Raw genomic sequence first — 54,572 nt, 5'->3', positions numbered from 1 at the left:
ACCGGGGCGCCGCCGCCGGGGCGGACCTCCATGTGCAGGTGCGGGCCGGTGACGTTGCCGGTCGCGCCGACCTTGCCGATCTGCTGGCCGGCGGCGACCTTGCCGGAGCCCTTGGTGATCGCGGAGAGGTGGCAGTACCAGATCTCGGTGCCGTCGGGCAGGGTCTCGACGATCCGGTAGCCGTACGAGCCGGCCCAGCCGGCCGAGGTGATGGTGCCCTGGCCGAGCGCGTGGACCGGGGTGCCGGTGTCGGCGGCGAAGTCCAGGCCGGTGTGCAGGTTGGCCCAGTAGCGGGCGCTCTGGCCGTAGTGGGCGGAGAGCCGGTAGTCCGTCACCGGGAGGGTGAGGGCGGCGGCCTTGGCCCGCTCGGCCTCCTCGGCGGCGCGCTTGGCCTCGGCCTCCTTGGCGGCGGCCTTGGCCTCCGCCTCCTGGGCGGCCTGGAGCCGGGCGGTCTCCTCGGCGGCGGTGCGCTGGCTGTCGGCCTGGTTCTGGATGCGGGCGGCGAGCGCGAGGCCGGGGTCGGCGGAGAGGGCGACCGCCGTCTCGTCCGGGGCCTCGATGGCGGGGGCGGCGGCCGGGGTCGCCGAGGTGAAGCCGGTGGCACCCAGGGTGGCGGCGACGGCGGTGACGCCGAGCAGCGGGGAGGTTCCGCGGGTCTGACGCGGCATCCGGTGGCGGTTGGTCTCGGCCTCCGCGGCGAAGTCCTCCGGGCCGAAGGCCTCGGGGCCGTCCGGGCCGGGGTGGTCGAGGAGCTGGGTACCGGCTGCGAAGCCGGCCGGGTGTGCCGGGGTGTGCGTCGACGCCACGGAGGCGCGCTCCTTTCCTTCCTTCGCGCCTACCGGGTTAGCTGACGGGTTCGGAGCAGGAAGGTCTCCTACGGCCGGGCCGAAGCCCCGCCGATTCACCCCAAGGAACGTGGTTCCCCGGCTCCCTGACCTGCCCGGAGGCCGGTCGGTGGGATTAGGCGACGGCGCACGGTGCCGTCTGGGTACGGCGTTGACAACCGCGCTGCGTTATCAAACGTTAATCCTAGGAGGCTCTGATTCCAAGCCATCCGTTCGGAGCAGCCCCGCGGCAGGTGATCGGACGTCAACGAACGGTCCCTCATGCACGGCCCCATCTGAGTACGCCTACTCATGTGCGGCCCGGCCGGGCCGCAGCATCCTGACGCCATGAGCGCACCGATGCAGACCCGCACCACGGCCGCCTACTACCTCCAGGCCGTCCTGTCCTTCGCCCTGTCGGGCACCGCCCTCGCCGTGGGGATCATCTACCTGCCGGTCGGCGGGTGGACCCGGGCCTTCCTCGGGCTCGGGCTCCTCTTCACGGTCAGCTCCGCGTTCACGCTGGCGAAGGTGATCCGGGACCGGCAGGAGTCCAACGACATGGTCACCCGGGTGGACCAGGCCCGGCTGGAGAAGCTGCTCAGCGAGCACGACCCGTTCAAGGTCGAAGGGGTCTGACCGCTCCCTTCCCCCTCTTCTCCGACGCCTCCGACGCCCGACCGCTTGACGGCTAAGGCTATTAGCCTTAGCTTTATGGCTATCGGCAGCAACGCCGATGCCCCGCACCGGCGGCCCGAGGAGGACCCCATGAACGGCACCATCACCCCGAGCACCCAGTACCTCACCGTCCCCGGCGGCCGGATCGCCTACGACGACACCCGGCAGGGCGACGGCACCCCGGTCGTCCTGCTCCCCGGCATGCTCGACAGCCGGGCCGCGTACCGGCACCTGCGCCCGCTGCTCGTCGCCGCCGGCCACCGGGTCGTCACCATGGACCTGCGGGGCTTCGGCGAATCCTCGATCACCTGGGACGACTACGGCCCGGCCGCCCTCGCCGGCGACGTCCTCGCCCTGCTCGACCACCTCGGCATCGAACGCGCCGTCCTCGCCGGGAACTCGTACACCGGAGCGACCGTCGTCAAGGCCGCCGGGGACGCCCCCGAGCGGGTCGCCGGGATCGTCCTGCTCAACGCCTTCGTCGAGAACCCGCCGCAGGGCGCCCTGATGCGCGGCGCCATGGGCCTGATGGGCGCCGCCCTCGTCCACTGGCCGGCCGCCTGGGGCTTCTACCTGCGCCGGATGGCCTTCCCCGGCGCCAGGCCCGCCGACTTCGACGCGTACGTGGACGGGCTGGTCGCCGCGCTGCGCACCCCGGGCCGGAAGACCGCCACCCGCGGGTACGTCCACGGCGACTCGGCGCCGGTCGGCTGGACGGCCGCGGTGCGGTGCCCGGCCCTGGTCGTCATGGGCAGCAAGGACCCCGACTTCCCGAAGCCGGAGCTGGTCGCCGACCGGCAGGCCGCCGCGCTCGGCGCGCGGAAGGCGATGATCGAGGGGTCCGGGCACTACCCGATGGCCGACAACCCGGCGGCCACCGCGGACGCCCTGCTGCCGTTCCTCGCCGAGCTCGGCTGAGCCCCGCCCGTCCGCTGCCCGCCCCTGCCCGACCTGATCCGTACGGAGAGCCCGAACCCATGCCCCGCGTAGGACTGACCCCCGACCAGGTCGTCGACCACGCCCTCGCCCTCATCGACGAGCAGGGCGCCGAGGCCCTCACCCTGGCCTCCGTCGCCGCCCGGGCCGGGGTCGCCACCCCCTCGCTGTACAAGCACGTCAGCGGCGGCCTCGCCGAACTGCGGCGGCTGATCGCCGTCCGGGTCACCGGGGACCTCGCCGACCGGCTGGCCGAGGCGGCCGTCGGACGCAGCGGGGACGACGCCGTCGCCGCCGTGCTGCGCGCCTACCACGCGTACGCCACCGAGCACCCGCACCGCTACAACGCCCTCCCCCAGGCCCCGCAGCCCGACGACGACCTGGCCCGCGCGGCCGCCCGACTCGTCGGCGTGATCATCGCCGTGCTGCGGGAGTACGGGCTCGACGGCTCCGAGGCGGTCCACGCCGCCCGCACCGTGCGCTCCGTCGCCCACGGTTTCGCCTCCCTCACCACGGCCGGCGCCTTCCAGCTCACCGAGGACCTCGCCACCACCCAGGACCGCCTCATCGCCACCCTCACCACCGGTCTCCGCGCCTGGCCCGCGTAAGCGGCCGGAGCGGCGAGTGCGGCACTGCGCAGGAAGTCGGCCCGGCCGACTTCTCGCGGTGGCGGTGGTGCTGGTGCGGCGGTTCGGTCGGCCTTCGCCGGTGGGGGAAATGGGGTATCAAGGACCAGTGCCCCTGGAGCCCGCCGGCAGTCCGACCGCGCGCAGTGCGATGCGCTGCGTGCGGCTGCTGCTGGGCTGCACCAGCGCGGCCGAGCTGCTCGGCACCGTCCTGGCCGAGGGCCCGAGCTGGATCACCGGCGAGGGGTCCGCGCTGTACCTGCTGGACTCCGCCGGGATGCTCCGGCTGACCGCCTCGCACGGGCTGCCGGACTGGGCGCACGAGCGCTACAGCGTGGTCGACCCGGCCGGTGAGCTGCCCGCCGCGATGGCCCTGCGGCTGCGCCGCCCGTACCTGCTCAGCCCCGAGCACACCAGCGTCGACTACCCGAACCGGAACACCGGCATGGGCACCGGGATGGTCGCCGTGATCACCCTGCCGATGGTCGTGGACGAGCGGCCGATCGGTGTGCTGGCCCTGGCGCTGGCCCACCGGGGCACCGTGCCGCGCCGCGACCTGGACGTCCTGGAGACCCTCGCCGAGGCCTGCGCCCACCGGCTGGCCCATCTGCTGGACCACGCCGACGCCCACCTCCCGTACGGCACCCGGGCACCGTACGGCGTCCGGTTACCCGAGGACCCGCGGGCGGCGGACGGCCGCCCCGCCGGGCTGGCCCACCCGCTGCTGTCGCTGGCCGTGCGGGCCGCCGGGCACGGGGCCTTCGAGCGGGACCTGGTCACCGGGGAGAGCTACTGGGACGCCGAGGCGTTCCGGCTGGCGGGCCGCCCGCCCGCCCCGGACGGCGCCGCCCCCGAGCTGGACCGGCTGGTCCACCCGGAGGACCTGCCGGACGTGCAGGCGGCGCTCGCCGAGGCGCTGGCCGCCGGCGGCCGCTACCGGATCGGCTACCGGGTGCTGCGGCCCGGCGGCAAGGTCGCCCGGGTCGAGGAGTCCGGCGAGGTGATGCTGGACGTGCACGGGCGGCCGGTGCGGATCGCCGGGCTGCTGGCCGAGGCCGGGCACCGGGAGCCGCCGCCGGCCGAGGGGCGGAACTCCCCCGCCGCCGCCCGGACGGCGCTGCTGCTGACGCTCACCCGGGCGCTGTCCCGGGCGGTGACCGTCCGGGACGTCACCACCGCCGTCACCGACGTCGCCCGCCCGGCGCTCGGCGCCGCCGGCATCGTCCTGGACCTGGTGGACGAGGGCCGGCTGCTGCCCGTCTCGCACACCGTGTACGGGGGCCCGCGCCGCACCGAGCTCACCCGTCTGGCGGACCTGTCCGAGTCCGTGATGCAGCGTTCGCTGGCCCGCTCCGCCCCGCTGTTCAGCGAGCCCGCCGCCGCCCGCACCCGACGCGACCCGCTCACCCCGGCCGCCTGGGCGGTGCTGCCGCTGGTCGCCTCCGGGCAGCAGGTCGGCTCGTGCCTGATCACCTTCGCCGCCGAGCGGGTGTTCAGCCGGGAGGACCGCACCCTGTACTCGGCCTTCGCCGGCATCCTGGCGCAGTCCCTGGAGCGGGCCCGGCTGTACGACACCCACCACCACCGGGCCTCCGAGCTGCAGCGGGCGATGCTCCCGCGCACCCTGCCGCGGCTGGCCGGGATCGCCAGCGCCGCCCGCTACCTGCCGAGCACCGAGGGGATGCAGATCGGCGGCGACTGGTACGACCTGCTGCGGCTGCCGGACGGCCGGATCGGGCTGGTGATCGGCGACGTCCAGGGCCACAACGCGGAGGCCACCGCGGTGATGGGCCAACTGCGCAGCGGGCTGCGGGCGTACGCGACGGACGGGCACGACCCGGCCGCCACCCTGACCCGCACCAGCCGGCTGCTGGCCGAGCTGGACACCGAGCTGTTCGCGACCTGCCTCTACCTGACCCTGGACCCGGCCGACGGCGTGCTGACCGCGGCCCGGGCCGGGCACCCGGCGCCGGTGCGGATCACCGCCGACGCCGCGGCCGTCGAGCTGGAGCTGCCGGGCGGGCCGCCGCTGGGGGTGGCCCCGGAGCGGCCGTACCCGCTGGCGGTGGAGCGGCTGGCGGTCGGCGAGACGCTGCTGGCGTACACCGACGGGCTGGTCGAGGACCGCGAGGAGGACTACGACGAGTCGGTGCAGCGGATGCTCGGCGGGCTCGAACTGTGGGCGCGGCAGACCGGTCCGGGCCGGATCGGCCCGGCGCCGGCGCTGGAGCGGCTGGCCGATCTGCTCACCCTGAACGTGACCGAGCGGCGGTCCCGGCCGGACGACGTGGCGCTGCTGCTCCTGCACCGGACGGCGCCCCTTCCGTAACACCGTGCGCACAGGCCCCACACATCACCGGACGCGATCCGGCCGGGCGGCTCGATCCCGACGTTCCCGGCGGTGCCGGTCGGGCCGCTCCGATACCTCGTCAGGCGGTGGGATCGGGGTCGAACGATTGCCGATTGACGCCGAATTGACTCGATATTGACGAGATCCGGTCACTTGGCGAGATCCGTTCACACCTTCGTAGGATCATCACCCTAGAATTCGCGGCGTGACGATGACTCAGTGGTCCGTAACGGCAACCGGCGTACTCGCCGTCCTCGCCCTCGTGGCCGCCGCGCGGTACCGCGCCGTGTCCGTCACCCAGCGCGGCCGTGCCGACCGGCTGCGCGGCGAACTCCTCGCCGTCCAGGAACAGCTGGCCACCGAGCTCTCCCGCCGCGGCGCCGAACTCGCCGCCGTCCAGCAGGAGCAGGAGCACACCGCCTCCACCCAGCGGGCCTTCCTCAGCGTCGCCCGCCGGATCCTGGTGATGGCCCACGACCAGCAGGCGCTGCTGGACGAGATGGAGCGCACCCACGACGACCCGACGCTGCTGGAGGGCCTGCTCAAGGCCGACCACGCGGCCGCCCAACAGGCCCGGCTGGCCCAGACCCTGGCCGTGCTGTGCGGCGCGCGGGCCGGCCGGCACTGGCCGGAACCGGTCTCCCTGGAGGACGTCGTCCGCGGCGCCCAGTCGCGCATCCTGCCGTTCCAGCGCGTGGTGGTGCGCAGCCGGACCGAGACCGCGGTGGTCGGCGCCGCCGCCGAGGCGCTGATCCACGCGATCGCCGAGCTGCTGGACAACGCCACCCGCTACTCCCCGCCCAGCACCCAGGTGTTCGTCACCCTGATGCCGGTCCACAACGGCGCCGTCATCGAGATCGACGACGGCGGCGTCGGCATGCCGGAACAGGCCGTCGCCAAGGCCGCCGCCGCGCTGGCCGGCGGCAGCACCCTGGAGGTCTCCCGGCTGGGCGAGGTGCCGCAGCTGGGCCTCGCCGCGGTCGGCCGGCTCGCCGAGCAGTACGGCTTCCGGGTCACGCTCAGCTCGGCGCCCTCGCCGTACGGCGGCGTGCGGGTGGTCCTGCTGCTGCCGAACGCGCTGCTCACCGAGCCGCTGCCGCCCACCGTCCCCGGCCTCGGGCCGGACGACCGGGCGTTCAACCCCGGCCCCCGGCCGGCCTCTCCCGCCGGCCACCCCCTGGTGGAGACCCCGCCGCCCGGCCGGCACGCCGCGACCGGTGACACCCCTCCCCCGCTGCCCCGCCGGAGCCACCGGCGCGGCCGCACGGGCCGCCCCGCCCAGCACGCCGCTCCCCCACCGCCGCCCGCGCCGCCGTACCGCTCGGCCCGGGACGCGCAGGCGTTCATGGCGATGTTCCAGGCCGGGACGGCCAGCGGCCGTTCCGCCGTCCGGGCCCAGTCCACCCCTTCCCTTCCCGCTTCCCCCCGACTTCCCCAGCGCTCCGGAGAGTTCCATGACCACCACCCCTGATCTCGGCTGGCTGCTCGCCGACATCATCGCCGTCCCGCAGGTCCAGCACGCCGTCGTCGTCTCCAACGACGGCCTGGAGATCGGCCGCAGCGCGGGCATCCCGCGCGACGACGCCGAACGGCTCGCCGCCGCCTGCTCCGGACTGCAGTCGCTGGCCCGCGGCGTCGCGACGGGCTTCGGCGGACCGGGCAGCGCCACCCGCCAGATCATCATCGAGTACGGCGGCGGCTACCTCTTCGTCGTCGCCGCCGGGGCCGGCGCGCACCTGGCCGTGGTGGCCGGCGAGGCGGTCGACGCCGGCCTGGTCGCCTACCAGATGCAGGTCCTGGTCGAGCGGATCGGCACCCACCTCACCAGCCCGCCGCGCGTCGACCACGCGGCGGGGGGCCACCGGTGAGCGGCCCGGTCCGGCCGTACGTCATCACCGGTGGGCGCAGCCGCCCCACCCGGTCCGATCTGGCCGTGGAGAGCCTGGTCAGCGCCGTGCCCGGACCATTAGGACTGCCCGAGCCGCCGGACCTGCCCGAGCACGAGCTGATCAACCGTGAGCACCGGCGCATCCTCGCGCTCTGCCACAGCCTGCTGTCCGTCGCCGAGGTGGCGGCCCACCTGGGGCTGCCGCTCGGCGTCGTCAAGGTGCTGGTCGGTGACCTCTGGGACCTCGGCGCCGTGCAGGTGCTCCCGCCCGTCCCCCAGGCCGAACGCCTGCCCGCAACCCTCCTGGAGGAGGTGCTCGTTGGCCTCCGCCAACTCCGCTGAAGCCGTCCCCGACGCCCCGGACGCACCGGGCGCCACGGACGCCGCCGGGTCCGCCGCCGGGCCGCAGTACCTGCCCTCCTCGGTGCAGGGCGCGGTCAAGATCCTGGTCACCGGTCCGTTCGGGGTCGGCAAGACCACCCTGGTCGGCTCGCTGAGCGAGATCACCCCGCTGCGCACCGAGGAGACCATGACCGCCGCCAGCGCCGGCATCGACGACCTCACCGGTCGCGCCGGCAAGACCACCACCACGGTGGCGCTGGACTTCGGCCGGATCACGCTCAACTCGCGGCTCGCGCTGTACCTGTTCGGCACGCCCGGGCAGCAGCGGTTCTGGCCGCTCTGGGACGACCTGTCGCGCGGAGCGCTCGGCGCCATCGCCATGGTCGACCTGCGCCGCCCGGACGAGAGCTTCGACGTGCTCGGCCGGCTGGAGGAGCAGCGCATCCCGTTCGCGGTCGCGGTCAACACCTTCCCGGACACGCCGAGTTACCCGGAGGAGGAGCTGCGCTCGGCGCTGGACCTGCTGCCGGAGGTGCCGATCCTGCACTGCGACGCGCGCGACCGCCGGCAGTCCTACGACCTGCTGATCGACTTCGTCGACCACCTGCACCGCAACTCGATCCTGGAGCTCCAGGGATGACCTCCCCCGAACACCCGGGAGCCCCCGGGTGCCCCGTCGCCCACGGCGGCGGACGGCCCGGCGGGCTGCCCGTGGGCGTGCCGCTGACGCCGCTGTACGGCCCGGCCGTCGCCGAGGACCCGCACGGCCTCTACGCCCGGCTGCGCGAGCGCTACGGGCCGGTCGCCCCGATCGAGCTGGAGCCCGGGGTCGAGGCCTGGCTCGTCCTCGGCTACGCCGAACTGCTCGAACTCACCCGCAACGAGGCGCTGTTCTCCAAGGACTCGCGCCGCTGGCGGGTGCCCGCCGAGGGCCGGCTGGCGGCCGACTCCCGGCTGCTGCCGATGACCTCCTGGCGGCCCACCCTGCTCAACCTGGACGGCGCCGAGCACCAGCGGCTGCGCGCCGCCGTCTCCGACACCCTCGCCCAGATCGACCACCGCCAGCTGCGCGGCACCACCGAGGCCGCCGCCAACGGGCTGATCGACGGCTGGGGCCCGGACGGCACCGCCGACCTGGTCGCCCAGTACGCGCGCCGGCTGCCGCTGCTGGTCTTCACCCAGCTGGTCGGACTGCCGGTGGAGAGCGGGCCCCGGGTGGTCGAGCTGATCAGCCACTTCGTGGACAGCAGCGCGCAGTCGCAGCGCGCCGGCCTGGAGTTCCAGGCACTGCTCGTCGACCTGGTGCGCCGCCGCCGGGCCGCCCCCAGCGCCGACCTCACCTCCTGGCTGCTCGCCCACCCGGCCGGGCTGACCGACGAGGAGGCGGTGCACCACCTGGTGGTGCTGATGGTCGCGGGCAACGAGACCTCCATCAACTGGACCGGCAACACGCTGCGGCTGCTGCTCACCGACCGGCGCTTCCGGGCCACCCTCACCGGCGGGCGGCTGACCGTCTCCGACGCGCTGGAGGAGGTGCTCTGGCGCGACCCGCCCACCCAGAACTTCCCCGGCCGCTGGGCCACCGGCGACACCGTGCTCGGCGGCCAGTACATCAGCGCCGGCGACATGCTCGTCCTCGGCCTGGCCGCGGCCAACGCCGACCCGGCCGCACAGGGCGTCTCGGCCGCCGCGCAGGGCTCGCTCGGCGGCAACCGGGCCCACCTCGCCTGGGGCGCGGGCCGGCACGTCTGCCCGGCCCAGCACCCGGCCCGGATCATCGTCGAGACCGCCGTCGAGACCCTGCTGCACCGCCTGCCTGACCTCCAACTGGCCGTACCACCCGGCGAGTTGGCCTGGCGCCCGTCCCCGTGGTCCCGGGCCCTGACCGCCCTCCCGGTGCTCTACAGCGCCTTCACCCCGCCCCGCCCGCCCGCCCCCGAGAGGCCCGCATGGACACCACCACCGAATCCGGAACCCGCGCCGAGCCCGTCAGACTCGACCCCTTCGGCCGCGACCAGCACGGCGAGAACGCCCGACTCCGCGAAGCCGGCCCCGCGGTCCTGGTGGAGCTCCCTGGCGGGGTGGTGGTCTGGGCGGTAACCCACCACGACACCCTCCAGTCGCTGCTGTCCGACCCCCGGGTCGGCAAGGACGCCCGGCTCTGGACGACCTTCCGGGAGGGACGGCTGCCGGAGGGCTGGCCGCTGCTCAACTTCATCGTCGTCCCCGGCATGGTCACCGCCGACGGCGAGGACCACCGGCGGCTGCGCGGACTGGTCTCGCAGGCCTTCACCCCGCGCCGGATAGCCGACCTGGCCCCCGCCGTCGAGGCCCGGACGGTCGCGCTGCTGGACGGGGTCGCGAAGCTGGAGGGCGAGTTCGACCTGCGGCGGCACTTCGCCTACCCGCTGCCGATGCAGGTGATCGGCGAACTGCTCGGCCTCGGGCTGGCGGAGCAGGACGAGCTGCACGAGCTGTCCGACACCATGGTCTCCAGCTCGGCCACCCCGGCGGCGGCGCTGGCCGCGCAGCGGGGCCTGAACGCGCTGCTGGCCTCGGTGGTGGCGGCCAAGCGGGCCGAGCCCGGCGACGACCTGACCACCGACCTGATCGCCGTCCACGAGGCGGGCGACCGGCTCAGCGAGGCCGAGCTGGTCGGCACCCTGCTGCTGATGCTGGTCGCCGGGCACGAGACCACGCTCAACCTGATCACCAACGCCGTCCGCGCCCTGCTCGCCCACCCGGACCAGCTGCGGCTCGTCCTGGACGGGGAGCAGCCGTGGTCGGCGGTGGTCGAGGAGACCCTGCGCTACGACTCCCCGGTCGGGCAGTTCCCGCTGCGCTACGCGAGCGAGGACATCGCGGTCGGCGACGTGGTGATCCGGCGCGGCGAGGCGCTGCTGGCCTCCTACGCGGCGGCCGGACGGGACTCCGGGCACCACCCGGACGCGGACCGCTTCGACCTCACCCGGCAGCCCGCCAAGCACCTGTCGCTCGGCCACGGCCCGCACTTCTGCCTCGGCTCCGGGCTCGCCCGGATGGAGGCCGAGACGGCGCTGCGGCACCTGTTCACCCGCTTCCCGGGGCTGGCCCTCGCGGAGGGCCGGACCGACGAGCCGATCGCCTCGTTCGTCAGCAACAGCGTGCGCACCCTGTGGGTGACGGTCTGAGCCGACCGGTTACCTGAGGGCGGTCCGGGTCGTTCGGCAGGGCATGAAGAAACTCGCCACCCTGGCCGCCCTCACCATGGCGGGCCTCGCCCTCGCCGTCCCGGCGGCCTCCGCCACCTCCCAGACCGCCTCCTCGCCGGACGCCACCGGCGGGCTCACCGACGGCCTCGAAGTCTCCCCGGGCGACCTCGCCCTGCGGACCGTGGGCAAGCTCCCGCTGCTCGGCAAGCCCGCCAACGAGATCGAGGCGATCGGGACCAACCAGATGGCCCACCCGGGGCTCAGCGGGCAGATCCTGAACTGACCCGGCGCTCCGCCACCGGAGCGCGGGCGGCCGGCCGACCCCCGAACGGCCGGCCGCCCACGCCACCCGACGCACGACGACCGCTCGACCCGCGGCGCTCGGGCCGCCGGGTTCAGAGCGCGGACAGCCGGTTGAGCTCCGGGTAGCCCAGCCCCTGCGCGAGCGCGGTGAACGTGCCGCTCCCGTACACCTCCTCGGCGGCCCGGCGGACCGCCGCGTACGCCACCTCGGCCAGGCCCGGGCCCAGGCTGATCCGGGCCACGCCGAGCTTCGCCAGCTCGGCGACCGCCGGGGAGCCGGGGCCGGCCAGCACGTTCAGCGGCGCCGGGACGGCCCCGACCAGGGCGGCGATGGTCTCCGGGTCGGACACCCCGGGGACGAACACCCCGTCCGCGCCCGCCTCGACGTACGCCCGCAGCCGGTGCACCGCGTCGTCCAGCCGGCCCTCCGGGGCGCCGATCCCGCGCAGGAACACGTCGGTCCGGGCGTTGACGAAGAGCGGCACGCCGGCCGCGTCCGCCGCGGCCCGGGCGGCCGCGATCCGCTCGGCGGCCTCCGCCGGGGGGCGCCCCTCGTCCTCCAGGTTCACCCCGACGGCACCGGTGGCGAGCAGCGCGGCGACCGTCTCCCCGACCCCGGCGGCGGTGTCCGCGTAGCCGCCCTCCAGGTCCGCGGTGACCGGCAGGTCGACGGCGCGGACCACCTGGGCGGTCCGGGCCAGCACCTGCCCAGGGTCGGCGCCGCCGCCGTCCGCGCTGCCGAGCGACCAGGACACGCTCGCGCTGGCCGTCGCCACCGCCCGCGCCCCGGCGGCGGCCACCAGCCGGGCGCTCGGCACGTCCCAGGCGTTCGCCAGCACCAGCGGCTCGCCCGGGCGGTGCAGCTCCCGCAGCAGCCGGGCCCGCTCCCGCCGGACGGCGGGGTCCGCGGCGCTCACCTGGCGGCCGGGCTCATGCGGGTGGACACGCCGATCCGGTTCCAGGCGTTGATGGTGGCGATCAGCGCGATCAGCTGGGCCAGCTCGGTCTCGTCGAACCGCGCGGCGGCCTCCGCGTACACGGCGTCCGGCACGTGCCCCTGGGTCAGCAGGGTGACGGACTCGGTGAGGGCCAGGGCGGCGCGCTCACGGGCGGTGAACCACGGGGTCTCGCGCCAGGCCGGGAGGGAGACCAGGCGGTGGTCCTGCTCGCCGTGCTCGCGGGCGTCGGTGGAGTGCATGTCGATGCAGAAGGCGCAGCCGTTGATCATCGAGGCGTGCACCTTGACCAGCTCGGCGATGACCGGGTCGACGCCCTCCCGGGAGGCCCGGTCCACGGCGACCATCGCCTGGTAGTAGGCGGGGGCGAGCTTGTGCATCAGCAGGCGCTGCTCGGGGGCGGGCACCGGGGCGCCGTCCGTACCGGCCGTCCCGTCCGCGGTCGCGCGCGTGGTCTCGTTCGTCGTCATGGTCGCCAGCCTAGGAGCGGGGTGGCCTGCCGTCCTGGTGCGTTCGGCCACGCGTTCCTTGGGCCACTTCCGGCGTGCGAACGACCGTGCGAGGATCGCCGGCAGGAGATCACCGCCAGGAGGTCTCCGACAGGACGAGGTCAGGGGGCCCGGTCGTGTGCACGGCGTTCGTCAGCATCGAGCCGGAAGCGGCCGTGCCGGTGCTGCTGCTGTCCGTCCGGGACGAGTACCTGGGCCGCGCCTGGCTGCCGCCGGACCACCACTGGCCGGACCGGCCCGACCTGCTCGGCGGACTGGACCTCGCGGCCGGCGGCACCTGGCTGGCCGTCGACCCGGCCCGGCGCACCGCCGCCTGCCTGCTGAACGGCTTCGGCCCGCTCGCCCCCGCCGAGGCCCGGCGCACCCGCGGCCGGCTGCCGCTCACCGCCGTCCGGGAGGGCGGCATCGGCCACCTCGACCTCACCCCGTACGACCCGTTCCACCTCGTCCTGGTCCGGGCCGACGGGGCCCGGGTGTCCAGCTGGAGCGGCGGACGGCTGGAGGAGCGCGAACTGCCGTCCGGCCTGAGCGTGGTGCTCAACGACGGGCTGGAGGGCCGGGCGGCCGACCGGACCACCTCCGAGCGGATCCGCGACCTGATGGCCGCGCGGGCCGCCCACTTCCGGTCCCGCCTCACCGCCGAACCCCGGCCCGAACCGACCGCCGACGGGCCGGCCGCCGCGGCCTGGGGCGGATGGCTGCCGATCGTCGCCGGGGACGGGCTGGCGCCGGACGCGGACGCCGCGCTGATCCAGCGGCGCGACTTCGGCGACGGGCGGATCTGGGGCTCCTCGTCGATCTCGCTGCTCGCGCTCGGGCCGGACCGGCTGCGCTACGACTTCGCGGCCGCGCCGGTGGCCGAGGACGGGCCGGGGTGGCGGCGGGTGGCGACGGGCTGACCCGCGGCTCGCGGCGGGCGGCGGCGGGCGGCGGGCGGCGGGCGGCGCCGGGAAAAGGGCTTGCACCTGACGCTGCGGGAGGCGGCATCGTGGCCCGGGTCGAGCCCGAAGGAGACCGCCGTGACCCGCCCGGACCCCCCGCGCCGCCCCCGCCGCCTGCTCGCCGTCCTGACCGTCGCCCTGCCGCTGGCGGGCATGCCGGCCGCGGTGACCGCCGTCGTCCTGCTCGGCGACGCGGCGCACCGGGCCGTCCCGTCCGCCACCGTCCTGGCCTCCGTGGCGGCGGCGCTGATCGGGCACCTCGCCCCCGGTGTCCCGCAGCCGTACGGTCGGTGAACTTCCGACGGCGGGGCTGCCGAACGTCTACATGCGCGTAGTAGCTTCGCGAGGGCCCCCGACCCGGCCGGCCACCGACCCCCCGAGCGAAGGTGCGCGATGTCGACCCTGACCTACCCGGAAGCGATAGGCGTCGGCCTGCTCCAGGGCGTGACGGAACTCTTCCCGGTCTCCAGCCTCGGCCACAGCATCCTGCTGCCCGCCCTGGTCGGCGGGCGGATCCAGCACGACCTCGACATGACCGCCGAGGGCTCCTCGTACCTCGCCGCCCTGGTCGCCCTGCACCTGGCCACCGCGCTCGCCCTGGTGGTCTACTTCCGCAAGGACTGGGTCCGGGTGGTCGAGGGGCTGTTCGGCTCGATCCGGCACCGCCGGGTGGAGACCCGCAACGAGAGGCTCGCCTGGCTGCTCGTCCTGTCCACCATCCCGGTCGGCGTGGCCGGCCTCGCGCTGGAGAAGGCCCTGCGCAACGCGCTCGGCAAGCCCGTCCCGGCCGCGGTCTTCCTCGCCCTCAACGGGCTCGTGCTGCTCGGCGCCGAGCGGCTCAAGCGCGGCGGCACCGGCCGCCGCCGGGCCGGACACACCGCCGGACACGCCGCCGACGAGCCGGGCCTGGACCCGGCGATCGCCTCCGACCACCGGCTGACCAGGCTCGGCTACGGGCAGGGCGCCTGGATCGGCGCCGCGCAGATCCTCGCGCTGTTCCCGGGCATCAGCCGCTCCGGCGTCACCATGAGCGCCGGCATCCTGCGCGGACTGCACCACGAGGACGCCGCCCGGTTCTCCTTCCTGCTCGCCACCCCGGTCATCCTGGCCGCCTCGGTGCTCAAGGTGCCCGAGCTGTTCAGGCCGGAGAACTCCGGCGTGCTCGGCCCCGTCCTCGCGGGCAGCGTCGCCGCCTTCGTGGCCGGCTACGTCTCGGTGCGGTTCCTCACCCGGTACTTCGAGACCCGCAGCCTGACGCCGTTCGCGCTGTACTGCTTCCTGGCCGGCGTCGGCAGCGCGGTCTACCTGTCGCTCTGAGCCGTCCGGCCACCGCTCTTCGCCGTACGGGCCGCCTCGCCCAGGATCCCGGCGAGGTCGGCCGGCCGGGAGAACATCGGCCAGTGCCCGGTGTCCAGCTCCACCAGCCGCCAGTGGCCGTCCGCGACCAGCCCGGCGACCACCGGCGGCGGCTCCGGCCAGTCCATCAGGCACTTCACGTACACCGCCGGGAGAGCGCTCAACGGGCCCTCCAGGAAGGCCGGTTCGGTCAGCGAGGGGCCCGGGTGCGGGGTCGCCCCCGCGGCGATCCGGGCGATCTGCCCGACCGTCAGCCCCTGCTCGGCGAACTCGGCCGGCGGCAGCGGCGGCCACCAGCCCCCGTGCGCGGCCAGGTCGGCCCGCAGCGCGGCCGGCTCCGGCAGCTGGTCGGCGAAGGACTCCCCCGCCACCGGCACGTTGGCGTCCACCAGGACCAGCCCGGCCAGCCGCCCGCCGATCCGCTCGGCGGCCTGGCCCACCGGGATGCCCGAGTAGCTGTGCCCGACCAGCACCACCTCGCGCAGGTCCAGCCGCTCCACCTCCGCGACGACGTCCGCCACGTGCGCCTGCTGCCCCGCGGGCGCGCCGCGCTTCTCCGCGAGCCCGGAGAGCGTCAGCGGGTACGCCCCGTGCCCGGCCGCGCGCAGCTCCGCCACGACCTCGTCCCACGCCCAGGCGCCGAGCCAGGCGCCCGCCACCAGCACAAAGTTCGCCATGGGCGGCACCGTAGCGCGCGAGTGTGACGGCGGCCCGGAAAGCGACGGGAAACACCACGTGGAGGAACGGTGGGGGCGCCCCGCCCGCGCCCGGGCGCCCCCGGCGGTTCCCGGTCAGCCAGTGGTGAGGCCCAGGGCGGCCAGCCGGGTCGGGTCGGTGAGGATGTCCAGCCCGGTGATCCGGCCCCCGTGCACGGTGAACGACATGACCGACAGCGGACGGCCCCCGGCGAAGGACACCACCCCGGGCGAGCCGTTGACCAGCACCAGCCGGCCGTCGGCGGCGAACCGGGCGAAGGCGATCGCCTGCGAGGCGACGTCCGCCGCACCGCGGCGCAGCACGCTCGGCACCAGCGTGCCGCCGTCCGACCGGGCCACCACGTCCGGGTCGAGCACCGTCAGCAGAGCGTCGAAGTCCCCGCCCCGGGCGGCCCGCAGGAAGGCCTCCACCACCTCGCGCTTGCGGGCGTCGTCGGAGTCCGCCGCCGGGGTCGCGCCCTGGACCCGGCGGCGGGCGCGGCTGGCCAACTGCCGGGTGGAGGCGGAGGTCCGGCCGAGCACCTCGGCGATCCCGTCGAAGGGCACCTCGAACATGTCGTGCAGCACGAAGGCCACCCGCTCCGCCGGGGAGAGCGTCTCCAGGACCACCATCAGCGCGATCCCGACCGAGTCCGCGACCAGCACCTCGTGCACCGGGTCCAGCGCCGACAGCCCGCCGACCACCGGGTCCGGCAGCCGCACCCGGCCCTCCTGCTCGGGCAGCGGATCCTCCCGGCGGGAGGCACGGGAACGCAACTGGTCCAGGCAGACCCGGCCGACCACGGTGGTGAGCCACGCCCCGAGGTTGCGCACCCCGCCCACATCGCTGCGGCCCAGCTTCAGCCAGGCCTCCTGCACGGCGTCCTCGGCCTCGGCGAGCGACCCGAGCATCCGGTAGGCCACCGCCCGCAGCTGGGGGCGCTCCGCCTCGAAACGCCGGGCCAGTTCGGCCGGTTCGGTCGGCTCGGCCGATTCGACTGCTTCAGCCGGCTCGGCCGATTCGGCCGGGAGGTTCTCCTCGCTCACCCTGTCACATCCTCGGGTCGGGATCCGTCGGTCCAGTGACGGACGCTAACCGACCGGGAGGACACGATAACCACCCCCACCCGCCCGACCTGGTGGCGCCGTCACGGCCGGCCGGCCCGCCCACGACCGGCCCTGCGCCGCTTCCCGGCGTCGGACTCGACCGGCTCCGGATCCCAACGGTCCCCGGCGAACCGCTCCAGTGCGGCTTCGAGTTCGAACGGCACGGCACCCGTCTTGTCCAGGTCCCACACCCGGACCCAGCCCTTGGAATCCGTCCGAGACTTGGGACCGACCCAGCCAGCCACCGGCCGCACCGCCAGGCAGTACATCTCCGGCAGGCCAGGCAGGACCGTGCGGAGCCGCTCCATCGACTCCAGCGGGCGGACCCCGACCTCCGCGATCTCCTGCCAACCGATCCGGAGCTTCCGGCCACGGTTGACCTCGATGGTCTCTGCGTCGACCCGCAGCCGCGTCGCCACCAGCCACAGCGACAGCGTCAACAGCAGGGCTACGGCCGCCGTCGGCAGCAACCGGGGAGCCGCCAGTTCCCAGGTACTGTGCCAGTCCGCCCAGTAGTCGTCCCCGACCGCACGCGGCCACACCAGCAACATGAAGGCGATCACCAGCAACGCTGGCACGAACCCGAAGTCCACCAACGCGCGGAGGCTTCCCCGACTGCTCCGCAGTCGGATCTCGGACCGCCCGGCCGAGGAGTGGCCCGACTCACCGGACCACGAACCGTCGAGGCGCTGCTGCAGTCCGGCATGCCGGAACTGGTGGATCCCGCCGACCTTGCGCAGGATCCCCAACCGGTGGGCGTCCTCCAGGAACTCCAGGGTCCGCCAAGGCAGGTTCCCGCACAACGTGAAGACCGCACGGTTGGCAGTCCACCGACCCCACCAGCCGAGCGCAGTCAGCGCCAAGGCGGTACACAGCCAGCCGTCCAGGAAGGCGCCCACCAAGACGCCCACGCCGAACTCGTCGGATCCGGTCCCCAAGACCAGGACCCCCGCAACCGCCGGAGCAACGACCAGGGCCTTCACCAACGCCATCCGCCGCTCCCCCGCCGGCAAGGAGGTCACGGCCGCCATCGCACCGGACTCCACCGGCGTCGCCAGGACGACGCCGGCGAGTACAGGAAGGGCCATCGTCAGCGCGACCGCCGGGGTCGGCCCGCCCCAGGACGCAAGGCCGACCGCCACCACCGCCGGCAGGACCAGCAGGATCTGGGACCACCGCCCGGCCGGCCGCCGCGGCCGGCCGTCGAAGCCATGCAGATGTGCCGCGACGAAGGCCCCGACCACAGCCGTCACCGTCGCGGCCGCCCCGATCGTGCTCATCGCCTCGGCGGCGTGCGCGTGCCCCGTCCAGCCGAGGACCCGGAACAGCGGCGCGAGCACCCAGCGCGCCACCACCGCACCGAGCAGCGCCGTCACAGTCATCACCAGGGCACCCCACACCAAGGGCGCTGTCAACCGGCTCCGCAAGCGCCACCAGGCGAGGTTCCGGGTCCGCTCGCGGTTCAACCGCCGGGCCAGGAAGCGGAGGTGCTTGACCGCCCGGTCCGGGTCCCAGGCGCCCATCGGCCGGGGGATGTGCGGGGACGGGGGATCCGAGGAGAACTTCACCCGGATGAACTCGTCCAGCAGGTGCCCCTCGACAGCCCACCCGGTCCGCAGTCCCGGGCCCGTCAACTCCCCTGGGTCCGACCCATCTTGCTCGTAGACGACACGAGCCAGCCAGAGCATCAGCGGAGAGGAGAAAACCGTGGCGAGGACCCCGTCCGGGTTCCGCCACAGCTCATCCACCACCTGCTGCCAGGCCGGGCGCCGGTCGGGGCGGCAGACCGCGGTGAGGTATGCTCCGGCGGCCCGAACCGACACCGGGCGCGACCGCAGGACGGGCATCGCGTGCAGGAACCGGACGCGACCTGACTCCTTCTCGTACTCCCGCGGCCGGGAGGTCAGAATCAGCGGGTCGCTCTCCCCCCACGCCGTCTCCAGGCCCCGCAGCACCGCGCGCCGGGTCCTCGGCGTGAGCTCGTCCAGCCCGTCCAGGACGGGCACGATCGAGCGGTCCCCCAGCAGCACCTTGACGGTCTGCGGCTCGAGGCCCGGGTCCTCATCGCCGTAGTCCTCGACGATCCGCTGGATGAGCCAGGTCTCGAAGTGCATCGAGGGGTTCCACTCTGACAACAGGAAGAGGACCGGAACGGGCTGCCCGACCTCGCGGACCTCCAGCAGCCCCAGGAGCAGTCGGACGGCCAGCGACGACTTCCCCGCACCTGACGGGCCGGTGAGCACCAGCCGGTACGCCAACGGCCCGCGCAACTCCTCGACCAGCGCAGGCGAGTAGAGCCGCACGGCGTCCCCGGACTCCCCCGGATCCCAGCCGGTCTCCCACTCCACCGCAATGTCCACGCTGTCCCCCAGCCCGCGCAGCCCTGCCTCAGCCGTCCACTGCCTCCCGACCGCACCGGCGAGAGCAGTAAGCTCCGCGGGCTCCGTCAGCGGGAGCACAGCGGGCTGCGGGTGGATAGTGAGGTTCTCAATGCTGTCCGCCTGAACCAGCACACCTTTCACCGTGCCCGAGTTCTCGTTCCGACTGCTGTTCCGCGCCGCATCGTCCACCGGCCCATGATGCCGACACTCCCGGGTCCCAGGCGAGAATGGAGGCCGTGAGCACCTCCCGGACCACCTCCTGGACCACCTTCGGCGGCGACCTGCACCTGGACCTCACCGAGCGCCGGGCCGCCGGCGCCGGACTGCGGGCCGCCCTGGAGGACGCACTGCGCGAGGCCGTCCAGGACGGGCGGCTCACCCCCGGCACCCGGCTGCCGTCCTCCCGGGCGCTCGGCGAGGACCTCGGGATCGCCCGCAACACCGTGGTCGAGGCGTACGGCCAGCTCACCGCCGAGGGCTGGCTCAGCTCCCGGCAGGGCTCCGGCACCACCGTCGCCCGGCGGACGGTCCCGGAACCGGTCCAGGGCCGGCGGCCGGCCCCCCGGGCGGTACGGGCGCGGCAGACCGCCCGGTACGACCTGATGGCCGGACGGCCCGACCTCTCGCTCTTCCCCCGCACCGCTTGGCTGGCCGCCGCCCGCCGCGCCCTCGCCACCGCGCCGCACGAGGCCCTCGACTACGGCAGCCCGCTCGGCCGGATCGAACTGCGGCAGGCGCTCACCCACTATCTGGCCCGGGTCCGCGGCGTGCGCACCGACCCCGACCACCTGCTCGTCTGCACCGGCGTCACCCAGGGCCTCGGCCTGCTCTGCGCCGCCCTGCGGGAACGCGGCGCCCGCACGCTCGCCGTCGAGGAGTACGGGCTGCCGCCGCAGCACGCGGTCGCCCGGGCCGCCGGACTCGCCACCGCCCCGGTGCCGCTGGACGCGGACGGCGCCCTGGTCGACCGGCTCGACCCCCGGGCCGGCGCCGTCCTCCTCACCCCCGCCCACCAGTTCCCCACCGGCGCGGCGCTCTCCGCCGACCGGCGGGCCGAGGCGGTGCGGTGGGCGCGGGAGCAGGACCGGTACGTCATCGAGGACGACTACGACGGCGAGTTCCGCTACGACCGGCAGCCGCTCGGCGCGATGCAGGCGCTGGACCCGGAACGGGTGGTGTACGCCGGGACGGCCGCCAAGAGCCTCGCGCCGGGCCTGCGGCTGGCCTGGCTGGCCCTGCCGGACGCGCTGGTCGAGCCGGTCGCCCGGCTGAAGGCGCTGGCCGACACGATGTCCCCGGTGCTGGACCAGCTGACGCTCGCCGAACTGATCACCTCCGGCACGTACGACCGCCACGTACGGCGCTGCCGGCTGCACTACCGGCGCCGGCGCGACCACCTGGTCGCGGCGCTCGCCGAACACGCCCCGCACGTCCGGGTCACCGGCATCGCGGCCGGCCTGCACGTCGTCATCCGGCTGCCGCCCGGCTCCACCCCCGAACCCGAACTCCTCGCCCGCGCCCAGCAGGCCGGCCTCGCCCTCCACGGCCTCGCCTGGCACCGCACCACCCCGTCCCCCGCCGAGGCCCCGACCGCCCTGGTCATCGGCTACGCCACCTCACCGGACCACGCCTTCCCGGCGGCGGTCCAGGCCCTCTGCGAACTGCTGCGCGGGGCCTGAGCGGGAAGGGGAGAAGGCAGGTGGGCCGGGCCGGTGCGGGAACGGCGGTCCGCCCGCCCCCTCGGGGGTGGGGGCGGGCGGACGGTTCGGGGTGTGAACTACTTGTTCCGGCTGCCGAGTTGGAACAGGAGGATGATGAACCCGGCGAAGAGGTGGCAGCCGACGGTGTAGAGCACCAGGCGGTGGTAGACCCGCTTGTTGGCCCACTTGCCGGCGTCCATGGTCTTCGGGCCGGCCGGAGTGTCGGCACCGGCGGCCGGGTTCTCGGCGTCGGCGGCCGGGGTGACGGTGGTGGTGGGATCGGCCATGGTGATCTCCTCCGGGGTGTTCTGACGGCAGGTCAGTGAACGGCGGCGGGGCCGCCGCCGAGGCAGAGTTCGCCGCCGGGGCTCTGCAGCAGGGTGTGGACGAAGAGCAGTTCGACGCCGCTGTCCGACTCTGCGGCGATGCAGTGCGGGGTGAGCGAGTCGTAGTGGGCGGAGTCGCCCACCGCGAGGTGGTGGACGCGGTCGCCGAGGGTGACGCGGAGCGCGCCCTTCAGGACGTACAGCCACTCCTCGCCCGGGTGGACCCGGACCACCGTGTCCTGCACGCCCGGCGGGACGTGCACCCGCAGGGCCTGCATCGCGCGGCCGGGGGCGCCGGCCCGCCGGTAGCCCCAGCCACCGGCCCGGCCGGGTTCGATGGCGCCGCCGCGGACGATCGGGTCCGGCTCGGCGAGGGTCTCGCCGAGCAGGCCGGAGACCGAGGTCCCGTACGCGCGGGCGAGGCCGAGCAGGACGGGCAGCGAGGGCTGCCGGCGGCCGGTTTCCAGTCGGGACAGATAGGCTGGGGAGAGCCCGACCCGCCCGGCGGCCACCTCCAGCGTGAGACGGCTGCTGAGCCGGTGCTCACGGAGACGGGCGGCGAGGCCGGCGACCTCCTGGTCGTCGAGCTGTTCGCCTGCTGCGGCGGCGCCGGTGGAGCTGCTGGTCATGTGTCCAGTGGACACCCGCCGTGCCGCACGGGCAAGAATTTTGCCTCAGAGGCAAGACCTCTCCGACAGGCGCCCCGACCGGCCCCCGCTCACGGCCGCGGAATGTTCCGCAGGTTGCTCCGGGCCAGGTCGACCATGCGTCCGACGCCGCCCGAGAGCACCGTCCTGCCCGCCGCCAGCGCGAAGCCCTTCAGCTGGGCGGCGGTGATGTGCGGCGGGATGGAGAGCGCGTTGGGGTCGGTGACCACGTCCACGAGGGCCGGGCCCGGCCGCTCCAGCGCCTCGACCAGCACCTCCCGGACCCGGGCCGGCTCGGTCACCCGCTTGGCCTGGATGCCCATCGCCCGGGCGATCCCGGCGTAGTCCACGTCCCCGTTGTCGATCTCGAACTCCGGGTAGCCGGAGACCAGCATCTCCAGCTTGATCATGCCGAGCGCGCCGTTGTTGAAGACCACCGTCTTCACCGGCAGCCGGTGCTTGGCCACCGTGAGCAGCTCGCCGAGCAGCATGCCGATCCCGCCGTCGCCGGCCATCGCGACCACCTGCCGCCCGGGGCAGGCGAGTTGGGCGCCGATCGCGTGCGGGAGGGCGTTGGCCATCGAGCCGTGCAGGAAGGAGCCGATCACCCGGCGGCGGCCGTTGGGCTGGAGGTAGCGGGCGGCCCAGACGTTGTTCATGCCGGTGTCCACGGTGAACACGGCGTCCTCGGCGGCCACCTCGTCGAGCACCGAGGCGACGTACTCGGGGTGGATCGGCAGGTGCTTCTCGATGTCCCGGGTGTACGCGCCGATCACGTCCTCCAGCGACCGGCAGTGCTTGCGCAGCATCCCGTCCAGGAAGGCGCGGTCGCGCTTGGCGTCGAGCAGCGGCAGCACGGCCCGCAGGGTGGCGGCCACGTCGCCGTGGACGGCGAGTTCGAGGGCGGTGCGGCGGCCGAGCCGGGTGGCGTCGTGGTCGACCTGGACGGTGTGCGCCTGCGGCAGGAAGGAGTCGTACGGGAAGTCGGTGCCGAGCAGCACCACCAGGTCGGCGGAGTGCAGCGCCTCGTGGCAGGCCCCGTAGCCGAGCAGGCCGCTCATGCCCACGTCGTACGGGTTGTCGAACTGGATCCACTCCTTGCCGCGCAGGGAGTGGCCGATCGGCGCGTTCAGGGCCTGCGCGGCGGCCATCACCTCGGCGTGCGCCCCGCGCACCCCGGCGCCGCAGAACAGCACCACCTTGCGGGCGGCGTTGAGCAGCCGGGCCAGTTCCTGCACCTGGGACCAGGGCGGGGCGGCGACGGCCTGCTCGGTGAGGAAGTGGCTGGTGCCGGTGGGGGCGGCGGCGGAGAGCGCGGCGACGTCCCCGGGGAAGGCGAGCACCGAGACGCCGTGCGAGCCGAGCGCGTGCTGGACGGCGACCCGCAGCAGGCGGGGCAGCTGGGCGGGGGTCGAGAGCATCTCGCACCAGGTGCTGCAGTCGGTGAACACCCGCTCGGGGTGGGTCTCCTGGAAGAAGCCGGTGCCGATCTGCCCGGACGGGATGTGCGAGGCGAGCGCGAGCACGGGCAGGCCGCTGCGCTGGGCGTCGTACAGCCCCTGGACGAGGTGGGTGTTGCCGGGGCCGCAGGAGCCGGCGCAGACCGCGAGCCGGCCGGAGAGTTCGGCCTCGGCGGCGGCCGCGAAGGCGCCGGCCTCCTCGTTGCGCACGTGCACCCAGCTGATGCCGTCGGCCCGCCGGATGGCGTCCACGACGGGGTTGAGGCTGTCCCCGACCACGCCGTAGACCCGCTCCACCCCGGCCTGCCGGAGCACCTCCACCATCTGTTCGGCCACGCTCGGCACGGCGGCGACTCCTTCGCTGGGGCGGCTCCACGGGACACCAGCACTCTCCGGGGCGGCCGGGGGCGGCGCAGCCGGGGCGGGGCGAACGGGTGAGGGGTGCGGGCTGCTACTCGGCCGCCAGGTGGTCCTGCTGGCCGAGCTTGCCCGCCGCGAGGCCGGCCTGGGGCTTGCGGCGGCCGGGTTCGCGGCCCGGGGGCTGGGCGACCCGCTCCTGGGCGGGCGGGGCGGTGGTCGGCAGGGTGACCGGGGCGCCGGACTTGACCTGCACCGCCTCGCCGTCGTGCCGGACGTGGAGGACCTCGCCGCGGCGCAACGTGTACGTCGTCCGCTCGTGGGTGATCTCCACGCCGAGCAGGTGCCCGCGCACCAGCAGCGAGAAGCTCAGCCGCATCAGCCCGGACGGCAGCCGGGGCCGGAACGAGAGCGCCTCGCCGTGGTCGCGCAGCCCGCCGAAGCCGGCCACCAGGGCGATGCAGGCCCCGGCGAGCGAGGCCATGTGCAGGCCGTCGCGGGTGTTGCCGCCGAGGTCGTGCAGGTCCATCAGCGCGGCCTCGGCCGTGTAGTCGTAGGCGAGGTCGAGCTGGCCGACCTCGGCGGCGATCACCGCCTGGGTGCAGGCGGAGAGCGAGGAGTCCCGGACGGTCAGCCGCTCGTAGTAGGCGAAGTTGCGGGCCTTCTGCTCGTCGGTGAAGGCGTCGCCGCGGACCTGCATGGCGAGCACCAGGTCGGCCTGCTTGACCACCTGCTTCCGGTACAGGTCGAAGTACGGGTAGTGCAGCAGCAGCGGGTAGTTCTCCGGCGGGGTGTGCTCGAAGTCCCAGACCTGGTGGTGGGTGAAGCCGTCGGCCTGCGGGTGGACGCCGAGGTCCTCGTCGTACGGGATGTACATCGCGGCGGCCGCGTCGCGCCAGGCGGCGGTCTCCTCGGTGTCCACGCCGAGCAGCGCGGCCTCGTGCGGGTTGCGGACGGCGGCCTCGGCGGCGGCGCGCAGGTTGGTCTGCGCCATCAGGTTGGTGAAGACGTTGTTGTCCGCGACGGCGCTGTACTCGTCGGGGCCGGTGACGCCCTCGATGCGGAACCTCCCGGCCACGTCGTGGTGGCCGAGCGAGCGCCACATCCGGGCGGTCTCGACGAGCAGTTCGAGCCCGTACTCGCGCTCGAACTCCGCGTCGCCGGTGGCCCGGACGTAGCGGGCGACGGCGGCGGCGATGTCGGCGCCGATGTGGAAGGCAGCGGTGCCGGCCGGCCAGTACCCGGAGCACTCCTCGCCGCGGATCGTCCGCCACGGGAACACCGCGCCGGACAGGCCGAGTTGGACCGCCCGCTCGCGGGCCAGCGGCAGGGTGGTGTACCGCCAGCGCAGGGCCTGGTTGACGGCGGCGGGCAGGCAGTAGGTGAGCACCGGCAGGACGAAGGTCTCGGTGTCCCAGAAGCTGTGCCCGTCGTAGCCGGGCCCGGTCAGCCCCTTGGCGGGGATGGCCCGCTCCTCGCTGCGGGCGCCGGCCTGCAGGACGTGGAAGACGGCGAACCGGACGGCCTGCTGGAGTTCGACGTCGCCCTCGATCTCGATGTCGCTGGTCTCCCAGAACTCCTGGAGGAATTCGGCCTGTTCGGCGATCAGCCCGTCCCAGCCGGTGTACCGGGCGGCGGTCAGCGCGGCCTCCACCTGGTCCCGGACGGCGGGCAGCGAGCGGGTGCCGGACCAGCCGTAGGCCATGAACTTGGTCAGCCGCAGCCGCTGTCCGGCCTTGAGCACGGTGGTGACGCTGATCCGGCACTGGTCGGCGTCGGCCTCGGCGACGGTGTCGGACTTCTCCGGCCCCTCGATGATGTGGTCCATCCCGGCCGCGACCCGGATGCCGCTGTACCGGGTGCGGTGCACCAGGATGGCCTTGGTCCCGCTGGCGTGGTGCGCCTCGGGCTGCAGCGGCGCCTCCAGCACGGCGGCGGCCCGCGGATCGCCCTCGGGGCCGCCGGGCAGCTGCTCGTTGGCGACCAGCTCGGACTGGAGCACGATCCGCACCGGGCCGTCCACCGCCTCGACGCTGTACTCGACGGCGGCGACGGCGCGCTGGGTGAGCGAGACCAGTCGGGAGGAGCGCACCCTGATCGTCCGCCCGGCCGGGGAGGTCCACTCCGCCTCGCGGTGCAGCAGGCCCTCGCGGACGTCCAACCAGCGCTTGTGGCTGACGAGTTCGCCGTAGCGCAGGTCGAAGGGCTCGTCGTCCACCAGCAGCCGGATGATCTTGCCGTTGGTCACGTTGATGACGCTCTGGCTGGACTCCGGGTAGCCGTAGCCGCCCTCGCCGTACGGCAGCGGGCGCAGTTCGAAGACGCCGTTGAGGTAGGTGCCGGGCAGGCCGTGCGGCTCGCCCTCGTCCAGGTTGGCGCGCAGGCCGATGTGGCCGTTGGAGAGCGCGAAGACCGACTCGGCGCGGGCCATCGAGGCCAGGTCCAGGCCCTGTTCGGTGATCTGCCAGGGGTCGATCGCGAAGTTCTTGTCCCCGGGAGTCATGCCTCCTCCCCCAGGAGCTCGGAGAGGTCCTGGACGACCACGGTGGCGCCGTCCCGGCGCAGTTCGGCGGCCTGGCCGGTGCGGTCCACCCCGACCACCGCGCCGAAGCCGCCGGCCCGGCCGGAGGCGACCCCGGCGAGCGCGTCCTCGAAGACCGCGGCGTGGGCGGGTTCGACGCCGAGGGCGCGGGCGGCGTACAGGTAGGTGTCGGGGGCCGGCTTGCCGGGCAGTCCCTCGGCCTTGGCGGTGTTGCCGTCCACGATCACCTCGAACAGTTCCTCGATGCCGGCCGCCCGCAGCACGTCCCGGCAGTTGGCGCTGGAGGAGACCACGGCGCTGGGCAGCCCGGCCGCGCGCAGCCGGTGCACGTAGTCGACCGAGCCCTGGTACGCCTGGACGCCCTGCTCCCGGATCAGCCGCAGCACGGTGTCGTTCTTGGCCCGGCTGATCCCTTGCACCGTGGGGGAGTTGGGCGGATCGTCCGGGGTGCCCTCGGGCAGGTCGACGCCCCGGCTGCGCAGGAACGCGCGGGTGCCGTCCAGGCGCGGGCGGCCGTCCACGTAGGTGTCGTAGTCGGTGACGGCGTCGAAGGGGACGAACTGGCCGCCGGTGCGGGCGGCTTCGGCGCGCAGGAAGGCGTCGAAGGTGTCCTTCCAGGCCGCGGCGTGCACCTTCGCGGTCTGGGTGAGCACCCCGTCGAGGTCGAAGAGGAAAGCACGGATGTCGTCCGGTAGCCCCAGCATGGGTGCAGTCTTACCCGGGAACGGGGGGAAGCCGCCCATTTCCCGGCGGCGCGTCGCGGGAAGGGCGGCTTCCGGTTGCCGGGCGGGGCCGGACCGGGCGGCGTCACGGCGCCGGGGCGGCGTTACGGCGAGTCGGGCATCTGCGCCTCGGGCGCCTCGATGACCGCGAAGACCGCGCCCTGCGGGTCCTGGACCACCGCCATCCGGCCGGACTGCATGTCGAAGGCCGGCTGGATCACCGAGCCGCCCGCCTTGACCAGGGCGTCCACCGTGGAGTCGGCGCCGTCCACCGAGAAGTAGGTCATCCAGTGCGAGGGCGTGCCGGCCGCCAGGTAGCCGGGGATCGCCTGCATGCCGCCCACCGTGCGGTCGGCGACGTTGAGCGAGAAGTAGCCGTCCATGCCCTGGATGGTGGCCGGGCGCAGCCCGAGGGCCGGCTGGTAGAAGCGGCCGGCCGCGCCGGTGTCGGCGGTGTTGAGCTCGTTCCAGACCAGTGCGCCGGGCTCGTTGACCACGCCCGCGCCGATGAAGTCCATCGCCTGCCAGACCCCGAACACCGCGCCGGTCGGGTCGGCGGCGACCAGCATCCGGCCGATCGTGCCGACGTCCATCGGGTCGTACAGGACCGTGCCGCCGGCCTCGGTGATGGACGCCCGGGCCGCGTCGGCGTCGTCCGAGGCGAGGTAGGTGGTCCAGGCGACGGGCGGCGTCGGCTGCCCCTCGGGCGCCGCCTGCGCCATGATCCCGGCGACCGGCCGGCCGTTGAGCATGCACACGGCGTAGCCGCCGAACTCGGCCGGGCCGACCTCGCCCTGCCAGCCGAACAGGTCGCGGTAGAAGTCGAGCGCGGCCTGCTGGTCGCTCGCCATCAGGTCGACCCAGCACGGGGTGCCGGGCTTGTACGGATCGGTGACTACGGGCATTGCTGGGCCTCCCGGAGGCGGTGGTGGCCGGCTGTGGTGGTCGGGACGGTCGGAGCGGTCGGGCCCTCGTCCCGGCCTGGCCTGGTGGGGGTACGGCCCGGCCGGGACGACGGCGGTACACCGCCACCTTCGGTCCGCCGCCGCGATCCCGCCACCGGACGGCGCCCTGGCGGGCGACCGGCGGCCGGACCGTCACGGGGCTCGGGCGGGGTGCTCACGGGCTGTTCACCGGGGCTGTTCACCGAACTCTTCCCCGGGCTGCTCACGGGGCGTCGTGGTGGTGCCCGGTGACGAAGTACGGCTGCACCTTGCCGCTCTGCGCGTAGTCCTTGAGCCGGACCAGCAGTTCGGCCCAGGTGCCGGCCACCGCCGGGACGCCGTCCTCGCTGCCCGGCTGCCAGCCGCCGTGCCGGAACAGCAGCCGGGTGCGCCCGGGCGCGGCGGGCCGGCCGGGCTCGGAGGCGGTGGGCTCGTCGGGGGCGACGGGCTGGTCGGACAGCTCCCAGCTGATCCAGGTGCCGGCCCAGTGCGGCGGGAAGGACCCGGCGTTGGTCCACACCACCCGGTCCCGGTCGGCCCGCTCCACCCGCAGCCGGAACGGCTCGGGGACGTCGGGGAAGTCGAACAGCAGGACGTCGCCGTCCCGGTCCACGCCGGTGGTCCACCAGGCGGTCAGCCCGTCGTGCGTGGTGAGTGCGGCGAGCACCACGTCCCGGGGCGCGGCGATGTCGAGCTGGAGGGCGATCTCGGGCATGGGTCCGCCTTTCGGTGGCCGCCGGACTCCCTTACGCCCACCATGGCACGACCCCCGGGCCCGCGCGCCCCGGAGGGCGCCGGCCCGGGGGTCGTCCCCGTCGTTCCGGTGGGTGCGGTCGTTCCGGTGCGGTCAGCCGCCGCTGCCGTAACTGGTGTTCGCGCAGATGTCGTCGTCCGCCGAGCGGGCGTCGTTGGTGATGGTGGTCGGCAGCGGCTGCGGGGGCGCCGGGACGCCCGGGGTGGCGGCCGTCGCGCCGCCGCCGGCGGGGGCACCGGTCGACATCCCCATCGCGGCCGCGAAGTCCTGGCCGGTGATCACCGAGATGCCCCGGGCGGTGCTGGACTCCAGGCTGGCGCCGGGGAACAGCGCGGCGACCTTCTCGGCGTTCGCCTTCTGCCCGGAGCCGTACTCGATCGTGGTGGTCTTGTACTTGGTGCTCGCCGCCTGGCCCGCCGTGCTGGCGGTGAACTTGGCGCCCTTCAGCAGTTCGGTCGCCTTGCCGGCCAGGCCGTTGGTCATCGTCCCGTTGTAGACCGCCACCCTGATCGCCGAGTTGGACGTGTCCGCGGCCGGGGCGGCCGGGGTGGTGGGCGCGGCGGGCTGCTGCGGAGCCGGGCCGGTGCCGTCCGCCGGGGCGTCCGGCTGCTGGCCGGTGGCGTTCTGGCCGTCGATGGTCTGGTCGGCCTTGAGGGTCTCCCAGAGCTTGTTGGCGTCCGGCTGGACCAGGTCGAGGTCCTTGTCCTGGGTGCGGAAGCGCCAGGGTGCCGTCACGAACTTCAGGTCGTGCATGTCGATGTTCTTCAGCGACAGGCCGAAGGAGGCAAGCTTGTCGGCCGAGTCCAGGCCCGGGTCGACGACCAGCGACTTGGTCGCGGCGTCGGCCAGCGGCAGGAGGGTGGTGGGGTTCATCCCCTCCTTCTTGATCTTGGTGGCGAGCGAGCCGAGGAAGGCCTGCTGGCGCTTCATCCGGCCGATGTCCGAGCCGTCGCCGATGCCGTGCCGCAGCCGGACGTAGTCGAGCGCCTGCTGGCCCTCGACGGTCTGCTTGCCCTGCGGGAGGACGAGGTCGCCCTTCCTCTTCAGGTTGGGGTTGATGTCCCCCTCGTAGATCGGCTTCGGCAGGCAGATGTCCACGCCGTTCACGGCCTTGGTCATCGCGGCGAAGCCGTTGAAGTCGACGACCAGGGTGTGGTCGACGCGGATTCCGGTGAGCTTCTCCACCGTGTTCTGGGTGCAGGCCGGGTTGCCGTCGTCGCTGCCGCCCATCGAGAACGCGGCGTTGAACAGGTCGGTGTTGCCGCCCTTGGTCCACTTGCCGTTGGGCAGCTTGCAGGACGGCAGCTCGACCTTGGCGTTGCGCGGTATCGAGATGCCGACGGCGTGCTTGTGGTCGGCGTAGACGTGCAGCAGGATCGTGGTGTCCGAGCGGGCGCCGCCGTCGTCGGCGCCGCCGCCGAGGTCGGAGTTGTTCTTGCCGCGGCTGTCCGAGCCGATCAGCAGCACGTTGACCGGCCTGTTGCCGTCCGCGTCGGCCTTCGCCTCCGGGGGGCGGTTGCGGGCTATGGCGTCGGCGTCGAAGGACTTGATGTTGGCGTTCAGCTTGAGGTAGATCGCGCCGCCGACACCGGCGATGACCACCAGCACGCCCGCCGTCGACCAGGCGACGATCTTCTTCACGTTCTTCTTGGGCTTGGCGCTCTTGCGCGCCGCGGCCCGGCCGCCGCCCGCGGCGGCCGCGGCACCCGCGGTGGCCGAACCGCCACCCTTGCCCTGCGCGGCACGGCGGGCCTCCGCCCGGCCACCGCTGCGCGGACCGGGCACTGGGCTCTCCGCACCTTCCGTCGTGGGCATGTCCTCGCCCCGAGCCGGGCTCTCGCCCCTCCGACCTGACATGCGCGTACCTTTCACCGACGGAAGCGACGCCCCTGACGATCCGGCGCACCGCACACAGAGAGACGGCCCGAACCGTTCCCAGGTTGCACATACGACCGTCACCACTAACCGACGATCGTGGCTTCCGATCATATTTAGGCCCGACACGATCACCGACCCTCGGCCCTCGGACAACCCCGCCGACCGACGGGCAACACCACCGCAGAACAGTCGAAAACGCCCGATTCCGACGTGACCCATGCCACTCCACCGGTCCGCGTCCACACCGAATTCCAGCCACCGGCACGGCAGGTGGGGGCGCCACGCGATCGGCACCGGCCGCGGGGCGCGCACCGGCCGCGGACGGCAGCGGATCGGCCCACCCCAGGCGTAGGCACCCCAACGCCCTCACACGCACCGGAGTTGGGCACGCGGGGCAGGCCCGGGCGGCTTCCGCCAGGACCGGCCGCGGCCCGTGACGGTGCGCGGCTCCGGGCGGCGGAACGCCCGCGCCCGGGAACGACGGAGGCCGGATCGGAGAACATCCCGATCCGGCCTCGGTGCGGTGGGGCGCCAGGGGCTCGAACCCTGAACCTACGGATTAAAAGTCCGCAGCTCTGCCAATTGAGCTAGCGCCCCGCGGCCCTGGAACACCCGGGGTTCCGGGTGGGAGGACCACGGCGATCCTACCCGGTGGGGCCCAGGGCTCCGCCAGTGGATTGCGCGGGCGTGCCGGGGTTGTGGAGCGGGTCTTGAGGCGGTGTGTAGTGGGCGGCGCGGACCCGGCGGAGCCAGGCCTCGACGGGGCGCGGGTCGGGCGCGGCGGGCAGCACGCCGGGGCCGGCGAGGCGGTCGGCGGCGGCGGCCAGCAGGCCCTCCGCGAGGGTGGGGCGGTCGGCGATGCGTTCGCCCAGTTCGCGGATGCGTTCGGGGTCGGGCAGCCGGATCAGGTTGCGGCCGGTCTCGTGCAGGCGGACGGCCTGCTCGACCAGCCGGACCAGGTGCCGGGCGTGCTTGGCGGCCCGGCGGCGGGTGGCCGGATCGGTGGTGTCGCGGGTCAGCAGCTTGCGGAACTGCTGGTCGGCGTAGCCGAGGTAGGCCTTCCGTACGGCCGGTGCGCTGAGGAAGGCCGTGCGCAGGCCGACCAGTTCGTCGCCGAGCGGGGTGCGGACCTCGTAGAGCCCGTCCGGCAGCCAGACCAGCTCGGAGGCGGTCGGGTTGCAGCCCAGCGCCAGCCGGCACCACTTGGCGGCCTCGTGCAGGGTGAGGTCCGGCGCGGTGGTCACCTGGGACTCGGCCGGGCGGTGCAGGCCGTGCAACTCCTCGGTGGGGGTGGCGAACAGGCCCAGCCGGTCGAGGTCGGAGCCGGCGTGGGCGAAGCCGTACGCGGTGGAGCCGACGATGCCGGAGAGCAGCACCGTGCCGGGGACGGACGGAGGGACGGGAGCAGCGGGAACGGCGGACATCGGCGGACTCCTCTCGTACGGACGGGCGGGCACCGCATCCTCGTCCGGGCATCCTCGCCGGAGCGGGCCGCGCCGGGCGAGCGAATTCCGCTCCGGCGCCGGCCCGGCCGCCGATACCGGGCCCCGAGGATCGCGGCCCCGCGGGCGGCCGCGGCGGGTGTCCCCGGCCGGGCCGCCGGGTAGCGTACGGGCCATGTCGACCACCCCGACCGATGAGGTCCTGATCGTCACCGGCGCGAGTCGCGGCATCGGTGCCGCCACCGCCCTGCTGGCCGCCCGCCGCGGCTACCGGGTCTGCGTCAACTACCGTACGGACGAGGCCAACGCGGCCGCCGTCGTGGAGAAGATCCGGGCCGACGGCGGCACCGCCCTCGCGGTCCGCGCCGATGTCAGCCGCACCGCCGAGGTCGAGCGGCTGTTCACCACCGTGGACGCCGAACTCGGCCCGCTCACCGGGCTGGTGAACAACGCCGGCACGCTGGAGAAGCAGTGCCGGCTGGAGGAGATCGACGAGGACCGGCTGAACCGGATCTGGGCCGCCAACATCACCGGCCCGTTCCTCTGCGCGGCCCAGGCCGTCCGCCGGATGTCCACCCGGTACGGCGGACGCGGCGGCGCCATCGTCAACGTCGGCTCGGCGGCCTCCCGGATCGGCTCGCCGAACGAGTACGTCGACTACGCGGCCGCCAAGGGCGCGGTGGACTCGATGACCCGCGGCCTGGCCCTGGAGGTCGCCGCCGAGGGCATCCGGGTCAACACGGTGCGGCCGGGGCTGATCCACACCGGCATCCACGCGCTCGGCGGCGAGCCCGGCCGGGTCGACCGGGTCGCGCCCAACCTGCCGATGCGCCGCGGCGGGCAGCCGGAGGAGGTCGCCGAGGCGGTCCTCTTCCTGCTCTCCCCGGCGGCCTCGTACACCACGGGGGCGTTCCTGGAGGTCTCGGGCGGGCGCTGAACAGCCCGGTTCCGTACCGGAGGGGGCCGGTTTCGGCCAGCGTCGTCCCGCCACCGAGCGGCCCCCTCCGGTTTCCTTCCGCCCGTTCGCCCCCGCCCGTACGGTGGTGGCCATGACCGACGCCTTCATCGACATCCCCGGTGTGCGCAACTTCCGTGACGCGGGCGGGATCGGCGCCCTCCGCCGGGGCGTGCTGTACCGCTCCGGGTCCTTCCACACCCTCACCGAGGAGGGCGCCCGGCGGCTCAAGGCGCTCGGCCTGCGGACGGTGTTCGACCTGCGCAGCGCGTTCGAGCTGCGGACCTGGCCGGACCAGCGGCACGGCCTCGACCACGAGTCCCTCAACCTGCCGACCCTGCCCGCCGACCGCAAGGACGTCGACCGGCCCTGGCCCGAGGACCAGGCGGCCCTCTACCCCTTCATGGCCGAGACGGCCGGCCCCTCGCTGGCCGCCGTGGTCCGCCGCCTCGCCGCGCCGGACTCACTGGCCGCCGTCGTCCACTGCGCCGTCGGCAAGGACCGCACCGGCCTCACCATCGCCGTCCTCCAGTCCCTGCTGGGCGCCTCCGAGGCCGAGATCACCACCGACTTCCTGCGCTCCAACGTCGGCCTCGGCCTCGACAAGGGCCCCACCCCGTACGTCGACGAGACCGGCACCGAGCGGATCTCCCGCCCGGTCGACGCCGGGCACCTCGCCTCCTCGCTGGCCTGGATCCACGACCACCACGGCAGCGTCCCCGACTACCTCCGCCACCACGGCACGACGGACGCCGAACTCGACGCCGTCCGCGCCAAGCTCTCGGACTGACCGGCCGTCAGCCCTCCCGGCGCTCGAAGCGCCACCACTGCGCCGGGGCGTCGGCGTCCTCCCGCTGGTGGACGTCGGCCTCCGGGGTGTCGCCCGCCGTCAGGGGCTTGCCGCTGATGAAGCTGGTCACCGTGTAGGTGCCCGGGGCGTCGACGTGGGCCTCCAGCAGCCACTCCTGGGCGCCGAAGGCGTTGGCCGACCACTGCTGGATCCGGACGCCGTCCTCCGTCGAGGCGCCGGCGACGTCCAGGCGCTTCCCGCTGCCGACGTTCTCGATGTGGAACAGCGCGCCGCCCGGGTGGACGGCGGTGAGCCGCCAGAGCCGGGCGTCGCTTCCGTCGTCCGCGCCGAGGACGATCCGGGCGCCGCTGCGCCGGGAGCCGTCGGCGACCCGCAGCAGCAGGCCGCTGCCGACGTTGCGGACGAGGTAGCTGCCGTCGGTGATCGCGGAGTCTGTCACGACCGCAGTCTGCCACCGGGCACCGACAGGCCGTCCCGCACCGCCGTACGGGCCACCGTGCGGGCCACCGTGCGGGCCACCGGCCGAGGGCTCCGAGCCGGGGGCGCGGAGGAGTTTCCGCCGGACCGTCCCCGCCCCCTATGCTGCGGCGAATGTCCACCGAGCAGATACCGTCGCACCGTCAACAGCCCACCTTCTCCGAAGCCGTGGCCGCCCTGGAGGCCGTGCTCGCGGCCGGGGACGACGAGCGGTTCGGGCCCGCCCTCGGCCTGGTCGGCGGGCTGTTCGGCGCGGCCGACCCGGCCGAGCGGGTGGCGGCCGGCCCCCGGCTGGCCGCGCTGCTGCCGGACGCCCCGCCCTTCCCCCGCGCGCACCTGGCCATGGTGGTGGGCGCCTGCGTGGAGCACGGCGCCGACCCGGTCGCTTGCTCCGGCCCGGTGCTGGCCGGTCTGCGCGGGGCGCTGACCGGCGCGCAGCTGCTGGTCCGGCGCTGGCTCTCCACCGGCGGCGGCCCGCTGCCCAGCGCGGAGGAGGACGATCCGGCCGAGGCGCACGAGCGGATCGCCGACCCGGCGCACCTGGACGAGTGGCACGCGCACCTGGCCGTGGTCGCCTGGTGGACGCTGCACCTGTGGCAGCAGGCGGCCTGGGCGGTGTACGCGCACGCGGAGGTCCGGGCCGAGGCCCGCGCCTCGGGCGTGACCGAGGTGCTCCTGGAGCTGTTCGACCGCTACCAGGGCGAGCAGCACGACTTCAAGGGCCTGGTCCACCTGGCGCTGATGCTGGACGACGAGCCGCTGCTGGTGCTCGACCGCCCCACCGGCACCGGCTACCTGCTGCGGATGAGCGGCCTGAGCGACACCTTCCAGCTGCACACCCTGCTCGCCGACGTGCTGATCGGCGGCGGCCACCTGCCCGGCACCCCGCAGGAGCGGGAGGTGGTGGCGCTGGCCCGGACGGCGTTCCTGGACGGCCGCCGGGTGATCGCCACCGGTGCCTTCAACCTGGTCGCGCCGGACGGCTCCTGGATCTGGAACGAGGGGACGCCGGGCGATATCCCGGTGGTGGACGGCGTGCGCACCCTGGTGCTGGAGCCGCTGCCGTACGAGCGCAGCTGGTCGGCCGGGCGGTTCATCCAGGAGGTTCCGGGCGACCTGCGGCTGGAGCGGGTGCTCGACCCGGCGGAGGCCGCCCGCCGGCTGGCCGCCACGGTGCCGGGGCAGACGCCCGCCGAGGCGTTCCGGTAGACCGGGCGCTCCGGGTCCAGGCGTTCCGGGAGGCCCCGACGGCCCCGCCCGTTCACCGGGTTAGGGTCGGAAGCCGACACAGCCCCCTACGAGTGGAGTCGACGATGGCGAAGGTCCCGAACGTGATCGCGGCCGCCGCGCCCGCCGCGCTGACCGCGGCGAGCGGTCTGGTCGGCGGTTACGGCGTCGCCCGCTGGAGCGGCCGGCGCGAACTGGGCGGCGCGGTGCTGGCGGTGGCCGGCGCCGGGGCGGCCGCGCAGTGGCGCCGGAGCTCGGGCACGGGCACCGCGGCGGCGCTGACCGGCCTGTACGTGGCGGCCTTCGGCGGCTCGCACCCGCTGGCGAAGAAGATCGGCGCCTGGCCGTCCGTGTTCGCGGTGACCGGCGTGGTCGCGGCGGCCTCCACGGCCGCGACGGCGCTCTCCGCCCGCAAGCGCTAGCCGGCCCTCACCGGACCGCGCGCTCCGCACCGAACCGGGCCTCGAAGGCGGCCCGGTTCGCCGAGACCGGCGCGCGGTCCCAGACCGCGAACACCACCCGGTCGAAGGCCGCCCCGTACCGGGCCAGCGCCCCCTCGAAGGCCTCGGCGACCTGCGCCGGGTCGTTGCCGAACACCCCGCAGCCCCAGGCGCCGAGCACCAGCGTGCGCAGCTCGTGCCGGGCGGCCGCGGCGAGCACCCGCACGGCCCGCTCGGCGAGCACGCCGCGGACGTCGGTACCGGGTGAACGCCGTTCCAGCTGACCGGCGTTGGGCGCGGGCGAGGTCAGGAAGGAGACCGGGTACGGCCGCGCCAGCAGCTCGCCGCGCCCGTCCCGGATCACCGGCACCGCCGGCGAGACGATCACCCGGTGGCTGTACCGGAGGTCGGTGGAGGCCCGGTGCGCCTCGTAGTAGTCCGGTGCCTCCAGCAGGCAGCTGTACAGCAGCGCGCTGCGGCACAGGTCCTCCTCCTGGGCGCGGGCGCCGCGCAGGTAGCCGCCGCCGGGGTTGCGCGCGGAGGCGAAGTTCAGCACCCCGACCGGCCCCGCCCCGGCGTCGACCAGCCGGCGGGCGGCCTGGACGCTCCCCTCGGCCGTGACCTCGATCCGCCCGGCCGCCGGCCCCGGCCCGCGGCCGCCCTCCGCCAGCAGCGCGTCCAGCCGCTCCGGCGCGTACGACACCGTGCCGGCCTTCGCCGCCGCCAACTCCTCCCCCACCCGCACGAGTTCGCCCCCGGCCGTCCGGTAGCTCCCGCGCTCGGCGATCTCCTCGTTCACCCGTGCCACGTCGTGCAGTCTGCTGCTCATGGCCGCGACGCTACGGGACTACCGCGCCCGTGCGCCACAGGTTATTCTCACTTCCAGAACAACACCCCGGGGGGGATGGCGGGGTGTCCGCGTGGGGGAAACGCGAAGGGCCCGCTCCGGGGAGGAGCGGGCCCTTCGTGCGTTTCACGCGGTCGGCCCGGCCGTGTGGTCGGCCCGGCCGCACGTTCAGCCCGGCCGGCGGTCGGTCACCGCCGGTGCGGCGTCAGTTCTTCCAGCGCGGCTTGCGGTCGTCGCCGCCACCGAAGCCACCCGAACGGCCACCACGGTCGTCACGGTCACGGCCACCGCCGAAGCCGCCACGGTCACGGTTGAAGCCACCGCGGTCGGACTGCGGACGGCCACCGGAGCGGTGGTCGTCGCGGCGCGAGAACGGACGGCTGCTGCTGCCGCGCTCGTCACGGTCCCGGCCGAAGGACGGACGGTCGCCGAAGGAGCGGGCCGGACGGTCGCCGCCGCCGAAGCCACCCGAACGGCCGCCGCGGTCGTCGCGGTCGCGGTTGAAGCCACCGCGCTCGCGGTCGCCGCCACCGAAGCCACCCGAACGGCCACCACGGTCGTCACGGTCACGACCGCCACCGAAGCCACCACGGTCACGGTTGAAGCCACCGCGCTCGCGGTCGCCGCCACCGAAGCCACCCGAACGGCCACCGCGGTCGTCACGGTCACGACCACCGCCGAAGCCACCACGGTCGCGGTTGAAGCCACCGCGCTCGCGGTCGCCGCCACCGAAGCCACCCGAACGGCCACCGCGGTCATCGCGGTCACGACCGCCACCGAAGCCACCCGAACGGCCACCGCGGTCATCGCGGTCACGGCCACCGCCGAAGCCACCCGAACGGCCGCCCCGGTCGTCACGGTCACGGTCACGGCCGTAGGCCGGACGCTCGCCGCGCGCCTCGCGGTACGACGGGGCACGGTCCTCGGCCTGCGCCGCGGCGGGGGCCTCGGCGGCCGGAGCGGCCTCGGCCGACTCGCCGGACTCGGCCTCGGCGGCCGGCTCCTCGTCCTCGATGCCCAGCTCGGCCCGCTCGCGCGCCGCACGGGCGGCCAGGCGGTCGGCCTCCTCGCGCAGCTCGGTGGCGCGGCGCTGCGCGCGCTCCAGCTGGCGGGTCATGTCGGCGAGCTCGCGCTCGGCGGCACCGGCGATGCCGGCGGCGCTCTCGGCCTGGACCTCGGTCAGCGAACGGGCGCCGGTGATCTTGGCGACCTCGGCGTCGAAGGCGTGGTCGAGGATGTGGCGCGAGGCGTCGACGCCCGCGTCCTCCATCAGGCGGAAGACGCCGCGGCGCTGGTGCGGCAGCACCAGGGTGACGACGGCGCCGGAGCGGCCGGCGCGCGCGGTGCGGCCCGAGCGGTGCAGGTAGTCCTTGTGGTCGCCGGCCGGGTCCACGTTCAGGACCAGGTCGATGCCGTCGACGTGGATGCCGCGGGCGGCGACGTCGGTGGCGACGACGACGTTGACGTAGCCGTCCTTGAAGTCGCCGAGGACGCGGGTACGGGCGCCCTGGGTCATACCGCCGTGCAGCGCGTCGGCCTTCACGCCGGCCTCGATCAGCTGCTCGGCGACACGGTCGGCGCCCATCTGGGTGCGGACGAAGATGATCGTGCGGCCCTTGCGGGCGGCGATCGCGTTGGTGATCGGCGCCTTGTCCTTGGGCTTCACCACGAGGATGTGGTGGGTCATGGTGGTGACCGCGCCGGCCGACGGGTCGACCTCGTGGGTGACCGGGTTCTTCAGGTAGCGCTTGACCAGGGTGTCGATCTCGTTCTCCAGGGTGGCGGAGAACAGCAGGCGCTGGCCGCCGGCCGGCACCTGGTCGAGGATCTCGGTGACCTCGGGCAGGAAGCCCATGTCGGCCATCTGGTCGGCCTCGTCGAGCACGACGGTCCGGACGTCGGCGAGCTTGGCGCTGCCGCGGTTCAGCAGGTCGCGCAGACGGCCGGGGGTGGCGACGAGGATGTCGACGCCGCGCTCCAGCGCGTAGATCTGGTTCGACATCGAGGTGCCGCCGCAGACGACCTTGAGCTTGAGGCCGAGCACCGAGCCGAACGGCTCCAGGGCGTCGGCGACCTGCATGGCCAGCTCACGGGTCGGGACGAGGATCAGGCCGCGCGGGTGCTTGGGCTTGGTGCGCTCGCCGTCGGCCAGGCGGGTCAGCAGCGGCAGGCCGAAGCTGAGGGTCTTGCCGGAGCCGGTGCGGCCACGGCCCAGCACGTCCTTGCCGGCCAGGGCGTCCGGGATGGTCGCGGCCTGGATCGGGAACGGGGTGGTGACACCGCGCTTGGCGAGGGCACGCACGACGTCGTCGTGCAGGCCCAGGTCGCCGAAGGTGATGGTGGGCTCGGCGGCCGCCTCCTCGGTGGCCTCCACGGTCTCCACGGCCTCGGCGATCACCTCGTCCGCGGCGGTGTCGGTGATGTCGTTGGTGTCGGTGACATCGGCGGCGGCCTCGTTCGCGGGCATGGCGAAGCGGGCGTCGTCAACGAGAGACATGCAAAACCTTCCGGAAGTGGCACGCGCCAAAGTCCGGGGTTCTGTTTCACAACCGCCTCTATGCGGTCAGCCACGGATCGCCGGAACGCGCCAAGGGCGCCAGATGGGAATAGGGCGCCAGTCAAATGGATCAAACGAACGATCTACCACCATAGACGAACCTGGGGATCAGAGGCAAACCCCCTGCTCAATCACCTAATGCGCGACCACCCGCGGGCTCGGGGCCGAGGAACCGGAGCTGCCGGAGGACGGGTCCGGGGCCGGCGGGACGGTCGCGGCGGGCGAGCTGTGCTCGGGCGCGGGGGTGCCGGACGGGTGGCTGCTCGGGGTGGACGAGGGCGTCCCGGCCGAGCCGCCGCCGGAGCGGCCCTCCCCGGTGCCGCCCGCCCCGCCGGTACCGCCGGAGCCCGCCGTACCGCCCGACCCGCCCGGGCCACCGCCCGGGTGCGGCACGGGACTTGTGTTCGCACCGCCCGCCGAACCGCCGCCCGGACCGCCGTCGGGAGCGCCCGACCCCGGCACCGGGACCACCCCGGCCACCGCGCCGTTCGCCCCCGGGGCCGCCTCGCCGGGCGCCGTCACGGTGGCCCCGTTCGCCCCGCCCTCGCCCTGGAGGCCCCCCGGCCGCTCCGGATGGCCCGAGGCCCCGCCCGGGTGCCCGGCCCCCGGCGAGGCCGAGGGCCCGCCCGTCGCCCCCGGCCGGGCCGCCGGACCGGCCTGCCCGACCGGCGCCACGCCGTGCTTCTCCTCCGCCGCCGGGCCGACGGACATGCAGCCGGTCAGCCCGAGCCCGGTCACCGTCAGCAGCGCCGCCGCCCGTACCGCGCGCGAGCGCGGGAGCGCCGCCGCCCGCCCCGGAGCCGTACGCGCCGCGGCCAGCCGCACCCGCACCGCCCGTACCGCCCGCACCGTCCGTGCCGCCCGTACCGAAGCCACTGAGGTCCCTCTCTACCGCCCCACCCGGGCCGCCCACTCGCGCGCGGCCGCTTTTGGTGCCCAACGCGCGCCCGGCCCGGCGGGACACGGGCAGCGCCCAAGCTCGCCCGGGCCGGGAGGGCGCACCGCGCCCTCCCGGGGGCTTCCGGCGCCCCGCTCAGCCCCAGAGGGCCGAGGCCAGCTCCGCGCCCGCGTAGACCGCGGCCAGGCCGGCCGCCACGCTGCCGGCCGCGTTGGCCAGCGCGTACCGTCCAGCCCCGGTCTCGGCCAGCCGCAGGGTCTCGTACGAGAAGGTCGAGTAGGTGGTCAGCGCCCCGCAGAGCCCCGTCCCCAGCAGCAGCTGGACCTGCGAGGAGGCCGCGCCCGCCGCCACCGCGCCGGTCACCAGCCCGAGGAGCAGGCAGCCGACCACGTTCACCGTGAACGTCCCCCACGGGAACACCGAGTCGTGCCGGGACTGCACCGCCCGGTCGGTCAGGTACCGCAGCGGCGCGCCGACCACCGCGCCCGCCACCACCAGCAGCCAGTTCACTCCGCCGTCTCCCCCCGGCCCGGATCCCGGCCCGCGTCCCGGCCCGGCTCCGCCGCCGGCCCCCGGCCCGCGTAGGTCACGACCTCGCAGCGGTCCAGCAGCACCAGCCCCTCCGCCACCATCCCGTCCAGCCGCGGCAGGAACGCCCGCACCCGCTCCTCCTCGTCCACGATCACCACCGCGACCGGCAGGTCCTCGCTCAGCGACAGCAGCCGCGTGGTGTGCACCAGCGACGAGGCCCCGAACCCCTCGATCCCCCGGAACACGCTCGCCCCGGCCAGCCCGGCCGCCCGGGCCCGGTGCACGATCTCGCTGTACAGCGGGCGGTGCTGCCACCGGTCGTTCTCCCCGACCAGCACGGTCAGCCGGAGCGCCGGCCCGCTCAGCCGGCTCACCGCGCGCCCCCGCCGGGCGCCGTCGCGCCCCGTTCGGCCCCGCGGCGGACGGCCCGGTGCACCAGACGCCGGGTCAGCCCGGCCGCCGCCCACACCGCGAACAGCGCGCCCGCCAACGTCAGCCCGAGGTACGCCACGGCGGGCCCCGGCCGGCCGCCCTCCAGCAGGCGGCGGACGTCCACCGCGTACGTCGAGAAGGTGGTGAACCCGCCCAGCACCCCGGTGCCGAAGAACGGCCGCACCAGCGGATGCGCCTGGCGCCCCTCGGTGATCACCACCAGGAACACCCCGATCACCGCGCAGCCGACCACGTTGACCAGCAGCGTCGTCCACGGGAAGGCCGACGGCCCGGTCCGCCAGCCGAGCCCGGCCGCGTACCGGGCGACCGCCCCGATCGCCCCGCCCAGCGCGACGACCGCCACCGCCCGCCCCTGCCCGCGCAGCACCGGCGGCCGGGCCCGGCCGAGCCGTCCGCCGGGGGCCGGCGCCGCGCCCGACGGCAGCACCCGGGCCGGGCCGTCCGCCGCGGTGCCCCCGGGCGCGGCGCCGTCCGCGGCGTCGTCCACGGCGCCCTCCGAAGTCGTCACAGCCCCATCAAACACCGGCCCCCGCCACCTGGCACACCGTCATCCGGCACCGGACAATGATCCGGTGGAGATGACCCGGGAAGAGTTCGAATCGCTGGTCGGCGACGCCCTCGACCAGATCCCCCCGCAGCTCGCGGCCATGATGGACAACGTCGCGATCTTCGTCGAGGACGAGCCCGACCCGAGCGACCCCGAGCTGCTCGGCCTCTACGAGGGGACCCCGCTCACCGAGCGCGGCGAGTGGTACGCGGGCGTCCTGCCCGACCGCATCCTGATCTACCGCGGCCCCACCCTGCGCCACTGCGACACCCACGAGCAGGTGGTCGAGGAGGTCCGCACCACCGTCATCCACGAGGTCGCCCACCACTTCGGCTTCGACGACCACGAACTGGACGAGCTGGGCTGGTCCTGACCCCCGCCCACGGGCCCCGCCCCCCACCCGGCCGAAACCCGTTTTGGCGATCCGCCCCGCATCCCATATGCTTCTCGACGTCCCCGAACGCTGGGAACAGCGGGACAGGCCACAAGCCCTCATCGTCTAGTGGCCCAGGACGCCGCCCTTTCAAGGCGGTAGCACGGGTTCGAATCCCGTTGGGGGCACGCAGTACCGTAGTAAAGTGCAGTGCGCAAGACCGCAAGACCCTGAGTGGTTCGCCACTTCTAGGTCCCGTGGAGCAGTTGGTTAGCTCGCCACCCTGTCAAGGTGGAGGTCGCGGGTTCAAGTCCCGTCGGGATCGCTCGTCTCGCAAGAGACGGTGCAGTACGGCCAGGTAGCTCAGTTGGTACGAGCGTCCGCCTGAAAAGCGGAAGGTCGCCGGTTCGACCCCGGCCCTGGCCACAACCCGGAAGCCCCCGTAGCGAATTCGCTACGGGGGCTTCGCCGTTCCCGCACCCCGCCGGCCGACTAGGCGAAGACCTCGATCGCGCACCTGGCCGCGCCGCTGCGTCGGATGCGGGCGTCGCTGGTGACCAGGGGGACGGCGAGGGTCTCGGCGAGTGCCACGTACTGGGCGTCGTAGGCGCTGATGTCGTGGTGGAGCTCCCGGACCCGCTGCCAGAGGACCAGCGTCTCGTGCTTGGTGACGGCGAGCGCCTGGTAGTCGGCGATCGCCTTCTCCGCCTCCTTCGCCGTGAGCTTCCCGCCCCGGACCATGCCGAACAGGGCCGAGACGAGCTCGTAGTCGAGCAGGCCCGGGGCGGCGAGCACATCCAGGTCGCGGAGCCGGGCGCGGACGGCGTGGCCGGCCGGGCCGTGGTCGGCGAGTGCCCGGACCAGGGCCGAGCAGTCCACGACGACGGTGGAGGTCACCGGCGCTCCCGGCCCTCGTCGATCGCCGAGAGGATGTCGGCGGTGCTGATCTCGGTCCGGGCCTCCCGGTCGAGCCTGGTCATCATCTCGGCGAGCGACGGGGTGGCCGCCTCGCGGGTGACGAGGTCGAGCAGGTAGGCCTGGAGGCTCTTTCCGGCCTGCGCGGCCTTCAGCTTGAGGGTGTCCAGGACCGGGTCCGGGACTTCGCGGATGGTGATGGCTGTCATGCCTGCATTTTAGCTGCACCAGCTGCATATTGCTGGCACTTCCGGGTGGGCGACCGGTTCCCCCTGGAGGGGGAGGGGGTACCGCCCGCGGGACGATCCGGCGGGGTGGGGCGGCGCGGGACCGTGGACGGCATGGAGACGACACGGGACACGGGGTGGAACCGGGTGGCGCGGGGCGCCGGGTACGCGGCGGCGGGGTGGGCGGTGGCCTTCGCGCTGGTGCACGTGTACTGGCTGGCGGACGGGCGGCTGGGGCTGCCGGACGGGCTGTCGGTGTGGAGCAGCACGCCGCTGCTGGTGATCGACGTGATCGCGATCCCGCTGTGCGCGGTGGCCGCGGCGGTGGCGCTGGCGCCGGTGCGGCGGTGGGGTGCCCGGGTGCCGGCCCGGCTGCTGGGCTTCGCGCTGTGGGGCACCACCGCGCTGCTGGTGCTGCACGCCGCGCCGTCGGTGCCGGACTGGATCGCGCTGGCCACCGGCGGCCGGTCGGGGGCCGGGCTGGACGCGATGGCCCGGTTCGCGACCTTCGGCTACGAGCCGTTCTTCCTGGCGGGCGGCCTGCTGTTCGCGGTCGTCTCGGCCGCCCGGCTCACCGTCCGCCGGGCGGCGGCACGGTGAGCCGGGCGGTGGGGCCGGGCGGCGTTGACCGTGTTCCTGGCGCCTGAGTAGGGTCGCGGACGGCGGGCTCGGTTCCGTCGAGCCCGCCATCCGGCCCGGTCAGGTGGTCAGGAGGTCCGGAGCCAGCTGTCGGTGCTGCTCACCACCGAGCCGTCCGCCGCGTACTGGGTGATCTTCGCGGCGTCGGTGCCCGGCTTCGCCACCACGCCGTAGTAGCGGAACGGGGAGTCCCCGACGGCGACCGGCACCGCCTCGGTGGTGCCGCCGGTCTTCCAGTCGACCGCGACCTTCGCGACCTCGGCCCGGACCCCTTCGATCACCACCGGAGGGATGCCCGTCGCGTGCTTGAGGCCGAGCGACGCGCCGCCGACCGCGGCCGGGTACCCGCCCGGGGAGGAGACCGCCTGCACGGAGTCGTCGGCCTGCCGCTTGCCGTCCACCGTGTAGTAGTAGTTCACCTCGTCGATGCCCGCGTCCCAGTTGCTGTCGACGTCGCTCTGCCTGACCGGCTTCACGTCCGGGTTGACGGCGTACCGCTCCGCCCGGATCAGCTGCGCCTGCTTGAGGGCGCCCTCCTTCGTGGGGGAGGTCGGCCACAGCGCCACCCAGGCCTCCCAGGCGTGGCCGTTCGCGGTGCCCTCGCCGACCTTGACCCGGGTGGGGTTGAACGGGTCCCGGGCGCCGGGCGCCTTCGGGGTGGCCGTGCCGCCCGCGGAGCCGGGGACGGCCACGTCGGTGGCCGAGGCCGCGACCACGGTCGAGACGGCCTGCCGGCCGCGCTCGCCGAGCACCGCCGTCCCCCCGGCGATCCCGGCGACCAGCGCCGCCGCCACCCCGGCGGTCAGCAGCCGCCGGCGCCGCAGCCGCCGCCGGCCCCCGGCGACCAGCCGGTCGTACGGGACCGTCCCGGTCTCGACGCTGCCGGCCAGTTCGCCCAGGGCCCGTACGGTGGCCGGCTCGTCGCCGCCCGCCTCGTCCCCGGGCAGGTACTGGTTGCTCATCTTGCCCCTCCGATGCTCGTCAGTCCGATGAGTGAGGAGGCCCCGCGGAGTTTGGCCAGCCCTCGGGCCGCCTGGCTCTTCACCGTCCCGACCGAGCAGCCCATGGCCTCCGCGGTCTGGGTCTCGCTGAGGTCCTCCCAGTAGCGCAGCACCACGGCCTGGCGCTGCCGCGGCGGCAGGGCGCCGAGCGCGGCGAGCAGCACGGCCCGGTCGTCCGGGTCGGTGCCGGCCGGCGCGGGCCGGTCCGGGAACTCGGTGACCGGGTACTCGACCAGCCGCCGCCGGAACCGCCGGGCGTGCTCGTTGATCACGATCCGGCGCACGTAGGCGTACGGATCGTCCGCGGCGCGCACCCTGTTCCAGGCCGCGTACGCCCGTTCCAGCGCCTGCTGGACCAGGTCCTCGGCGCCGTGCCGGTCCCCCGCGAGCAGGTACGCCGTCCTGAGCAGCCGTGACCAGGCGCTGCCGACGAACGTCCGGAACTCCTCGTCCCGGGCGGTCTTGTGGGCTCCCATGAGCACCTCCTCACCCCCCAGAGCCCGGGACGGCCGTGGACCGTTGCCCGGCGTTCGCGATTCGCCGCTCACGGCTGTGACACTGGAGGGGCTCGAAAACCGAGGTGCGCGCCGCCGTGCCTCCTTGCGAACCTAGAGGGATGCCCGCAGTGAGTTCTCCCGCAGTCCAGTCCGCCACCGTACCCGCCGAGGGCGGCCCCGGAATCGGCGAGCTGGCCGCCCGTCTGCCCGAGCTGACCCTGCGCGACCAGGTGCGGATCGGGCGCCGGCTGGAGGGGGCCCGTCGGGTCCGCAAGCCCGAGGCCCGACAGAAGGTCGCCGCCGAGATCGCCGCCGACATCGACCGCGCCGAGCTGGTCGTCGAGCGCCGCCGGAAGGCCGTGCCGGAGATCGGCTATCCCGCCGAGCTCCCGGTCAGCCAGAAGAAGGACGAGATCCTGGCGGCGATCCGGGACCACCAGGTGGTGATCGTCGCGGGCGAGACCGGCTCCGGCAAGACCACCCAGATCCCGAAGATCTGCCTGGAGCTGGGCCGCGGCGTGCGCGGCCTGGTCGGCCACACCCAGCCGCGCCGGATCGCCGCCCGCACGGTGGCGGAGCGGGTCGCGGAGGAGCTGGACAGCCCGCTCGGCGAGGCGGTCGGCTGGAAGGTCCGGTTCACCGACCAGGTCGGCCAGGACACCCTGGTCAAGCTGATGACGGACGGCATCCTGCTCGCGGAGATCCAGACCGACCGCGACCTGCACCAGTACGACACCCTGATCATCGACGAGGCGCACGAGCGCAGCCTCAACATCGACTTCATCCTCGGCTACGTCAAGCAGCTGCTCCCCCGCCGCCCGGACCTCAAGGTCGTGATCACCTCCGCGACCATCGACCCGGAGCGCTTCGCCCGCCACTTCGGCGACGCCCCGATCGTCGAGGTCTCCGGGCGCACCTACCCGGTGGAGGTCCGCTACCGGCCGCTCGCCGAGGACGGGGACGACGAGGCGGACGAGGTCGACCGCGACCGGGACCGGGACCAGGTCCAGGCGATCTGCGAGGCCGCCGAGGAGCTCCAGGCCGAGGGCCCGGGCGACATCCTGGTCTTCCTCTCCGGCGAGCGCGAGATCCGCGACACCGCGGACGCCCTCGACAAGCTGAAGCTGAAGAACACCGAGGTCCTGCCGCTGTACGCCCGGCTCAGCTCGGCCGAGCAGCACAAGGTCTTCCAGCGCTCGCGCAGCCGCCGGATCGTGCTGGCCACCAACGTCGCCGAGACCTCGCTGACCGTCCCCGGCATCAAGTACGTGATCGACCCGGGCACCGCCCGGATCTCCCGCTACAGCCACCGCACCAAGGTGCAGCGGCTGCCGATCGAGGCGATCAGCCAGGCCAGCGCCAACCAGCGCAAGGGCCGCTGCGGCCGCACCTCGGACGGCATCTGCATCCGGCTCTACTCGGAGGAGGACTTCCTCTCCCGCCCCGAGTTCACCGACGCCGAGATCCTGCGCACCAACCTGGCCTCGGTGATCCTCCAGATGACCGCGGCCGGCCTCGGCGACATCGCCGCCTTCCCGTTCCTGGACCCGCCGGACTCGCGCAACATCAAGGACGGCGTCCACCTGCTGCACGAGCTGGGCGCGCTGGACCCGGACGAGAAGGACCCGCGCAAGCGCCTGACCGCGCTCGGCCGCAAGCTCGCCCAGCTCCCGGTGGACCCGCGGATGGCCCGCATGGTGCTGGAGGCGGACCGCAACGGCTGCGTCCGCGACGTCATGGTGATCGCCGCCGCGCTCTCCATCCAGGACCCGCGCGAGCGCCCGGCCGAGAAGCGCCAGGCCGCCGACGAGCGGCACAAGCGGTTCAACTCGGAGACCTCCGACTTCCTCTCCTACCTGGCGATGTGGCGCTACGTCCGGGAGCAGCAGCGGGAGCTCTCCTCCTCGGCATTCCGCCGGATGTGCAAGTCGGAGTTCCTCAACTACCTGCGGATACGGGAGTGGCAGGACATCTACGTCCAGCTGCGCACCGTCGCCAAGCAGTTGGGCGTCACGATCGAGGAGCCGCACGAGGACGCCGAGCCGGACGCCGACCGGATCCACCAGTCGCTGCTGGCCGGCCTGCTCTCCCACATCGGCCTGTTCGACGTGGAGAAGCGCGAGTACGGCGGCGCGCGCGGCGCCCGCTTCGCGGTCTTCCCGGGCTCCGGCCTGTTCAAGAAGCCGCCGCGCTGGGTGATGTCGGCCGAGCTGGTGGAGACCTCCCGGCTCTGGGCGCGGATCAACGCGAAGATCGAGCCGGAGTGGGTCGAGCCGCTGGCCGGCCACCTGATCAAGCGGAGCTACAGCGAGCCGCACTGGGAGAAGAAGGCCGGCGCCGTCATGGCGTACGAGAAGGTGACCCTCTACGGGATGCCGGTCGTCGCCCAGCGCAAGGTCAACTACGGGCGGATCGACCCGGAGCTCTGCCGCGAGCTGTTCATCCGCAACGCGCTGGTCGAGGGCGACTGGGAGACCCACCACCGGTTCTTCGCGGAGAACCGCAAGCTGCTCGGCGAGGTCGAGGAGCTGGAGAACCGGGCCCGCCGCCGGGACATCATGGTCGACGACCAGACCCTGTTCGAGTTCTACGACGCCCGGCTGCCCGAGGAGGTCGTCTCCACCCGGCACTTCGACTCCTGGTGGAAGAAGGCCCGGCACGAGCAGCCGGACCTGCTGAACTTCGAGAAGTCGATGCTGATCAACGACGCCGCGGGCGGCGTCACCGAGGCCGACTACCCGGACCACTGGCAGCAGGGCAAGCTCCGCTTCAAGCTGACCTACCAGTTCGAGCCGGGCAGCGACGCGGACGGCGTGACGGTGCACATCCCGCTGCCGGTGCTCAACCAGGTCACCGCGGAGGGCTTCGACTGGCAGATCCCCGGTCTGCGGGAGGAGCTGGTCACCGCGTACATCAAGTCGCTGCCGAAGGCGGTCCGCCGCAACTTCGTCCCGGCGCCGGACTTCGCCAAGGCGGCGCTGCGCGCGGTGAAGGACCGCCAGGAACCGCTCCTCCCGGCCCTGGAGCACGCCCTGAAGCGCCTGACGGCGGTCACCGTGCCCCCGGAGGCCTGGGACGACGAACGGGTCCCCGACCACCTCAAGGTGACCTTCCGGGTGGTGGACGGGCGCCGCAAGCTCGCCGAGTCCAAGGACCTGGAGGAGCTGCGGCTGAAGCTCAAGCCCAAGCTCAAGGAGACGCTCTCCTCGGCCGCCTCCGGCCAGGGCATCGAGCAGAGCGGGCTGACCGCCTGGCCGGCCTCGCTGCCGGTGCTCCAGCGCACCTTCGAGCAGCGCTCGCGCGGCCACTCGATGCGCGCCTACCCGGCGCTGGTGGACGAGGGGCCGTCGGTCGGCGTCAAGCTGTTCGACACCCCGGAGGCGCAGGCCCGGTCGATGTGGGAGGGGACGCGGCGGCTGCTGACGCTGACCACCAACTCCCCGGCCAAGTCGATCCAGGGCCGGCTGGGCAACCAGGCGAAGCTGGCGCTCTCGCACAGCCCGCACGGTTCGATCACCGCCCTGTTCGAGGACGTGGTGTCGGCCGCGACGGACCGGCTGATGGCCCTGAACGGCGGCCCGGCCTGGGACGAGGCGGCCTTCGGGAAGCTGCACGACAAGGTGCGCGCGGACCTGTACGACCTGTCCGCGGACACCACCCTGAAGACGGCCACCGCGCTGATCGCCTTCCACAAGGCCTCGACCCGGCTGAAGTCGGTGAGCAGCCCGGTGCTGCTGAACGCGGTGAACGACGTCCGGCTGCACCTGGCCTCGCTGGTGCACCCGGGCTTCGTGACGGCCACCGGCTGGCAGCGGCTGCCGGACCTCAAGCGCTACCTGCTGGCGGTGGACCGCCGCCTGGAGGCGCTGCCCAACCACCCGCAGCGGGACGCCCAGCAGCTGCTGAAGGTGCAGCAGGTCCAGCAGGCGTACGGGGAGCTGCTGGCGGCGGTGCCGGCCGGGCACCAGCCGTCCGCGGAGGTGCGGGCGATCCGCTGGATGATCGAGGAGCTGCGGGTCAGCTTCTTCGCCCAGTCGCTGGGCACGCCGAGCCCGGTCTCGGAGAAGCGGATCATGAAGGCGATGGACGCGGCGCGGGCGACGCTCTGACCCGGGCGGGGGCGGGTGACCGCCCCCGCCGGTGCTGTGAGCTGCGGACGGGTGCGGGTGGGCGTTCAGGAGCCAGTTCGACCTGGGGGCCCACCATGGGCTACAGTCTGTCTTGTTCGCAGCGCGGCAAGCGAGTGAACGAGATCAGGAAACCCTGGTCCCGTGGAGCAGTTGGTTAGCTCGCCACCCTGTCAAGGTGGAGGTCGCGGGTTCAAGTCCCGTCGGGATCGCCGCAACGCGAGAGGCCCGGAACCGTCAGGTTCCGGGCCTCTCGCTTTTGGTCGTTCGGCCCTTTACCCCGAGTAGGTCTAGACCACAAGTGACAGACCGTGTGACGGTCGTCACCCGAACCCCTCCGGAGCCGGCCCCGTGGAGCCCTCTCCGGAACCCCGTTAATTTAATATGTAAAATTGTACAGCTATTCACTGTAAATCCCCCCCACCCCACGCGCATCAAATCGTTATCCGGAGTTCAACATTCCGACCACTCGGCCGACGCCCGAACACCCTCGGGCGGGCACGACAAAGGGGCCGCTTACCGGACCCGGCGGAGTCCGGTAAGCGGCCCCTTTAAAAGAGCCTTCGGCCTATCAGGCCTCAGTACGCTGGGCGGGAATCCCAGCCAGCAGAGCGCGCACCTCCGCCTCACGGTAACGGCGGTGACCACCGAGCGTGCGAATCGACGTCAGCTTGCCTGCCTTGGCCCAGCGGGTGACCGTCTTCGGGTCCACGCGGAACATGGTGGCAACCTCTGCCGGCGTCAGCAGCGGCTCAGCATCAGGGGTACGAGCGGTCATGAGCGGCCTCCTCGGGAGAACCGAACCAGGGCGGTTCTATCCTTCAAATTCTGCACCTTGGCCCGCGATGCCCGAAATGGCATAGACGGGCCGAGTCGGTTATAGGACGAACGGCTTGTCCTGGTGTCTACAACTACACCATCCGTCCAGCCCTATCGACCAAACCGCCAAAATTGACCCCTCACGGGTTCAAGGCCGACGGATGGCGATGGACCACCCCATAGCGGACAGTCACATAGTGATGACATCCGGTTACGAGGGGACCAGACCCTCCGTTTCCCCGCAAAGCACGCATCGACTCCAGAACCACCCAAAAGTGGGCACGCTCACGTGAAGTTGGGCTGGTTGTCCCATTTTTGCACATAGGGGTAAGTTCGCGTCAACGGTGAGTAGTGTCACGTTCGGCAGCTATTGACCCGAACCGGGACCTTGGTCATCCGATGTGCAGCCCTTAGGACTCTTACAGTCATACACGCGCGGTCGGACGTCAGTTCGCGTGCCGCAGCGCCAGCACCCGGCGCCACCGCACCGTCAGCTCCCCGTGGACCCGCAGCGCCTCCGCGGTGTCCCCGGCCCGCAGCGCCCGCAGCCCCTCCTCCAGCTCCCCCGCCGAACGGTCCGCCAGGAGCCGCTCCGGGCCCAGCAGATGCACCAGGCCCCCGTAGTCCAGCTCCACCAGCGAGCGCGGGTGGAACTCCTCCAGCCAGCGCCCGACCCGCTCCGCCCCCCGCACCAGGTCCCCGTCCGGCGCCGCCTCGCGCAGCGCCCGGAAGGCCCGCGCCACCCGTCGGCGCGCCTGCGCCATCGGCACCAGGTAGAACAGCGCCGCCGGCCGGCCGCCCCGCTCCCCTCCCCCGCCCGGGCCGTCCACCGACCCCTCCTCACCCGGCCCCTCCCCGCCCGGCACGAAGCAGCGGTCCTCGTCCCCGAACGGCAGGAACCAGTGCACCGGCACCTCCCACCGGCTGGTCAGGATCCACGGCCGGGCGTCCGGGTGCTCGGCCCGCCAGCGCTCCCGGTCCGCCTCGGCGGCCGCCCGGGCCACCGGCGGCAGCGCGGTGTCCAGCAGCGCCACCGGCGCCCCGGCCCGCAGCTCCTCCAGCGCCTGCCAGCTGCGCAGCCTGGTCGCCCACGGGCAGACGTACAGGACGCCGTCCACCAGCCGCAGGTACGCCCGCCCGCTCTCCCGCTCGGGCAGTGCCCGGGGCGTGCGGGCGGCCAGCCCGGCGAGCGCCTCCCGCTGCTCCTCCAGCACCGCCGCCGCCACCGGCTGGGCCGGCTCCGCGGCGTCCGGCCCGTGCTCCGCCGCCCAGGCCTGCCAGCGTGCCCGGTCGGGCTCCGGGTAGGCGGCCAGCGGCTCGTAGACCCGCAGGTGGGCCGCGTAGGGCGGCTGTACGGAGGTACGTACGACGGTCACGTCCTGCATGGTCGCACGCGCCGCGCGGCCCCGGGAGAGCGCGCCCCCGAACCGTTCGCGCCCGCACTCCGCACCGCCGTCCGTCTCACCCCTCGGACGTCCGGCCCCGGCTCGGGCAAGACGCCGGACCGGCGGCGCGCCCCCGACTACGCTTCGCCCTAGGCGCCCGCACCACAGCAGCGGGCCTTCAATACTGGAGTCACCACAGTGACCGACGTACAGACCCCCGCCACGCACCCCGCACCCGGCGTGCTCAGCAGGATCTTCCGTACCGAGCAGGACGGCGCCCCCGGCGACGGTCACGAGCAGGTCGTCCTCTGCCACGACCGCAGCTCGGGTCTGAAGGCGATCATCGCCATCCACTCGACCGCCCTGGGCCCGGCCCTCGGCGGCACCCGCTTCTTCCCGTACGCCTCCGAGGAGGCGGCGCTGGAGGACGCGCTGAACCTGTCCCGCGGGATGTCCTACAAGAACGCGCTGGCCGGGCTGGACCTCGGCGGCGGCAAGGCCGTCATCATCGGCGACCCGAACAAGGACAAGAACGAGGCGATGCTCCGGGCCTACGGCCGCTTCGTCGAGTCCCTACGCGGCCGCTACATCACCGCCTGCGACGTGGGCACCTACGTCCAGGACATGGACGTCATCGCCCGCGAGACCGAGTTCGTGACCGGCCGCTCGCCCGAGCACGGCGGCGCCGGCGACTCGTCCATCCTGACCGCCTTCGGCGTCTTCCAGGGCATGCGCGCCACCGCCCAGGCCCGCTGGGGCCAGCCGACCCTGCGCGGCAAGCGGGTCGGCGTCGCGGGCGTCGGCAAGGTCGGCCACTACCTGGTCGGCCACCTCGTCGCGGACGGCGCCACGGTCGTCGTCACCGACCCCTTCGAGGCCGCCGTCAACCGCGTGCGCGCGGCCCACCCCGAGGTCGAGGTGGTCGCCGACACCGCCGCCCTGCTCCAGGCGAAGCTGGACGTCTACGCCCCCTGCGCCCTCGGCGGCGCGCTGACCGACGACGTCGTCGCGGCGCTGGGCGGCTTCGGCACCTCGATCGTCTGCGGCGCTGCCAACAACCAGCTGTCCCACCCGGGCGTCGAGAAGGACCTCGCCGACCGCGGCATCCTCTACGCGCCGGACTACCTGGTGAACTCCGGCGGCGTCATCCAGGTCGCCGACGAGATCGACGGCTTCAACTTCGAGCGGGCCAAGAACAAGGCCACGAAGATCTTCGACACCACCCTGGAGATCTTCACCCGGGCGACGGCCGACGGCGTCCCGCCGGCGGTCGCGGCCGACCGCCTGGCCGAGAAGCGGATGCGCGAGATCAGCGCCCTGCGCACGGTGCTGCTGCCCGGCGCCCGCCGCGGCTGACGGGTCACCAGCCGACCCCGTGGCGCGCGGGGGGCCGTCCCAGTGGCCCCCCGCGCATCACGATGTGGAACCGGATTCTCACTTCTCCGGCCGAACGGGTGATCCGAAGCCCCCCTAGGGGGGATAATCAGTCCTGGAACGACGGACCCAAGACACCTCTGGACAGCGCGCAAAACGCCGCAAAACCTCCCTTGACCTGGGAAGACCTGGTCGCGGGTGCGGTCGGTGCGCGCCACGTCACACTGACGACGTACCGTCCAGCGGCGGAAACAGGTACCGTTAATGCTCCAAGGGACGGTCCTCCCATTCGGGCAGGCCGGTCCTGATCATGAACACGTGTCAGACTCGGGGCCGTGAGCCCCATCGTTGAGGGGGTCGACCCATGGGGCGCGGCCGGGCCAAGGCCAAGCAGACGAAGGTCGCCCGCGAGCTGAAGTACAACAGCGGCGGGTTCGACGCTAACCGTCTGTCCAACGAGCTGGGCGTATCGCCGTCCACCGCTTCGATCGAGCCGGAGCCGATCGAGGAGGAGGAGGACGACGACCCGTACGCGGAGTACGCCGCCCGCTACGCCGACCTCGACGACGACGGCGACACCGAGCCGGGCACCGGGCCGTCGCAGGCCTCCCGCCGCTCGTAACAAGCAGTCCCGCCGGACCGGTCCGGGCGCCCTGGGCGCCGGGCCGGTCTTCGGCGTTCCCGCGTACGGCGGTCGCCGCGCGGGCCGGTCCTGACGACGGAAGGGCCCCTCCGGAGCTCCGGAGGGGCCCTTCCGTCGTCAGCGCCGGGTCAGTTCGCCCGGAAGCCCTCGTAGGCGTTGTAGAGGGCCGCGCCGCCCTCGTGCTCCTCGCCGCGCTCGACGATGTCGCCGAGCAGCCAGGCCTCCACGCCGCGGTCCTCCAGGATCGACAGCACGGCGTCCACCGAGTGCGGCGGGACGACCGCGACCATGCCGACGCCCATGTTCAGCGTCTTCTCGATCTCCAGGGTGGCCACCTTGCCGACCTCGGCGACGGTCCGGAAGACCGGCAGCGGGGTCCAGGTGCCGCGGTCCAGGCGGGCGTGCAGGCCGTCCGGGACGACCCGGGCCAGGTTGGCCGCCAGGCCGCCGCCGGTGACGTGCGAGAAGGCGTGCACCTCGGTGGCGCGGGTGAGCGCCAGGCAGTCCAGCGAGTAGATCCGGGTCGGCTCCAGCAGCTCCTCGCCGAGCGTCCGGCCGAACTCCTCGACCTTGCGGTCCAGCTTCCAGCCGGCCTCGTTCAGCAGCACGTGGCGGACCAGCGAGTAGCCGTTGGAGTGCAGGCCGGAGGCGGCCATCGCGATCACCACGTCGCCGGCCCGGACCCGGTCCGCGCCGAGCAGCGCGTCGGCCTCCACCACACCGGTGCCGGCGCCCGCGACGTCGTACTCGTCCGGGCCCAGCAGGCCCGGGTGCTCGGCGGTCTCGCCGCCGACCAGGGCGCAGCCGGCCAGCGCGCAGCCCTCGGCGATGCCCTTGACGATCGCGGCGACCCGCTCCGGGACGACCTTGCCGACGCAGATGTAGTCGGTCATGAACAGCGGCTCGGCGCCGCAGACCACCAGGTCGTCGACGACCATGCCGACCAGGTCGTGGCCGATGGTGTCGTGCTTGTC

Annotated in this window: 52 protein-coding genes, 5 tRNA genes, 1 pseudogene and 1 riboswitch (2 of these 59 running past the window's edge); of the genes and pseudogenes, 28 read left to right on the top strand and 30 right to left on the bottom strand. The window is 74.0% G+C overall.

What is annotated here, in order from left to right:
• On the bottom strand, positions 1 to 806 hold the 5' portion of the coding sequence (locus ACFY4B_RS34075; protein WP_053112130.1) for a M23 family metallopeptidase. Its footprint begins 43 nt before the window's first position; only the first 806 of its 849 coding nucleotides appear in the window; its start codon is at positions 804 to 806; its stop codon lies off the left edge, out of view.
• A 12-nt stretch (positions 807 to 818) separates the two neighbouring features.
• Positions 819 to 977, bottom strand: a riboswitch (cyclic di-AMP (ydaO/yuaA leader).
• A 195-nt stretch (positions 978 to 1,172) separates the two neighbouring features.
• Between ACFY4B_RS34075 and ACFY4B_RS34070 the strand changes: the two genes are divergently transcribed.
• The 11 genes from ACFY4B_RS34070 to ACFY4B_RS34020 all read left to right on the top strand — a co-directional run bounded on the left by ACFY4B_RS34070 (position 1,173) and on the right by ACFY4B_RS34020 (position 11,118).
• Positions 1,173 to 1,463: a YiaA/YiaB family inner membrane protein gene (locus tag ACFY4B_RS34070; RefSeq protein WP_074002080.1), complete on the top strand. Its 291-nt coding sequence runs from the start codon at positions 1,173 to 1,175 to the stop codon at positions 1,461 to 1,463.
• A 75-nt stretch (positions 1,464 to 1,538) separates the two neighbouring features.
• Positions 1,539 to 2,420 carry an alpha/beta fold hydrolase gene (locus ACFY4B_RS34065; protein WP_198959332.1) on the top strand — a complete coding sequence of 294 codons (882 nt, stop codon included), beginning with the start codon at positions 1,539 to 1,541 and terminating at the stop codon, positions 2,418 to 2,420.
• Positions 2,421 to 2,479: 59 nt separating this feature from the next.
• A complete protein-coding gene (locus ACFY4B_RS34060) occupies positions 2,480 to 3,046 on the top strand; it encodes a TetR/AcrR family transcriptional regulator (protein WP_074002078.1) in 567 nt (188 codons plus the stop codon).
• A gap of 127 nt (positions 3,047 to 3,173) precedes the next feature.
• Positions 3,174 to 5,393 carry a SpoIIE family protein phosphatase gene (locus ACFY4B_RS34055; protein ID WP_074002077.1) on the top strand — a complete coding sequence of 740 codons (2,220 nt, stop codon included), beginning with the start codon at positions 3,174 to 3,176 and terminating at the stop codon, positions 5,391 to 5,393.
• Positions 5,394 to 5,625: 232 nt separating this feature from the next.
• Entirely contained in the window at positions 5,626 to 6,885 is a 1,260-nt protein-coding gene (locus tag ACFY4B_RS34050) for a sensor histidine kinase KdpD (protein ID WP_117488975.1), read from the top strand.
• Positions 6,869 to 7,282 carry a roadblock/LC7 domain-containing protein gene (locus ACFY4B_RS34045; RefSeq protein WP_049653168.1) on the top strand — a complete coding sequence of 138 codons (414 nt, stop codon included), beginning with the start codon at positions 6,869 to 6,871 and terminating at the stop codon, positions 7,280 to 7,282. Before ACFY4B_RS34050 ends, ACFY4B_RS34045 begins: the two co-directional genes overlap by 17 nt.
• On the top strand, positions 7,279 to 7,644 hold the full coding sequence (locus ACFY4B_RS34040) for a DUF742 domain-containing protein (protein ID WP_049653167.1): 366 nt from the start codon (positions 7,279 to 7,281) through the stop codon (positions 7,642 to 7,644). Before ACFY4B_RS34045 ends, ACFY4B_RS34040 begins: the two co-directional genes overlap by 4 nt.
• A gap of 70 nt (positions 7,645 to 7,714) precedes the next feature.
• A complete protein-coding gene (locus ACFY4B_RS34035; RefSeq protein WP_049653188.1) occupies positions 7,715 to 8,284 on the top strand; it encodes an ATP/GTP-binding protein in 570 nt (189 codons plus the stop codon).
• Positions 8,281 to 9,744, top strand: a complete 1,464-nt coding sequence (locus ACFY4B_RS34030; protein WP_241852825.1) for a cytochrome P450 — start codon at positions 8,281 to 8,283, stop codon at positions 9,742 to 9,744. Before ACFY4B_RS34035 ends, ACFY4B_RS34030 begins: the two co-directional genes overlap by 4 nt.
• Positions 9,729 to 10,814: a cytochrome P450 gene (locus ACFY4B_RS34025; protein ID WP_234348443.1), complete on the top strand. Its 1,086-nt coding sequence runs from the start codon at positions 9,729 to 9,731 to the stop codon at positions 10,812 to 10,814. The genes ACFY4B_RS34030 and ACFY4B_RS34025 overlap by 16 nt, the downstream gene beginning before the upstream one ends.
• Positions 10,815 to 10,857: 43 nt before the next feature.
• On the top strand, positions 10,858 to 11,118 hold the full coding sequence (locus tag ACFY4B_RS34020; protein ID WP_049653159.1) for a hypothetical protein: 261 nt from the start codon (positions 10,858 to 10,860) through the stop codon (positions 11,116 to 11,118).
• A 112-nt stretch (positions 11,119 to 11,230) separates the two neighbouring features.
• On the opposite strand, the gene ACFY4B_RS34015 is transcribed toward ACFY4B_RS34020, so the two are convergent.
• Both ACFY4B_RS34015 and ACFY4B_RS34010 read right to left on the bottom strand, forming a co-directional pair.
• Positions 11,231 to 12,055 carry an isocitrate lyase/phosphoenolpyruvate mutase family protein gene (locus ACFY4B_RS34015; RefSeq protein WP_380779099.1) on the bottom strand — a complete coding sequence of 275 codons (825 nt, stop codon included), beginning with the start codon at positions 12,053 to 12,055 and terminating at the stop codon, positions 11,231 to 11,233.
• On the bottom strand, positions 12,052 to 12,564 hold the full coding sequence (locus tag ACFY4B_RS34010; protein WP_387974377.1) for a carboxymuconolactone decarboxylase family protein: 513 nt from the start codon (positions 12,562 to 12,564) through the stop codon (positions 12,052 to 12,054). Before ACFY4B_RS34010 ends, ACFY4B_RS34015 begins: the two co-directional genes overlap by 4 nt.
• A gap of 155 nt (positions 12,565 to 12,719) precedes the next feature.
• Here ACFY4B_RS34010 and ACFY4B_RS34005 point away from each other — a divergent pair, with 155 nt between their 5' ends.
• The 3 genes from ACFY4B_RS34005 (at position 12,720) to ACFY4B_RS33995 (ending at position 14,861) form a co-directional block, all read left to right on the top strand.
• The gene (locus tag ACFY4B_RS34005; RefSeq protein ID WP_049661068.1) at positions 12,720 to 13,502 is read left to right on the top strand and encodes an NRDE family protein; all 783 of its coding nucleotides are present in this window, start codon (positions 12,720 to 12,722) and stop codon (positions 13,500 to 13,502) included.
• Positions 13,503 to 13,622: 120 nt separating this feature from the next.
• Positions 13,623 to 13,838: a hypothetical protein gene (locus ACFY4B_RS34000; protein ID WP_074002072.1), complete on the top strand. Its 216-nt coding sequence runs from the start codon at positions 13,623 to 13,625 to the stop codon at positions 13,836 to 13,838.
• Positions 13,839 to 13,937: 99 nt separating this feature from the next.
• On the top strand, positions 13,938 to 14,861 hold the full coding sequence (locus ACFY4B_RS33995; RefSeq protein ID WP_387974374.1) for an undecaprenyl-diphosphate phosphatase: 924 nt from the start codon (positions 13,938 to 13,940) through the stop codon (positions 14,859 to 14,861).
• Here the strand turns inward: ACFY4B_RS33995 and ACFY4B_RS33990 are convergent.
• The 3 genes from ACFY4B_RS33990 to ACFY4B_RS33980 all read right to left on the bottom strand — a co-directional run bounded on the left by ACFY4B_RS33990 (position 14,846) and on the right by ACFY4B_RS33980 (position 19,062).
• Positions 14,846 to 15,577 (bottom strand): alpha/beta fold hydrolase, encoded by a 732-nt coding sequence (locus ACFY4B_RS33990; protein WP_387974371.1) that lies wholly within the window; start codon positions 15,575 to 15,577, stop codon positions 14,846 to 14,848. The two genes, ACFY4B_RS33995 and ACFY4B_RS33990, sit on opposite strands and share 16 nt — an antisense overlap.
• Before the next feature lie 114 nt (positions 15,578 to 15,691).
• Entirely contained in the window at positions 15,692 to 16,561 is an 870-nt protein-coding gene (locus ACFY4B_RS33985; RefSeq protein WP_387974412.1) for a sigma-70 family RNA polymerase sigma factor, read from the bottom strand.
• A gap of 182 nt (positions 16,562 to 16,743) precedes the next feature.
• Entirely contained in the window at positions 16,744 to 19,062 is a 2,319-nt protein-coding gene (locus tag ACFY4B_RS33980) for a hypothetical protein (RefSeq protein WP_387974369.1), read from the bottom strand.
• Positions 19,063 to 19,319: 257 nt separating this feature from the next.
• Here ACFY4B_RS33980 and ACFY4B_RS33975 point away from each other — a divergent pair, with 257 nt between their 5' ends.
• The gene (locus ACFY4B_RS33975; protein ID WP_387974366.1) at positions 19,320 to 20,762 is read left to right on the top strand and encodes a PLP-dependent aminotransferase family protein; all 1,443 of its coding nucleotides are present in this window, start codon (positions 19,320 to 19,322) and stop codon (positions 20,760 to 20,762) included.
• Positions 20,763 to 20,860: 98 nt separating this feature from the next.
• Here the strand turns inward: ACFY4B_RS33975 and ACFY4B_RS33970 are convergent, their stop codons facing one another.
• The 10 genes from ACFY4B_RS33970 to ACFY4B_RS33925 all read right to left on the bottom strand — a co-directional run bounded on the left by ACFY4B_RS33970 (position 20,861) and on the right by ACFY4B_RS33925 (position 31,837).
• Positions 20,861 to 21,070 carry a DUF6126 family protein gene (locus ACFY4B_RS33970; protein ID WP_049651771.1) on the bottom strand — a complete coding sequence of 70 codons (210 nt, stop codon included), beginning with the start codon at positions 21,068 to 21,070 and terminating at the stop codon, positions 20,861 to 20,863.
• Positions 21,071 to 21,102: 32 nt separating this feature from the next.
• Positions 21,103 to 21,738 carry a helix-turn-helix domain-containing protein gene (locus tag ACFY4B_RS33965; RefSeq protein ID WP_049651770.1) on the bottom strand — a complete coding sequence of 212 codons (636 nt, stop codon included), beginning with the start codon at positions 21,736 to 21,738 and terminating at the stop codon, positions 21,103 to 21,105.
• Positions 21,739 to 21,827: 89 nt separating this feature from the next.
• A complete protein-coding gene (locus tag ACFY4B_RS33960; protein WP_049651777.1) occupies positions 21,828 to 23,540 on the bottom strand; it encodes a pyruvate dehydrogenase in 1,713 nt (570 codons plus the stop codon).
• A 127-nt stretch (positions 23,541 to 23,667) separates the two neighbouring features.
• Positions 23,668 to 26,076, bottom strand: a complete 2,409-nt coding sequence (locus ACFY4B_RS33955) for a glycoside hydrolase family 65 protein (RefSeq protein ID WP_387974363.1) — start codon at positions 26,074 to 26,076, stop codon at positions 23,668 to 23,670.
• Positions 26,073 to 26,819: an HAD family hydrolase gene (locus ACFY4B_RS33950; protein ID WP_387974360.1), complete on the bottom strand. Its 747-nt coding sequence runs from the start codon at positions 26,817 to 26,819 to the stop codon at positions 26,073 to 26,075. The genes ACFY4B_RS33955 and ACFY4B_RS33950 overlap by 4 nt, the downstream gene beginning before the upstream one ends.
• Positions 26,820 to 26,941: 122 nt before the next feature.
• A complete protein-coding gene (locus ACFY4B_RS33945) occupies positions 26,942 to 27,742 on the bottom strand; it encodes a VOC family protein (protein WP_049651767.1) in 801 nt (266 codons plus the stop codon).
• A 262-nt stretch (positions 27,743 to 28,004) separates the two neighbouring features.
• Positions 28,005 to 28,496 (bottom strand): SRPBCC domain-containing protein, encoded by a 492-nt coding sequence (locus ACFY4B_RS33940; protein ID WP_375876774.1) that lies wholly within the window; start codon positions 28,494 to 28,496, stop codon positions 28,005 to 28,007.
• Positions 28,497 to 28,628: 132 nt separating this feature from the next.
• Entirely contained in the window at positions 28,629 to 30,350 is a 1,722-nt protein-coding gene (locus tag ACFY4B_RS33935) for an LCP family protein (protein ID WP_079272026.1), read from the bottom strand.
• Between the two features lie 587 nt (positions 30,351 to 30,937).
• Positions 30,938 to 31,010, bottom strand: a tRNA-Lys gene (locus tag ACFY4B_RS33930).
• A 47-nt stretch (positions 31,011 to 31,057) separates the two neighbouring features.
• A complete protein-coding gene (locus ACFY4B_RS33925; RefSeq protein ID WP_387974355.1) occupies positions 31,058 to 31,837 on the bottom strand; it encodes a DNA polymerase beta superfamily protein in 780 nt (259 codons plus the stop codon).
• 193 nt (positions 31,838 to 32,030) lie between these two features.
• Between ACFY4B_RS33925 and ACFY4B_RS33920 the strand changes: the two genes are divergently transcribed.
• Both ACFY4B_RS33920 and ACFY4B_RS33915 read left to right on the top strand, forming a co-directional pair.
• The gene (locus ACFY4B_RS33920) at positions 32,031 to 32,792 is read left to right on the top strand and encodes an SDR family oxidoreductase (RefSeq protein WP_387974352.1); all 762 of its coding nucleotides are present in this window, start codon (positions 32,031 to 32,033) and stop codon (positions 32,790 to 32,792) included.
• 112 nt (positions 32,793 to 32,904) lie between these two features.
• Positions 32,905 to 33,600: a tyrosine-protein phosphatase gene (locus ACFY4B_RS33915; RefSeq protein ID WP_380780990.1), complete on the top strand. Its 696-nt coding sequence runs from the start codon at positions 32,905 to 32,907 to the stop codon at positions 33,598 to 33,600.
• A 7-nt stretch (positions 33,601 to 33,607) separates the two neighbouring features.
• Here ACFY4B_RS33915 and ACFY4B_RS33910 read toward each other — a convergent pair.
• Positions 33,608 to 34,066 (bottom strand): annotated as a pseudogene (locus ACFY4B_RS33910) (RICIN domain-containing protein); the annotation flags it as partial.
• A gap of 146 nt (positions 34,067 to 34,212) precedes the next feature.
• Here ACFY4B_RS33910 and ACFY4B_RS33905 point away from each other — a divergent pair.
• Positions 34,213 to 35,307: a hypothetical protein gene (locus ACFY4B_RS33905; protein ID WP_387974349.1), complete on the top strand. Its 1,095-nt coding sequence runs from the start codon at positions 34,213 to 34,215 to the stop codon at positions 35,305 to 35,307.
• Between the two features lie 104 nt (positions 35,308 to 35,411).
• Positions 35,412 to 35,747 carry a hypothetical protein gene (locus ACFY4B_RS33900; RefSeq protein ID WP_074002063.1) on the top strand — a complete coding sequence of 112 codons (336 nt, stop codon included), beginning with the start codon at positions 35,412 to 35,414 and terminating at the stop codon, positions 35,745 to 35,747.
• Positions 35,748 to 35,754: 7 nt separating this feature from the next.
• Here the strand turns inward: ACFY4B_RS33900 and ACFY4B_RS33895 are convergent, their stop codons facing one another.
• From ACFY4B_RS33895 to crcB (ACFY4B_RS33870), 6 genes are all read right to left on the bottom strand, one after another.
• Positions 35,755 to 36,594, bottom strand: a complete 840-nt coding sequence (locus ACFY4B_RS33895; RefSeq protein WP_049660839.1) for a TIGR02452 family protein — start codon at positions 36,592 to 36,594, stop codon at positions 35,755 to 35,757.
• 223 nt (positions 36,595 to 36,817) lie between these two features.
• A complete protein-coding gene (locus ACFY4B_RS33890; RefSeq protein WP_387974346.1) occupies positions 36,818 to 39,109 on the bottom strand; it encodes a DEAD/DEAH box helicase in 2,292 nt (763 codons plus the stop codon).
• A gap of 195 nt (positions 39,110 to 39,304) precedes the next feature.
• Positions 39,305 to 40,045, bottom strand: a complete 741-nt coding sequence (locus ACFY4B_RS33885; RefSeq protein ID WP_387828304.1) for a hypothetical protein — start codon at positions 40,043 to 40,045, stop codon at positions 39,305 to 39,307.
• 157 nt (positions 40,046 to 40,202) lie between these two features.
• On the bottom strand, positions 40,203 to 40,577 hold the full coding sequence (crcB, locus tag ACFY4B_RS33880; protein WP_387974343.1) for a fluoride efflux transporter CrcB: 375 nt from the start codon (positions 40,575 to 40,577) through the stop codon (positions 40,203 to 40,205).
• Complete coding sequence (locus tag ACFY4B_RS33875; protein ID WP_117488946.1) at positions 40,574 to 40,972, bottom strand: DUF190 domain-containing protein; 399 nt, start codon at positions 40,970 to 40,972, stop codon at positions 40,574 to 40,576. The genes crcB (ACFY4B_RS33880) and ACFY4B_RS33875 overlap by 4 nt, the downstream gene beginning before the upstream one ends.
• Positions 40,969 to 41,475, bottom strand: a complete 507-nt coding sequence (gene crcB / locus ACFY4B_RS33870) for a fluoride efflux transporter CrcB (protein WP_198959337.1) — start codon at positions 41,473 to 41,475, stop codon at positions 40,969 to 40,971. Before crcB (ACFY4B_RS33870) ends, ACFY4B_RS33875 begins: the two co-directional genes overlap by 4 nt.
• 154 nt (positions 41,476 to 41,629) lie before the next feature.
• Here crcB (ACFY4B_RS33870) and ACFY4B_RS33865 point away from each other — a divergent pair, with 154 nt between their 5' ends.
• From ACFY4B_RS33865 to ACFY4B_RS33850, 4 genes are all read left to right on the top strand, one after another.
• Positions 41,630 to 41,971 carry a metallopeptidase family protein gene (locus ACFY4B_RS33865; protein WP_049656966.1) on the top strand — a complete coding sequence of 114 codons (342 nt, stop codon included), beginning with the start codon at positions 41,630 to 41,632 and terminating at the stop codon, positions 41,969 to 41,971.
• A 115-nt stretch (positions 41,972 to 42,086) separates the two neighbouring features.
• Positions 42,087 to 42,159 (top strand) — tRNA-Glu (locus tag ACFY4B_RS33860).
• A 63-nt stretch (positions 42,160 to 42,222) separates the two neighbouring features.
• A tRNA-Asp gene (locus tag ACFY4B_RS33855) sits at positions 42,223 to 42,296 on the top strand.
• Between the two features lie 27 nt (positions 42,297 to 42,323).
• Positions 42,324 to 42,397: transfer RNA gene (locus ACFY4B_RS33850), tRNA-Phe, on the top strand.
• Between the two features lie 66 nt (positions 42,398 to 42,463).
• Here ACFY4B_RS33850 and ACFY4B_RS33845 read toward each other — a convergent pair.
• Complete coding sequence (locus ACFY4B_RS33845; RefSeq protein ID WP_387974340.1) at positions 42,464 to 42,868, bottom strand: type II toxin-antitoxin system VapC family toxin; 405 nt, start codon at positions 42,866 to 42,868, stop codon at positions 42,464 to 42,466.
• Positions 42,865 to 43,095 (bottom strand): antitoxin, encoded by a 231-nt coding sequence (locus tag ACFY4B_RS33840; RefSeq protein WP_387828296.1) that lies wholly within the window; start codon positions 43,093 to 43,095, stop codon positions 42,865 to 42,867. Before ACFY4B_RS33840 ends, ACFY4B_RS33845 begins: the two co-directional genes overlap by 4 nt.
• Before the next feature lie 132 nt (positions 43,096 to 43,227).
• Between ACFY4B_RS33840 and ACFY4B_RS33835 the strand changes: the two genes are divergently transcribed.
• Positions 43,228 to 43,713 (top strand): DUF3995 domain-containing protein, encoded by a 486-nt coding sequence (locus tag ACFY4B_RS33835; RefSeq protein WP_049656954.1) that lies wholly within the window; start codon positions 43,228 to 43,230, stop codon positions 43,711 to 43,713.
• A 107-nt stretch (positions 43,714 to 43,820) separates the two neighbouring features.
• Here the strand turns inward: ACFY4B_RS33835 and ACFY4B_RS33830 are convergent, their stop codons facing one another.
• A complete protein-coding gene (locus ACFY4B_RS33830) occupies positions 43,821 to 44,714 on the bottom strand; it encodes a hypothetical protein (protein ID WP_387974337.1) in 894 nt (297 codons plus the stop codon).
• Positions 44,711 to 45,229 carry a SigE family RNA polymerase sigma factor gene (locus ACFY4B_RS33825; protein WP_117488941.1) on the bottom strand — a complete coding sequence of 173 codons (519 nt, stop codon included), beginning with the start codon at positions 45,227 to 45,229 and terminating at the stop codon, positions 44,711 to 44,713. Before ACFY4B_RS33825 ends, ACFY4B_RS33830 begins: the two co-directional genes overlap by 4 nt.
• Positions 45,230 to 45,378: 149 nt before the next feature.
• Between ACFY4B_RS33825 and hrpA the strand changes: the two genes are divergently transcribed.
• Positions 45,379 to 49,359: an ATP-dependent RNA helicase HrpA gene (hrpA, locus tag ACFY4B_RS33820; RefSeq protein WP_369808314.1), complete on the top strand. Its 3,981-nt coding sequence runs from the start codon at positions 45,379 to 45,381 to the stop codon at positions 49,357 to 49,359.
• A 156-nt stretch (positions 49,360 to 49,515) separates the two neighbouring features.
• A tRNA-Asp gene (locus tag ACFY4B_RS33815) sits at positions 49,516 to 49,589 on the top strand.
• Positions 49,590 to 49,948: 359 nt separating this feature from the next.
• On the opposite strand, the gene bldC is transcribed toward ACFY4B_RS33815, so the two are convergent.
• Together bldC and ACFY4B_RS33805 are read right to left on the bottom strand one after the other, a co-directional pair.
• A complete protein-coding gene (bldC, locus tag ACFY4B_RS33810; protein WP_014137253.1) occupies positions 49,949 to 50,155 on the bottom strand; it encodes a developmental transcriptional regulator BldC in 207 nt (68 codons plus the stop codon).
• A 487-nt stretch (positions 50,156 to 50,642) separates the two neighbouring features.
• Complete coding sequence (locus ACFY4B_RS33805) at positions 50,643 to 51,581, bottom strand: hypothetical protein (protein WP_387974334.1); 939 nt, start codon at positions 51,579 to 51,581, stop codon at positions 50,643 to 50,645.
• A gap of 198 nt (positions 51,582 to 51,779) precedes the next feature.
• Here ACFY4B_RS33805 and ACFY4B_RS33800 point away from each other — a divergent pair, with 198 nt between their 5' ends.
• Positions 51,780 to 52,937, top strand: coding sequence for a Glu/Leu/Phe/Val dehydrogenase dimerization domain-containing protein (locus ACFY4B_RS33800; protein WP_074002053.1), 1,158 nt, complete (start codon positions 51,780 to 51,782; stop codon positions 52,935 to 52,937).
• Between the two features lie 382 nt (positions 52,938 to 53,319).
• Entirely contained in the window at positions 53,320 to 53,577 is a 258-nt protein-coding gene (locus tag ACFY4B_RS33795) for a DUF3073 domain-containing protein (protein WP_049654080.1), read from the top strand.
• A gap of 149 nt (positions 53,578 to 53,726) precedes the next feature.
• Here ACFY4B_RS33795 and purM read toward each other — a convergent pair whose 3' ends face one another.
• Positions 53,727 to 54,572 carry the 3' portion of a phosphoribosylformylglycinamidine cyclo-ligase gene (purM, locus tag ACFY4B_RS33790; protein ID WP_049654082.1) on the bottom strand. Its footprint extends 240 nt past the window's final position, so only the last 846 of its 1,086 coding nucleotides appear in the window; its start codon lies beyond the right edge, outside the window; its stop codon occupies positions 53,727 to 53,729.

This window comes from Kitasatospora sp. NPDC001261, assembly GCF_042896795.1.
In the GTDB taxonomy this organism is placed as follows: Bacteria; Actinomycetota; Actinomycetes; order Streptomycetales; family Streptomycetaceae; genus Kitasatospora.
Note: the sequence above shows the minus strand (reverse complement) of the source record. Positions and strands in the feature narration are given on the sequence as shown.

Excerpts from the sequence above, each read along its gene's own strand:
- ACFY4B_RS34070 (WP_074002080.1), top strand. The coding sequence starts at position 1,173 with ATGAGCGCACCGATGCAGACCCGCACCACGGCCGCCTACTACCTCCAG.
- ACFY4B_RS34065 (WP_198959332.1), top strand. The coding sequence starts at position 1,539 with ATGGCTATCGGCAGCAACGCCGATGCCCCGCACCGGCGGCCCGAGGAG.
- ACFY4B_RS34060 (WP_074002078.1), top strand. The coding sequence starts at position 2,480 with ATGCCCCGCGTAGGACTGACCCCCGACCAGGTCGTCGACCACGCCCTC.
- ACFY4B_RS34050 (WP_117488975.1), top strand. The coding sequence starts at position 5,626 with ATGACTCAGTGGTCCGTAACGGCAACCGGCGTACTCGCCGTCCTCGCC.
- ACFY4B_RS34045 (WP_049653168.1), top strand. The coding sequence starts at position 6,869 with ATGACCACCACCCCTGATCTCGGCTGGCTGCTCGCCGACATCATCGCC.
- ACFY4B_RS34030 (WP_241852825.1), top strand. The coding sequence starts at position 8,281 with ATGACCTCCCCCGAACACCCGGGAGCCCCCGGGTGCCCCGTCGCCCAC.
- ACFY4B_RS34020 (WP_049653159.1), top strand. The coding sequence starts at position 10,858 with ATGAAGAAACTCGCCACCCTGGCCGCCCTCACCATGGCGGGCCTCGCC.
- ACFY4B_RS34010 (WP_387974377.1), bottom strand. The coding sequence starts at position 12,564 with ATGACGACGAACGAGACCACGCGCGCGACCGCGGACGGGACGGCCGGT.
- ACFY4B_RS33995 (WP_387974374.1), top strand. The coding sequence starts at position 13,938 with ATGTCGACCCTGACCTACCCGGAAGCGATAGGCGTCGGCCTGCTCCAG.
- ACFY4B_RS33990 (WP_387974371.1), bottom strand. The coding sequence starts at position 15,577 with ATGGCGAACTTTGTGCTGGTGGCGGGCGCCTGGCTCGGCGCCTGGGCG.
- ACFY4B_RS33970 (WP_049651771.1), bottom strand. The coding sequence starts at position 21,070 with ATGGCCGATCCCACCACCACCGTCACCCCGGCCGCCGACGCCGAGAAC.
- ACFY4B_RS33965 (WP_049651770.1), bottom strand. The coding sequence starts at position 21,738 with ATGACCAGCAGCTCCACCGGCGCCGCCGCAGCAGGCGAACAGCTCGAC.
- ACFY4B_RS33960 (WP_049651777.1), bottom strand. The coding sequence starts at position 23,540 with ATGGTGGAGGTGCTCCGGCAGGCCGGGGTGGAGCGGGTCTACGGCGTG.
- ACFY4B_RS33955 (WP_387974363.1), bottom strand. The coding sequence starts at position 26,076 with ATGACTCCCGGGGACAAGAACTTCGCGATCGACCCCTGGCAGATCACC.
- ACFY4B_RS33950 (WP_387974360.1), bottom strand. The coding sequence starts at position 26,819 with ATGCTGGGGCTACCGGACGACATCCGTGCTTTCCTCTTCGACCTCGAC.
- ACFY4B_RS33945 (WP_049651767.1), bottom strand. The coding sequence starts at position 27,742 with ATGCCCGTAGTCACCGATCCGTACAAGCCCGGCACCCCGTGCTGGGTC.
- ACFY4B_RS33940 (WP_375876774.1), bottom strand. The coding sequence starts at position 28,496 with ATGCCCGAGATCGCCCTCCAGCTCGACATCGCCGCGCCCCGGGACGTG.
- ACFY4B_RS33935 (WP_079272026.1), bottom strand. The coding sequence starts at position 30,350 with ATGCCCACGACGGAAGGTGCGGAGAGCCCAGTGCCCGGTCCGCGCAGC.
- ACFY4B_RS33925 (WP_387974355.1), bottom strand. The coding sequence starts at position 31,837 with ATGTCCGCCGTTCCCGCTGCTCCCGTCCCTCCGTCCGTCCCCGGCACG.
- ACFY4B_RS33920 (WP_387974352.1), top strand. The coding sequence starts at position 32,031 with ATGTCGACCACCCCGACCGATGAGGTCCTGATCGTCACCGGCGCGAGT.
- ACFY4B_RS33915 (WP_380780990.1), top strand. The coding sequence starts at position 32,905 with ATGACCGACGCCTTCATCGACATCCCCGGTGTGCGCAACTTCCGTGAC.
- ACFY4B_RS33905 (WP_387974349.1), top strand. The coding sequence starts at position 34,213 with ATGTCCACCGAGCAGATACCGTCGCACCGTCAACAGCCCACCTTCTCC.
- ACFY4B_RS33900 (WP_074002063.1), top strand. The coding sequence starts at position 35,412 with ATGGCGAAGGTCCCGAACGTGATCGCGGCCGCCGCGCCCGCCGCGCTG.
- ACFY4B_RS33895 (WP_049660839.1), bottom strand. The coding sequence starts at position 36,594 with ATGAGCAGCAGACTGCACGACGTGGCACGGGTGAACGAGGAGATCGCC.
- ACFY4B_RS33890 (WP_387974346.1), bottom strand. The coding sequence starts at position 39,109 with ATGTCTCTCGTTGACGACGCCCGCTTCGCCATGCCCGCGAACGAGGCC.
- ACFY4B_RS33865 (WP_049656966.1), top strand. The coding sequence starts at position 41,630 with ATGACCCGGGAAGAGTTCGAATCGCTGGTCGGCGACGCCCTCGACCAG.
- ACFY4B_RS33840 (WP_387828296.1), bottom strand. The coding sequence starts at position 43,095 with ATGACAGCCATCACCATCCGCGAAGTCCCGGACCCGGTCCTGGACACC.
- ACFY4B_RS33835 (WP_049656954.1), top strand. The coding sequence starts at position 43,228 with ATGGAGACGACACGGGACACGGGGTGGAACCGGGTGGCGCGGGGCGCC.
- ACFY4B_RS33830 (WP_387974337.1), bottom strand. The coding sequence starts at position 44,714 with ATGAGCAACCAGTACCTGCCCGGGGACGAGGCGGGCGGCGACGAGCCG.
- ACFY4B_RS33825 (WP_117488941.1), bottom strand. The coding sequence starts at position 45,229 with ATGGGAGCCCACAAGACCGCCCGGGACGAGGAGTTCCGGACGTTCGTC.
- bldC (WP_014137253.1), bottom strand. The coding sequence starts at position 50,155 with ATGACCGCTCGTACCCCTGATGCTGAGCCGCTGCTGACGCCGGCAGAG.
- ACFY4B_RS33805 (WP_387974334.1), bottom strand. The coding sequence starts at position 51,581 with ATGCAGGACGTGACCGTCGTACGTACCTCCGTACAGCCGCCCTACGCG.
- ACFY4B_RS33795 (WP_049654080.1), top strand. The coding sequence starts at position 53,320 with ATGGGGCGCGGCCGGGCCAAGGCCAAGCAGACGAAGGTCGCCCGCGAG.